This window comes from Rhizobium sp. P2_G2 (assembly GCF_056403555.1).
Genome location: NZ_JBFUFF010000012.1, coordinates 1 through 56,887, shown reverse-complemented (window position 1 = coordinate 56,887; position 56,887 = coordinate 1). Strand labels below are relative to the sequence as shown.

The following is a 56,887-nucleotide window of genomic DNA, read 5'->3' as shown; positions in this document are numbered from 1 at the left end:
TCGGCGCCGGCCCTGCCGGTCTTGCGGCTGCCCGCTGGCTCACGCAGCGCGGCTTCGAGCCGATCATCTTCGAAGCCTCCGCTGGTCTCGGCGGTCAATGGAACCAGGGTGCGGTGCATAGCGCCGTCTGGCCTGGCATGCGCACCAATACCAGCCGGATCATGACTGCTTTTTCCGATCTCGATTATCCCGAGGGCACGGCGACCTATCCGCGCCACGACGAGGTTCTGGCCTATCTCCAAGCCTATGCCGAAAAATTCGACCTCACCCGGCTAATCCGCTTCGGCACGCCCGTGAAACTGCTCGACCGGGCGCCCGGGCAAGGCTGGGTGATCCATTCCAGGCAAGATGGCCATCCGCATGCGGAAGTCTTTGCCCAGGTCGTGGTGGCGAGCGGCCGGTTCGACAAGCCGCGGCTGCCCGATATTGCCGGTCTCGAAGGCTTCTCCGGCGACCTGGATGTGATCCACACGAAGGATTATCGTGGTGCGCAGGTCTATGAAGGCAAGACCGTTCTGGTCGCCGGCTGCTCGATCAGTGCGCTGGAGATCGCCTCCGACCTGGCATATGGCGGCGCCAAGGGTGTGGTCGCCAGCTATCGGCGGCAGCGCTATGTCCTGCCGAAGCTGATTGCCGGCGTGCCGACCGACCATGTGATGTTCACCCGTGCAGCGTCGCTGGCTGGCAAGGCGGTTCCGTTCGAAATGCTGGCGGCGGGAATGAAGGAGAAAGTGGTGTCGGTGTCAGGCTGCCCAAGCCGGTTCGGTGCAATGGTGCCGCACCAAAACATCTTCGCTGCCGGCATCACCCAATCCCAGCATTTCCTGCCCGCCGTGGCCGAGGGGCGGATCAAGGTCGCGCCGTGGATCGAGCGCATTGATGGACGTACGGTTCTGTTCAAGGACGGCACCATTGCCGAGGCCGATGGCATCATCTGCGGCACCGGCTATGACATCTCGCTGCCCTGGGTGGCGCCTGCGATCGCAGAGACGCTTGCGATCGAGTGCGACCGCATCGATCTCGCCCAGCATACATTCCATCCCGAGCTGCCGGGGCTGGCTTTCCTCGGCCTCTATGACGCGATAGGTCCGACCTTCCCGGTCATGGAACTGCAGGCGCGTTGGGTTGCCGCGGCGTTGTCGGGCACGGTGCCAATGCCGTCGGCCGACACCCTGCGGCATGGCGTCGAGGTCGCGCGTGCCGGCCGTGCCGGTCCTGCCGGCGTGCCGATGCACGATCTGGCGCTCTTGTTCGCTGGCAATGCCGGCTGTGAGCCGAGCCTGATGGCGAGGCCGGAATTGCAGCGAGCACTCCTCTCCGGACCGCTTTCGGCGGTCTCGTTCCGGCTCGAAGGGGCCGACATCCTGCCTGATGCTGTCGAGCGAACCAAGGCAGCAGCCGCGGCTTTCGGCCATATCGCCTCCAGTGACTCTACGCCGGAGGAAAGCAAGATGCTGTCGATCATCCTGCCGGAGATGCAGGCGGCCTGATCCCGCTGGCAATTCCGGATGCAGCCCGGGCGGTCTATGCCCCCGCCTGGGCTGCATAATTCGGACGGTCGGCGTCGCGCCACCACCGATACGAAAGGTCGTGCCGGTGGAGTGGGGGCGCAGTTATTCTGTTGCTTGACGGGCATCACCTGTAATCGACGCACCGTTGGAGACGGCCCCTCATCCGGCTGCCGCCACCTTCCCCCGTTGAAACGGGGAGAAGGGACTTGTGGCAATGTCGGTGCCCCATCTGCCTTCGCCCCGCGGGCGGGGAGAAGGTGCCGGCAGGCGGATGAGGGGCCGGCCGCAGCAGTGGATCCAATGACGGGCGGTGCCCGTCCATCAGCTCAAAACAACTACTCCGCTGCCTGCTTTGCCATCGGATTGTTCGGATGCGTGGTCCAGTTGGCATAGGTATCGCTGACCACCTTGCCCGTCCGCTTGTCCATTTCACCCGCCGCGAGCTGCTCCATGGAGATACAGTTCTCGACCGGACAGACATCGACGCAGAGATTGCAGGCGACGCATTCTTCCTCGATCACTTCGAAATGGCGCACGCCGTCCTTCATCGACATGATCGCCTGGTGCGAGGTGTCCTCGCAGGCGGCATAGCAGCGGCCGCACTTGATGCAGGCGTCCTGGTCGATCTTGGCCTTGGCGATGTAGTTGAGGTTGAGATACTGCCAGTCGGTGACGTTGGGCACGGCGCGGCCGCGGAAATCTTCCAGCGTTGCATAGCCCTTCTCGTCCATCCAGTTTTCCAGGCCGGTGATCATCTCCTCAACGATTTTGAAGCCATAGGTCATGGCGGCGGTGCAGACCTGGGCATTGCCGGCGCCGAGCATCATGAATTCGGCGGCGTCGCGCCAGGTGGTGATGCCGCCGATCGCCGAGATCGGCAGGCCGCGGGTTTCCGCATCGCGGGCGATTTCGGCCACCATGTTCATGGCGATCGGCTTGACGGCCGGGCCGCAATAGCCGCCATGCGTGCCCTTGCCGTCGATCGACGGCGTGGGGGAACAGGTGTCGAGATCGACGCCGGTGATCGAGTTGATCGTGTTGATGAGCGACACCGCATCGGTGCCGCCAGTGCGGGCGGCGCGGGCCGGGCGGCGGATATCGGTGATGTTGGGGGTGAGCTTGGTGATCACAGGCATGCGCGAATATTGCTTGCACCAGCGCACGACCATTTCGATATATTCCGGCACCTGGCCGACCGCAGCGCCCATGCCGCGCTCGGACATGCCGTGCGGACAGCCGAAATTGAGCTCGATGCCGTCAGCCTCGGTTTCCTCCACCAGCGGCAAGATGGCCTTCCAGGCATTTTCCTCGCAGGGCACCATGATCGAGGCGATCAGTGCCCGGTCCGGCCAGTTCTTCTTGACCATCTTCATTTCCTGCAGGTTGACCTGCAGAGGGCGGTCGGTGATCAGCTCGATATTGTTGAGGCCGAGCAGGCGGCGGTCGGCGCCCCAGATGGCGCCATAGCGTGGGCCGTTGACATTGACCACCGGCGGGCCTTCCTCGCCGAGTGTCTTCCAGACCACGCCGCCCCAGCCCGCCTTGAAGGCGCGCTCGACATTGTAAGCCTTGTCGGTCGGCGGCGCCGAGGCCAGCCAGAAGGGGTTGGGCGATTTGATGCCGACGAAATTGTTGCGGATATCAGCCATGTCTCAATCCTCCCTTCAAGCGACTGCGGTGGCCGGCTGGGTCGCGGCCATGAATTGACGATGGATGGATTCGGCCGCATCGCGGCCATTGGCGACGGCGGCGACCGTCAGGTCCTCGCCGCCGAGAATGCAGTCGCCGCCCGCCCAGACATTGGCGAACGAGGTGCGGCCTTCGCTATCGGCGACGATGCGGCCGCCTTCGAGTTTCAGGCCGGAAAGGGCAGGGGCGTCGAATTTCTGGCCGATTGCCTTGAAAATCTGGTCGGCGGCGATGATGCCGGATTCGCCCGTGGTGACCAGCTTGCCGTCGCGGATCTCGGTATAGGCGACCTCGATGCCGGCGACCTTGCCGTCCTTGCCGATTACCGCTTTCGGTGCCAGCCAGTGGCGGATGGTGACGCCCTTGGATGCGGCCAGGTCCTGTTCGTATTCGGAGGCGTTCATATGCTCCTTGCCGCGGCGATAGCAGATCGTCACTTCTTCGGCGCCGAGCAGCTTTGACTGGATCGCGGCGTCGATGGCGGTCATGCCGCCACCCAGCACGACGATGCGGCGGCCGACAGGCACGTCGTCCTTGGTCTTGGACTGGCGCAGGCCGGCGATGAAATCGACGGCGTCGGAAACGCCATCCAGTTCTTCGCCGCCAACGTTGAGCGCATTGACGCCGGCAAGGCCGAGGCCAAGGAAGACGGCATCATACTGGCCTTGCAGATCGGCAAGGGTGAAATCGCGGCCGAGCGCCTTGCCATTTTCGATGGTGATGCCGCCGACCGAGAGGATGTAATCGACCTCGTCCTGGGCGAAATCGCCGGGCGCCTTGTAGGCGGCGATGCCATATTCGTTGAGGCCGCCGGATTTTTCGCGAGCGTCGAGAATGGTGACGCTATGGCCTTTCAGTGCGAGGCGGTGGGCGCAGGCGAGACCGGCCGGGCCGGCGCCGACCACGGCGACCTTCTTGCCCGAGGGTGCGGCGCGCTTATAGAACTGCTTGTCGGCCTTCATCGCCGCGTCCGTGGCGTAGCGCTGCAGGCGGCCGATCTCGACCGGCTTTTCCTCGGCCGTGTTGCGGACGCAGGCCTGTTCGCAAAGCGTTTCGGTGGGACAGACGCGCGCGCACATGCCGCCGAGAATGTTCTGGTCGAAAATCGTCTTGGCGGCGCCGATCGAGTTGCCCGTCGATATCTGGCGGATGAACATCGGGATATCGATGGAGGTGGGACAGGCCGTCATGCACGGCGCGTCATAGCAGAAATAGCAGCGGTCGGAGGCGACCAGCGCCTCGTGTCTGTCAAAAGCCGGATGCAGGTCGGCGAAATTGGCCTCATAGGTCGGTTGATCGAGCCGACCGGGATGGATTCCGGGCGCGAGATTGCTCATCTTTGTCGTTCCCCTTTTTGTTTCATTGAAGGGAAGGTAACAAAGCTCTAAAAATTTATCAAACGGTAAAATTTTTGTTCGTGAAAAATTCCGCTCAGCGGTTTCTTGCGGTTAGGCGGCCGACCAGCGTGGGCATATCGGTGACGAACCAGATCCAGCGGCCGCGATTGCAGTCGCGGATGAAATCGGCAAACGGTTGGCTGTCCGGCACGCGCGCGGCGATGTCGCCGACAAAGGCGACAGTGATGCGGTAATTGACCAGCTTCTGGCTCATCGCCACGGCCACGCCGGTGCGCAGATGGAAGAATTCTTCGGGCAGGCAATCGACGGGAATGACGATGGTCGAAACAGATTGCGCCCAGGCCTGGGTGATCAGCTGGTTGACATGGTGCTTGATGTCGAACAGATGGCTGCCGTCGCGAACGGCGAGGATGCGATGGCTGCCGAAAGTCTCGACCGCCGTCGCTATCGCATCTGCACTGTGCTCGATGACCGCCATAACGTTACCTCTGCCTTACAGGTAGAGGCGTAACGTTTCAAAACGGCTTTACGATCACCAGAATCGCGATAACCGCGAGAAAAATTATCGTGAGAAGCGCCGATTGCCTCAAAAATCCGGAAATCGGCTTGTCCGGCATGGTCTGCAGGCGGCGGAAAGCGCCCGATTGCATGCCATGCAGAGCCGACAGGATCACCACCAGCAGCATTTTCACATGCAGCCAGCCGTCATGGAACCAGCCGCCCATATAGGCAAGCGTCAGGCCGAGGATCCRGACGAAGGTCAGCGCGATGCCGGTCACCGGCCCATTCCAGCGTTTGGCCGCTGCGGCGATCCGGCTCGTCTCCGGTGTACCCGGTTTCAGTGTGAGCAGCAGGAAACCGTTGAGGATCATGCCGCCGACAAAGACGAAGACGGCGAAGACATGCGCGGCCTTGAGCCAGGTATAATAATCCATTGGGGAGCCCTCCGTTTGGGGGGGTATATAGAGAGCGGAGTTTCGTCGCGCCAGAGTGGATGAGTGCGCTTCCTCTTTCTCGGACATCGCTTGTGGCGCCTCCCTTCCGGGGAGCGGTTCGCTACTCCGCCGCCTGTTTGCCCCGCGCCGGGCGGCTGCGTTCGCGTTCGCGGAATTGCCGCGGCGTTTCGCCGGCTTCGCGGGAAAAGAAGCGGGTGAAATAGGCCGGGTCGGCGAAGCCGAGAGCGTAGGCGATTTCCTGTGCCGTGGCGACGGTGAAGACGAGGTCGCGCTTGGCCTGGGAGATGATCTTGTCGCTCAGGAGCTCGTTCATCGTGCGGCTGGTCTGGGCCTTGGTGATGCGGTTGAGATGCGTCACCGAGACGCTGAGCTCCCTGGCGTAGAATTCCACCGGCAGGTGTTCGCGGTAATGCGCGCCGATCAGCTCCTTGAGCTTTATGATGCGGGCCATGTCGCGGCTGGCGGCGGGGTCTTCGTCGGCAAGCGGGCTTGCAATCGCGGCGGCCAGCGTCAGCACCGTCGTCACATAGGCCTCGACCAGGCCATAGCGGGCGCCGAAGCCGGAGGCGAGCTCGCGGCCGATCCGGTCGAGCGTGGTGGCGATATAGGGGCTGTCGGGATGATCGTCGGCGAGTTTGACCAGCCGCGGCCGGCTGGCGAACAGGCGAAAACTGTCGCGGCCGCTGAACTCCACCCTTTCCGTGAGGATGGTGATCACCTGGCCGTCGATGTCGCGCGAGAAGCGGAAGCCATGCGTGACCTTTTCCGGCATGAAGACCAGGGCGCCTGGTTCCAGCCGATGAACCTCGTCGCCGATCAGGGCGTCGCCGCTGCCGCTCCTGACCTGCAGGATTTGAAAGAAATGATCGTGGCGATGCTGCTTGATTTCCCAATTATGGCGGCTCGAGCGCTCGAAGATCGATTCAGCGTGGATCCAGAAGTCAGGCGTGGCATCTCCGGCCTCTCCATAGAGGCCGTAGGTCGGTACGTTGGTTTTCATGCCCTCCTCCCGGGCAGTCGCACGGGTGCACTTCTCCGAGCCCCGTGTTCTGAAAATGCAATTCTTTGCTGGAAAACTGCATTCCACGAGTGTGACCGCCGAATTACCTTTTGGCAAGAGTGAAGAGGTCGAAGTCAGCAGATTTCTTCGCCTCCGGGGAGGAAAACATGCGCAGCCAGGTTGTAATTATCGGTTCGGGTCCGTCGGGACTGCTGCTCGGGGCTTTGCTCGATAATATCGGCATCGACAATGTCGTCCTCGATCGTGTCGACCGCGACTATATCCTCGGCCGGATCCGCGCCGGCGTGCTGGAAAGCGGCACGGCCGGCATGCTGGATCAGGCCGGCGCGGGGGTGCGGATGCATGCCGAAGGGCTCAACCATGATGGCTACAATCTCTCCTTTTCCGGCCGGCTGCTGCGGATCGACCTCAAGGGCCTGACCGGGCGGTCGGTGACGGTCTACGGCCAGACCGAACTGACCCGCGATCTGATGGACCATCGCGACAGATCCGGCGGCAAGACGATTTACGATGCCAAGAATGTCATGCCGCATGATTTCGATGGAAGGCCTTATGTGACCTTCGAGAAGGACGGCGTGACGCAGCGGATCGATTGCGATTTCATCGCCGGTTGCGACGGGTTTCACGGCGTGTCGCGCGCCGCGGTCGAGGGCAAGGGGCTGCAGCATTTCGACAAGCTCTATCCGTTCGGTTGGCTCGGCGTGCTCGCCGACGTGCCGCCCGTGCATCACGAACTGATTTATGCCAACCATCCGCGCGGCTTCGCGCTCTGTTCGCAGCGGTCGCACACCCGCAGCCGCTACTATGTGCAGGTGCCGCTGGAGGACAAGGTCGAGCAATGGTCCGACGACGCCTTCTGGGACGAGTTGCGCCGCCGCCTGCCGCAGGATGTTGCCGAGGCCATGGTCACCGGTCCGTCGATCGAGAAATCCATTGCGCCGCTGCGATCCTATGTGGCGGAGCCGCTGCGTTTCGGCGCGCTGTTCCTGGTCGGCGATGCCGGCCACATCGTGCCGCCGACCGGGGCCAAGGGGCTCAACCTCGCGGCGTCGGACGTGCATTACCTGTTCGAGGCGTTGCGCGACTTCTATGTCGAAAGGTCGCCCGCCGGCCTCGACGCCTATTCCGGGCAGGCGCTGGCGCGCATCTGGAAGGCCGAGCGTTTTTCCTGGTCGATGACGACGCTGATGCACCGTTTTCCCGCTAATGGCGAGTTTGATCAACGGGTGCAGGAGGCGGAGCTCGACTATCTCTCGTCGTCGCATGCGGCGCAAACGGCGATGGCGGAAAATTACGTCGGCCTGCCCTATTGAGCAGGGCGCATGCTGCCGCGTGATTTTTATTGACTAAAAAACTCAAGTTTAATCTTTACTAGAATAGTCAACTTATATATCCCTGCCGCTATCGAAACGGATTCGGAAGCGGCAGATGAGCAAAAAGTCCGGCAAGACCAATCGCGGCGGCGGTGAAAAGACGAGTGCGGCGAACCGCCAGATCCTGTATGTCGGCGGCCGCGATTGCCAGGTGGCGCATTTGCGCGAAATAGCCGAGAATTTCGGCCGCGAACTCATTCATCACGATGGCGGCCTGCGCGAGGCGGTGTCGCGCATCGACACCGTCCTGCCCTCCGTCGAATGCGTCTTCTGCCCGATCGACTGTATCAGCCATGACGCCTGCCTCAGGGTGAAGACGGGCTGCAAGAAAACCGGCACCTCTTTCATTCCCCTGCGCAACGGTTCGAAATCGAGTTTTGAGCGCGCCATGCAGGAACTGAGCGATCGGGCCAGGACCCGGTGAGCGAGTGGCGATTGCCGCTGCTGCTCGGCCTGCACCGGCTGGTCGAGACGTCTGGTGCGGGGCGTGTTCCGGAATTGCTGGCGCTTCGCGCGGCGGTCGCTGGGTTTAGTGCGGAACAATCCGAATGGCCGGGCAAGGAGCCGGTCCAGAAACGCAGATCAACGTCGACAAGGCCGCCGAGCAATGACAATGTCATCCCGTTCCGGCCTTATCTGCTTGCCAGGATCAGACGACGGAGTTGACGCCATGTACATCGCCATGAACCGCTTCAGGGTCGCTGCCGGTCGCGAGATGAAATTCGAAACCGTGTGGAAGAACCGCGATTCCAGCCTCGACGCCGTGCCCGGCTTTGTCGAGTTCCGGCTTTTGCGCGGCAAGACGGTCGCGGACGAAGGCTATACGCTGTTCGCCTCGCATACGATCTGGGCATCCGAGACGGATTTCCAGGCCTGGACGCGATCGGAAAATTTCCGCCAGGCGCATAAGAGCGCCGCCGACCATCGCGACCTCTACAAGGGACCGCCGGTCTTCGAAGGGTTCAACGTGGTGGACGGCGCATGAGCCGCGCGATCACCGAGGACGACCGGGTCGAGGTTCTGCCGATCCTGCCGTCGCTCGACATCGCCGAGACGCTGGCTTTTTATCGCGACTATCTCGGCTTCGAGACGGTGGGCTATGAGGCCAAGGATTATCTGATCATTTCGCGGATGTTCGCCGGTCATCGGATGGAGCTGCATTTCTGGCTGGCGGATGATCGGGCGCTCTGCGAGAAATCGGCGATCTATATCCGGGGCGGCGGCATCGATGTGCTGCATGCCGAGTTCTCCGCGAGGAACCTGCCGAAGCTGACGCCGATGAAGGCGCAGCCCTGGGGGATGGAAGAATTTTATGTGTTTGATCCACATGGGAACCTGTTGAAGTTCGGTCGGATACCGCAGGAGTAATCGGGCCGGACGGGTCAGCCGATCGGCCTATCCGCGCCGAGGGCTGGGAATGGCCGCCACAACCTATCGATCTACCGAAAATAAGCTCTCGCCTGGCCGGGTTCGTCGCCCAGCGCCGCCGCCTGTAGCCGTCAAATCGCGCTGCTAATTCACAATGAGTATTTACAATGCCTCAATGATAATTTATCAATGAGGCATTGGAGGTACTCAATGAATGTATCAAGCAAAGGCCTTCGCGAGAAAATCACCCGTTGGGGCCTTTCCCAGGCGGAGTTCGCCCGGTGGCTTCAGGTGTCCCCTGGTGCGGTGGCCCAATGGCTGGCGGAATCCCGGTCAATCCCTGGACCGGTCAGTGCCTTCATCAAATTGTTCGAAAGCCTCCCGCCTTCCTTGCAGGATCGGGAGCTTTCTCAGCTGAAGAAAGGAAATGTCGAGATGGACGGAATGTATGCGGTAGAATTCGCCGGCAGCGCCGGTATCGGAGGCGTCAGCCTGACTTTCAAGGATGGCGTCGTGTACGGCTTCGATCTGGGCGGCGCCGTTTATGACGGGCGGTATAGCCCGGGTGAAACGCCTGGCATGACCACGGTAGAGCTCGCCGTGAAAATAGCCGCCGGCCGGCCAAGTGTCATTCGTGGCATTGTCCAGCCTTTCGACTGGACGGTGCTTGCCAAGATTGAATTTCCAACCAATGCGGCTGACGGTCTGGTCAAGGTCAGCACCAATATGGGTGAAACTGTCGATGCCACGTTCACGCGCATGCGCGACGTGCCGACAGCGATGAAATCCTGAAATAGCATCCGCGCGCGGATATTATCTGGCGTTCCCTGGCGGGAAAAGCGCCGCTGCAGCCACGGCGACCCAACCCAGGATCATCATCGTCCCGCCGATCGGCGCAGCCATCGGAAACAGTCCGTGGCCGAACTTCGCCAGGATCGACACATCGCCGGCGAACAGGACACAGCCCACGGTGATCAACAGGCTCGCCACCGGTGCCGTCCGCACCATTCGCCAGCCGATGAACAGTCCGAGCAAAGCTGGCGCCTGAGTCAGGCAGATGAGGGCGGCGGCGCCGTAGAGTCTCGTGTCGCCGCCATGGGCGGCAAGGGCCGAGAAGCCGACGCCGAAGGCGCCGATCAGACCGGCGAAGAACAAAGCGAGGCGGGGCATAAGCGCAAAAATCATTCGCCGCTCTCCTCGCGGTTCTGCATGTGGAAGGCGAGCCGTTCGATCGGCGCCCAGATGAGCTCGCGCAGTTTGGGATGCTCGATCGCCTCGTCCATCGCCTGGCGGAAGCAAAGAATCCATTCGTCGCGTTCCTTAGGCCCGATGGCCGCGATGAAATGGCGCGAGCGCAGGCGCGGATGGCCGTATTTGTCGGTGTAGAGCGGTGGGCCGCCGAGATAGCCGGTCAGATATTCGTAGAGTTTCTGCTCGGCATTGGCGAGGCTTGGCGGATGCACGGCGCGGACATGGCTTGCTTCCGGCAGCGTGTCCATCAGCTCGTAGAAGCGGCGGACCAGCGTGCGGATGGCCGCCTCGCCGCCGATGGCCTCGTAAAGGGTGATCGTCTCTTCGCTCATGCCGCCCATATGCGGTGCAGTCGCGTGGCCGTCAATGCGACAAGAGGATTAATCGCTGATGTATACCGCGTCGCTGTCGCCCGGGACCAATTCCACAGGCCAGACTTTGCGTGTGATGCCCTGCGGATAGGCGGTGGCATAGTCGGGTATGGTGGCCAGCAGTGCCTCCGCCAGGGCCTCACCAAGATGCCGCAGCGACGCCTTGAAGCAAGTGAGGCTTGGCGCCAGGATGGTCGCCTGCGGGCTGTAGCGGCCGATGACCGCGATGTCGCGTCCGGGCTTGATGCCGGCGTCCTCGAAGCCGCGATAGAGCCCGAGCGCAATGGTTTCATTGACCAGCACMACGGCCGTGGGGCGGTTCTGGCTCGCCGCAATGTTGCGGGCAATCTGATAGCCGCCTGCCTCGTTCGGTGTCGAAGGGAAGATCAGACTGTCGTCGAGCGCCAGGCCGTGCCTGGCCATCACTTCGCGACAGCGGTCGACAAAGAGATAGCCGAGATTGATCTCGTCATGCGGCTTGGTGACGGCGATGCGGCGATGACCGCGCGCAATCAGCCGCTCGATCGAAATCTCTGCGATACTCTCGAAATCGAGATCGAGCCAGGGCTGTCCGACATCGGTCAAACTGCGTCCAAGCGATACGAATGGAATATTGTGCTCGGCGAGGAATTCGATGCGCGGGTCCTGCCGACGGGTCGCGGAAATGATCACCCCATCGGCAAAGCCGCGCGCCACCATGCGCCGGAGATAATCATACGGATCTTCTTCCGAGGAGCAGAGCAAGGCTACGAGATCGAGCTTGTGACGGGCGAAAACGGTCTGCACGCCATCGAATACGCTCATGAAGAATGTGTCGCCCTGGCCAGTGATCTCCGTGCCGGTCTGCATCATGAAGCCGATGACGCCGGTGCGCCCCTGCCGGAGACTGCGGCCGGACTGGTTGGGCGCATAGCCATGAGCCTTCGCCGCCTCCAGCACGCGCTTGCGCGTTTCCGGATTGACATCGGGCTTCCCGTTCAGCGCCCGGGACACCGTTCCAATCGAGATGTCGAGGTGCCGGGCAAGCTGCTTTATGCCCTTCATTGCGGTGTCCTGTCTGCCTGAATGAGCAAAGTATGAAATCCTCCTATTGACATAGAACATTTTTACGGCATAGTCATCGTAAACGTTTACGGAAATCATATTTCCGGCGAAATCAGACCCGGGGAGGGGATTTGTGCGGAGGAATACCGTTATTTGCGGCTGCGGCGGGATGGCGAAAGGGTGGCTCAGGGCCATCACCGAGCATGCTGCGCTCGCCGATCAGATCCGGATCGTCGGGTTCGTCGATCTCGATCTTGCGACGGCCAAAAAGCTCGCCGCCGAGTTCAATCTCGCGGATGTCAAGTGCGGCACCGATCTCGCCTCCGTCCTTCAGGAAACCAAAGCTGAACTCCTGTTCGACATTGTTGTTCCACCGGCGCGGATGAATGTGGTGAAAATCGGCCTCGATCATGGTTGCCATGTGTTGTCGGAGAAGCCGATGGCGACGTCGATCGCCCAGGCCGACGAGATGATCGCGCTGGCCGAAAAGGCCGGCCGTGTCCATGCCGTGGTGCAGAACCGCCGTTACATCCCCGGTATCCGCCGGCTGCGCGCCTTCGTCGAAAGCGGTACGATCGGCGAATTGACCGGCGTGCATTGTGATTTCTTCATCGGCGCCCATTTCGGCGGCTTTCGCGAAGAGATGGACAACGTGCTGCTGCTCGACATGGCAATCCACACCTTTGACGCGGCCCGCTTCGTCTCCGCCAAGGTGCCGGAGGCCGTCTACTGCCATGAGACCAATCCGAATGGTTCTTGGTACCGGCATGGTGCTTCGGCCTTTGCCATCTTCGAAATGTCGGATGCCGTGACCTTCACCTATCGAGGATCATGGTGCGCGGAAGGCGCCAATACAAGCTGGGAAAGCCGGTGGCGGATCACCGGCACCAAGGGCACGGTACTCTGGGACGGCGCAGAGATTTTCGACGCGCATCGCGTTGCCGCCGACGAGGGTTTTTTGCGCGAGCAGGAGGAAATCTCCGTGCCCGACGCGGTCAACGCATCGGAGAAGGAAGGCCATGCGAGCGTTATCGCCGCCTTCCTCAAAGCCGTCGAGACCGGCGGGAAGCCGGAAACAACCGGCGAGGACAATATCAAAAGCCTGGCCATGGTGCTTGCCGCGATCGAAAGCGCCAAGACCCGCCAGCGCGTCACGATTGGAGAGAAGTGAAGTGAGCAATCCGGCAAAATCCATCCGCATCGGCACGATGGTCAGCGCCAGCGCCGGCAAGGCGGCGACGCGTATCGGCCAGATCGCCGATATGGGCTTCGAGAGTTTCGAGCCGTTCTTCTGGCAGACCACCAATGGCCAGGACCTGGCCGAACTCGGCAAGCGCTGTAAGGAAGCGATCGGCGATCGCGACATCACCATTTCGACGCTCGGCATGTTCGGCAATCCCTTGGAGACGACGGCGATCGATCTCGACACGCTGCAGGGCTGGAAGGACTGCATCGACACTGCGCATCATTTCGGCGCCACATGCGTTGCCGGCTTTACTGGCCGCATCCGCAACAAGGTGCTGACCGACAGCCTGCCGCGCTACAAGGAGGTCTGGACCGATCTCGCCAAGCGCGCCGCCGACAAGGGCGTCAAGATCGCCTTCGAGAATTGCGCCATGGACGGCAACTGGGCGACGGGTGATTGGAACATCGCTCATAACCCGGACGCCTGGGAACTGATGTTCAACGAGACGCCGTTCGACAATATCGGGCTCGAATGGGAGCCCTGTCACCAGTTGGTCTACCTGATCGAGCCGATCCCGCAGATCCGCAAATGGGCGCACAAATTCTTCCACGTGCATGGCAAGGACGCGACCATCCGCTGGGACGTGATCCGGGAACACGGCATTTTCGGCAAGGAGAAATTCCTCTTCATGCGCACGCCGGGCTTCGGCGACACCAACTGGACGGATGTGATTTCCGAACTGCGCCTGGCCGGCTGGTCGGGCTCGATCGATATCGAAGGCTGGCATGATCCGGTCTATCGCGATGCCCTGGAAATGACCGGCCAGGTGCATGCCTTGAACTATCTGAAGAATTGCCGTGGTGGAGAATTTGTTGTCGATCCCTGATCGCTAACATATGCTCTTGCATATCGGGCTGGGAGGCTCGATATGCCACGGCCGGGTTTGATTTGGCGCGGCGCTGCCGCATTTTTGGGAGGAAAGCATGAAAGCGATAAAGAAATTTGCCTTGGCACTTGGCGTGTCGATGCTGATGACGGCGACCGGCCATGCCGAAGGCAAGACCTTCAAGATCTGGTGGTTCGAGGATGCGCCTTCGGCCCAGGGCATTACCTGGAAGAAGGCACTTGAAGAATTCAAGGCGAAGCACCCGGACGTGACCGTCAGCTTCGAACAGAAGACCTTTCAGCAGTTGCAGGCCTCCGGCAGCATGATCCTCAATTCGGATCAGGCGCCCGACGTTCTCGAATATAACAAGGGCAATGCGACCGCAGGCCTCGTCTCGAGCCAGGGGCTGCTGACCAATCTCGATGACTATGTGAAAAAGGAAGGCTGGGACAAGATCCTCAACGAGGGCGATCTCGTGCTCAGCAAGTATGACGACAAGGGCATCTATGGCTCCGGCCATGTCTGGGGCATCTCGGTCTACGGCGAATATGTGTCGTGCTTCTACAATATCGACATGTTCGAAAAGGCCGGCCTGAAAGTGCCGACGACGATCGACGAATGGGTCGCCGACATGGATGCCTTCAAGCAGAAGGGCATCACGCCTCTGGCGCTTGGCGCCATCGACACCAGCGGCCAGCATCTGCTTGCCACGCTCGCCTATACCAAGGCGGACGATAACTGGGTGCACAACTACCAGGGCCTGAAGGCGCCGCTCGATGGTGCCCCCTATCTCTATGCAGCCAAGACCGCGCTTGACTGGGTCAGCAAGGGCTATATCAGCAAGGACTCGACGGGCATGAAAGACCCCGACGCGGCCCTGCTCTTTACCTCCGGCAAGGCGCCGATGTATGTCTCGGGCACCTGGAACCTCGGCCTGTTCTCCTCGACCATCAAGGACTTCAAATGGGGTCAGTTCGTCATCCCGACGCCGAAATATTCGGTTGGTTCGACGGGCAATCTCTGGGTCATTCCCAAGGGCTCCAAGAACCCCGATCTCGCAGCTGAGTGGATCAGCCTGACGCTGTCGCCGAAATACCAGGCCGAACTCGGCAACAATGGCGGTGTGCCAATTGCGGCCGATGCTTCTGCGATCACCAATACGGTCGGCAAGAACGCGGCTGCGGTGTTCAAGCAGATTTCGGACAAGAACGGCCTCGGCTTCTACCCTGACTGGCCGGTCCCGGGTTACTACGACGTGCTTATCCAGAAGGGCACGGGCCTTTTCCAGGGAAGTTTGACCGCGGAACAGTTCGTCGAGCAGATCAAGCAGGTCTACGACGACGCGCAGTCCAACCAGTAACGACTTTCAAAGCCAGGCTGCGCCCTCGGGCGCAGCCAATAGGGGACGTGAGAGGAAGAACGACATGGCCGCAGCCAGCCAGGGACCGAGCGACAGCCGGTGGAGCTATCGCCTATACCTCATCCCGGGGCTGATCGGCTTCATCCTGATCGTGCTCATACCGCAGCTTGCCAATTTCGGGCTGAGCTTTACGGCATGGAAGGGCGTCGGCACCCCGCGCCCGGTCGGCCTGCAGAATTATCATCGGCTGCTCACGGACGATCAATTCTGGGGGTCGATGTATCATACGCTGCTGTTCATCATCTCGATGACGATCATTCCCGTCTGCATCGGCCTGGTGCTGGCTGCCCTGCTCTTCGATTATATCAGGGACCAGTTCGGGGAATGGGTCGCAAGTCTGTTCAGAGCCGGCTTCTACCTGCCGCAAATTCTCCCCGTGACGGTCGCCGGCGTGCTTTGGGGGTGGATCCTCAATCCTCTCGGCGTTATCAATATCGTGCTCAAGGCAATCGGCCTTGGAGCCCTGGCGCAGAATTGGGTTGGCGATGCCACATACGCGCTTGCCGCGGTCTCTCTCGTCATCGTCTGGATCCAGGTCGGCTACTGCCTGGTCGTGTTCATGGCCGGCCTGTCGCGCATCGACCCTTCTCTCTACGAGGCGGCTGAACTCGACGGCGCTGGCTGGGGGAGCCGGTTCCTGACGATCACCATTCCGCTGCTGGCACCTGAAATTTTCGTTGTGGTCCTGACGACGCTGATCGCGGCGCTCAAAGTGTTTGCGCCGATCTTCGTCATCACCGCGGGCGGGCCTGACAATGCCACCCTGGTACCCTCCTATCTGACTTACTATCACTTTTTCACAACGCAGCGCGTGGGCTATGCCGCAGCGATCGCGGTCGTGCAAACGATCCTGACGATCGTCCTGGCGGTGATCTTCCTGCGCTTCCAGGCACGCCAGGAGCGGACGGAGTAGATCATGGCCTATTCAGCTGTCAGCGACGGTGTGACCAAGACAAAGGCTGCTGCGACAGCCCATCGGCCGCGGCGAGGTTCAGCGCGGTGGGTGGTGCTGGCGTTCCTTATCCTGTTGCTCGCCGTCACGCTGTTTCCGTTTTTCCTTGCTTTGCTCAACGCCGTCAAGGCGAGCGCCGAATATGCCGTTGGCGGCCCGCTTTCGATCCCGCATTCGATCGACCTGACGTCGATCGAGAAATTCTGGACGGTCTCCGATTTCACCCGCAAACTGTTCAACAGCGTGCTGATCAGCTTCGGTGTCGCGGTGCTCGGCGTGTTGATCAGCCTGTTCAACGCCTATGCGATCGGCGTGGGCAAGGTGCCGGGCTCGCGCCTGATCCTGGTAGTGTTTCTGATGGGCATCATGGTGCCGCAGGAATCGATCATCTACCCGCTCTATTACATGGCCAAGGCGACCGGCCTTTACGACACACAGCTCGTCGTCATCTTCATTTTCGCAGTCCTGCAAAGCGCTTTCGGCACTTACCTGCTCTCGACGGTGCTCAGCACATTTCCGCGGGAGATCCTCGAAGCAGCCGAGATGGACGGCTCGAACCACTGGGACACGTTGTGGCTGGTGATCGTGCCGGTGCTCAGGCCAACGCTCATGGTTTTGGGAACGTTCTTCTTCATCTGGACCTGGAACGAATTTCTGATCCCGCTGGTCATGCTGGTGTCCAACGACAATCAGACAGTCTCCGTGGCCATGGGGCTGACCCGCGGCCAGAACATGTCGGACCCGGTGCTGCAGGCGTCGGCCGCGTTCCTCGGCATCATACCGACCGTGATCTTCTTCCTGATCTTCCAGCGCACGCTGACGCGCGGTATCGCGGCCGGAGCGGTCAAATGACGGCGCTCTCCACTCTCGGGCATCTCATCGGTCTCGTTGCGGGACCAGCAAGGGTTTCGGCATGAACCAGGACATCCAGATCGAGCTTTCGGGCATCGAGAAACATTACGGCGCCTTCCATGCGCTCAAGGATATCAACCTGACGATCCCGAAGGGCATGTTCGTCGCCCTGGTCGGTCCGTCCGGCTGCGGCAAGTCGACGCTGCTGCGCTCGCTTGCCGGCCTCGAAAAGATCACCGGCGGCACATTGAAGATTGCCGGCGAATTGATGAACGACGTGCCGCCGCGCATGCGCGACATCGCCATGGTGTTTCAATCCTACGCGCTCTATCCGCACATGACCGTCGAGCAGAACCTCACCTATTCGCTGAGAATGCGCAAAGTCCCAAAACCGGAGGCGAAGAAGAAGGCCGAGGAAGTGGCGACGATCGCCGGCCTGTCCGGCCTGCTCGACCGCTATCCGCGGCAGCTTTCCGGCGGCCAGCGCCAGCGCGTCGCCATGGGCCGCGCCATCATCCGCAATCCCAAGGCCTTCCTGTTCGACGAACCGCTGTCCAATCTCGATGCGGCGCTGCGTGTTTCGATGCGCAAGGAAATCCGGGCGCTGCACGATCGGCTCGGCGCGACGTCGGTCTATGTCACGCATGACCAGATCGAGGCGATGACCATGGCCGACCATGTCGTGGTGATGCGCGATGGCGTGATCGAGCAGCAGGGCGCACCGCTCGAGCTTTACGACCGGCCGGCCAATCGCTTTGTCGCGGGTTTCATCGGTTCGCCGGCAATGAACTTTCTGCCGGCGACCGGCATCGAGGGCGGCCGGATCGTTCTCGATGTTCCCGGCCGGCCGTCGATCCATTGTGCCGAGCCGGTCGCCGTCGGCCGGAAGGTTCTGGCCGGCATGCGGCCGGAACATCTGCGCGTCGCCCATGATGGATCCGATGGCTTCGAAATGCCGGTGATCGGCATCGAATCGACAGGCTCGCTGACCTATATCACCCTAGGCGCCGATCCCGAGATTACGCTTGTCGAGCAGGGTCGGGAGCGCGTCCGCCCCGGCGACACGCTGATGCTGGCGATCAACCCCAGCCTGGTGCATTTGTTCGATCCCGACACGGGCAAGCGGGTTTGATTATTTTCCGCTCAAGCCTCGGATGGCCAGATCGCTTTCGACCATATCGGAGTTGTGCATCTTCCTGACTGTCAGCGTGTCGTCAGTCTTGAACAGCAGATGACGGAGGGTGTCACAGCATGAAGTCCGCCTTGGCGAAGTTTATGGAGCCGTCGATACGGATCGCGAAGTCGGCGCCATTGATCCCATCGGTGTCGGCGTAGACATAAGTGTCGCCACCGTCCTTCTCGAAGCGGAGTTCGCCTGCCTTTCCAGAGAAATCCTGGGAACCGATGAAGGTAAAATCCTGATTGCCCTTCGTGTTGCCATTGGCGTCGATGGCGTGCAGATCGATCCTATCTCCATCGGAATGGCTGAAATCCTTGATGACGTCGAGTGCGGCGCCACCGTCATTCAGTTTCAGACTGTCGAGACGATCGATATAGATAAACTGGTCAGCGCCGCCGCCGCCGGTGAGATCGTCGCCGCCGCCACCGCCGGTGAGCCGGTCATTGCCACCACGTCCATCCAACATCCCGCGGCTCCCAAATCCTCCTCCGGCGACGACCACATTGGCTTTGTCATCACCAGAGAAAGCAGTAGTCGTCCCAGTAAGGTTAAATATCTCGACATTGTCGAATGTCGTTCCGGCCGCAGCGCCGGAGTTGTTGGCTGGTGTTTCGAGATCGATGCTGGCGTCTCCATCGATCCGAACCGTGTCGCGCCCGGTTCCACCCTTGATCGTGTCGCCACCACCATCGACCCCAACGAAATCGTTGCCGCCACCCATGACGAAACTGTCGTCACCACCGCCAATGCTTTCGACATGCTCTGCCGCAGTTGTGCCGACGAAGCCAACAGTGGTGTTGGAAAACAGGAACTCTTCGACGCTGGTGATCACGTCGCCCTTGGCGTCTCCGATGTTGTTGGCAGGATTTATGAGATCGACAATTGTCGTCGTCAGGTCGGGGCCGTATCCGCCGAAGGCAATTTGGTCCGTGCCGCCGCCTCCCGAAAGAACATCCCCGCCTTCACCGCCGTTGAGAAAATCGTTACCTTTGCCGCCGATCAGAATATCATTGCCCTCGCTGCCAGCCAGGCGGTCATTACCGTCCAAACCTTTCAGTGTGTCGTCGCCGGTACTGCCCAAGAAGACGTTGGTTGCTTTGCTGCCGATGACGATATCGTCGAGGATCGTGCCTTCGATATCCTCGACATGGCTGAGCCTGTCGGTCTGGCCATAGGGATTGATGACCAAGCCCGTGATGAGGTTCGCATTAAGGCCATTGTGCGCGGAAATATCGAGATAGCTAACCTTGTCCTCGCCGGCCCCGCCATCGAAAGTCAGTCTGCCTTTGTAGCCACCGCGATCGACTGTTTCGTTGGCAAGCCCGCCATGGACGATGTCATTGCCGCTGCCGGTGTACAAAAAGAGGCTATCGCCGACGTCCCCCCTACCGTAGATGATGTCGTTGCCCGACAATGCTTTGTCCACAAGTCCCGTGAGGCCAGTTTTTCCGACAAGCAGATTCTCGTATTTAGCGAGTGAAAGATGAATATTGCTGATCGTGAACAGCCTCTCGCCTTCTGCGCCTTTCACAGTAAAATCGGTCACAAAGGCGTTTGAGTTATCTAGAGTGGCCGTTATACTTCCATATGGGCTAGATGAGGCTTGCAATCTACTGCCCGGTGATGGGTGCCCAAAATCGAGGTCCGCATTTATCTTATGCCCTTGGAGAAAAAACGCAGTAATATCAATGACGTCAAATTGATCAGACGCGAATAAACTAATGAATTTAAAAGTATTCTCAATGGCTTGACCGTCTGTTGTCGCAGGCAACATTACAGTTCTCCAGAAAATTGACGATTGCCAAGCGACATGCCTGATGGTGCGGAGCTGGTCTCTCGTCCGCTCCGGCAAGATGTCATTCTCAGTCTATGGCAAATTATCCTTTGGTCCCCCCACAAACAGGGTAGTTTAACTAAAATAATTGCGACTGTGAAAATCACTGTGCCGAGCGCGATTTGATGTTTACCCCAGCCGCCTGCGGCGGCAAGATTTGGTCCAACATGATAAGGCGCGGCGCCGTTCGGCGGAACAGGCGATGACTCATGCGTCAACCGGCCGCCGCCGACAGGAAGATCGCCGCGTGGTCCATAATGGACTCGAAGGCTTCGAAATGCCGGTGGCCGGCATCGAATCGACGCGCTCGCTGACCTATATCACCCTGGGCGCCGATCTTGAGATCACCTTGGTCGAGCAGGGCGTGAACACGTCCGGCCGGGCGACATGATGCGGCTTGCGATCGATCGGGGGCTCGTGCATCTCTCCGATCCGGGGAGCAACCGGCGGATTTGAGCCCGGAGGTATCAAAGGTGGAAGTTCGGTGCGCGAGCCGCTTGCTCCCTCTTCTCTCCGAGGGGAGAAGAGGGAGCCGCTGCCGGCGTTTCCGCCAAAATCCTGCTACGCGCCGGGTATCTCAAAACGTTAAAATCGACATTGCGGATATCCGCTCTATTTGCCGGCCGGAGGCCTTGCCAGAGCCCTGAGGCTCGGCTAACGTTGTGAAAATTGAAAGCGCTTTCAAATTCGTTTGAAAGCTGGATGATGGAGAAAGTTCATGGCCATTCGCACAGTGGTTTGGGGCGAAAACATTCACGAGCAGACCAACAAGATCGTCGCCGAGATTTACCCGGAAGGCATGCATACGACGATCGCCAAGGCGCTGAATGCCGACGCCGCCATTTCCGCCACCACCGCGACGCTGCAGGAGGCCGAGCATGGCCTGCCGCAATCGCGCCTCGACGAAACCGACGTGCTGCTCTGGTGGGGCCATAAGGACCATGGTGCGGTTGACAACGAAATCGTCGAGCGCGTCGCCAAGCGCGTCTGGGAAGGCATGGGCCTGATCGTGCTGCATTCCGGCCATTTCTCCAAAATCTTCAAGCGGCTGATGGGCACGCCCTGTGCGCTGAAATGGCGCGAGGCCGGCGAGCGCGAACGGCTCTGGGTCGTCAATCCCGGCCATCCGATCGCGCAGGGCCTGGGCGACAATTTCGTCATCGAATATGAGGAAATGTATGGCGAGCACTTTTCCGTGCCGGAACCGCTCGAAACCGTGTTCATCTCCTGGTTCCAGGGCGGCGAAGTGTTCCGCTCCGGCATGACCTGGCGCCGCGGTGCCGGCAATATCTTCTATTTCCGCCCCGGCCATGAGACTTATCCGACCTATCACCAGGCACCGGTGCACACGGTGCTGCAGAACGCCGTCAAATGGGCCTACAACCCCATGCCGACCTACAAGGCCGTGCATGACGCGCCGAACGTGCCGGTCGAAAAGGCGCTGGAGCCGATCACCGAGCGCGGCCCCAGGCTGCATCAGGCGGGCGAAGCGGGTTATCGATAAGCTTACACGAACGGGGGCGGAATATGCGTTTGCTGATTCTCGGCACGGGCGGCATGGCCAATCAACATGCCAATCATTTCAAGCAGATAGAGGGAGTGGAGGTCGTCGCGGCGGTGGATGTCGACCCGGTGCGGGTTGCGGACTTCGCGCTGACGCACGAAATTCCCAAGACGTTCACCTCGCTCGACGAGGCGCTCGCCTGGGATGAGTTCGATGCGGTCGCCAATGTGACGCCCGACCGTGCGCATCATCCGACAACGATGCAGCTCATCAAGGCCGGCAAGCACCAGTTCTGCGAAAAGCCGTTGGCGGAAAATTTCGAGCTTGCCATGGAAATGACCGAGGCGGCCGAAGCGGCTGGGCTGATCAACATGGTCAACCTCACCTATCGCAACGTGGCGCCGCTGCAGAAGGCGCGCGCCATGGTGCGCGCCGGCGATATCGGCTTCGTCAAGCATGTCGAGGCGTCCTACCTGCAGAGCTGGCTGGTGTCGAAATCCTGGGGCGATTGGCGCACTGAGAGCAAATGGCTGTGGCGGCTCTCCACCGCGCATGGCTCCAACGGCGTGCTCGGCGACATCGGCATCCACATTCTCGACTTTGCCTCTTATGGCGCCGGTCTCGAAATCGACCACATTTTCGGCCGGCTCAAGACCTTCGACAAGGCCGAGGGCGGCAAGATGGGCGACTATGTGCTCGACGCCAATGACAGCTTCGTCATGTCGGTGGATTTCTCCAACGGCGCGCTCGGCGTCATCCACGCCACCCGCTGGGCCGCCGGCCACTATAACGACCTGCGGCTGAGGATCTATGGCGACAAGGGCGGCATCGAAGTGCTGCACACGACCGAAGGCTCCTGGTTGAAGGCCTGTGTCGGCGACGATGCTGAGAGCGCCGAATGGGACGAGATCGACGCCGGCGACGTGCCGACCAACTATATGCGCTTCGCCGAAGCGGTGAAGACCGGCGTCAACGACGAACCGAACTTCCGCCACGCCGCCAACCTGCAGCGGGCGCTGGACCTGGCCTTCGTCACCGAGAAGGAGCGCATCGAGCACAAGGTCTGATATCTGCCCGCCGTCAGCGGAAACCGGCTTCGCCAGACATGCGAAAACAGCGGGCGAAAGCGCGGGCGAGCCCCAATGATCGCGGCGCGTCTTACGTCCGCTCGTCGGCCAGGTGATCTTCGAGCGCGTCGATCACCGCCGCCTGGCTCTCGGGCCGCCACTGCAGGCGAATATGGCTCTTCGCACCGTCATTCATCCTGATGAACAGCGACAGGCCGTCCTCGTAGGGAAGAAAGCTCGATGTCAGGAACATCCAGCTTTCGCCCTCGACATGGCTGACGCCGTCATAGTCGACAAAGGCACGCACGACCCGATAGCGCCGGCCCGGCTGCAAATGTTTGAAGGCCTGTGCTGGTTCCTGCATGGGAAGAGCCTGCTTCGATCCGAAGAGTTTTGGAAATTGCATACGTCCGACATAGCACTCTGCCGAGCACTTCGCGAGGTCGACCGCCATGCCGCAGGCACCATTCCGAAATTCCGCCACCCCGCCATGGAAATTCGCCATTGAAGAAGGCCGGAGACTAGGCTAAGAGAGCCCTACCGGCCCCGCGGAATCGCCTCTTGGTTTCGCGCAAAGCACCCGTAGCTCAGCTGGATAGAGTGTTGGATTCCGATTCCAAAGGTCACAGGTTCGAATCCTGTCGGGTGCGCCAATCTTTCAATAACTTTCAGAGAATTTCTCACTGGCTGCACTCTTATAGGAAGCATGGCAGGGGAAGCTCCTTTCCGCAGGAGGCGTGACGATTACAAGAGACATCGCACCGGCTTGATAACGATCCGCCGGTCATCTACCTTCGTCCGGTCTCGCCCAGCGAAAACCTGAAGTCGACTTCGGACAGTTCCCATCGGCAGATAGTGTGCGGGACAGCGAGACATGAAATTGCTCACCGTGGGCAAGTTGCAGACCTCTCCCACGGTCGGCGAATGTGGGAAAATACCACATTGAACTGCGGGGCCCTCAACCTGCTGGCTCTGGTACAGCGGTACAAGCACGGGATATCCCGTGCTTTTGCGGCGCATGTGAGACTATCGTTCGAACGATAATTCCACCAGGTGGAAATCTCGCAGAATTACCCGGGAAAATCTGCGGAAATTGCGGATCGCGTCCGTAGCAGGGACTGGTCAATCGAGCCCTCGCGGAGGGACGAGAATGAGAATCATGCGGCGACGATGCACCGCAGTTTTCTATCGCTCGATGTCGTTCGCTATGCGATAGCTTGCCTTCAACGTATGCTCATTGTGCCAGTAAACCGACGGTAAAGCATGCTCTTCGACGTTGACCATGGCGCGTCGAAACACGTTGTAGGCTGGCTTCGCCTCGGCGCCATGATCACGCAGCATGTAGTACATGTTGTATGGCAGATATTCCCGCGTATCTTTGAGATTGTCCTTGGACTTGATCGGGAAACGAATATTGACGCTCAGGAAGAGGTAGAGGCGCACGAACCACCGCTCCCTGTCCACAATGTTGGCAAAAGACGCTTTGGGCGCGTCGATGGCAGCAATAAGTTCGGAGTAGACGTCGTATCCGCATGCGGCAGAGTAGAGCATGCAAGCTTCGACGATAAGCGAATGCGCGAGTTTGACACTTTCCACGCCGCGACTTTCGCCAAAAGCGTCTCTTATGTCGTAGTATGACTCTCGCTGAATCTTGCGTTCCACAGCATCCGGCAAAGCGGGGGAAATGCCATCGCGGGCATCGATAAGGGGCTTTGCCTCGCCAGAGTGGATTTTGATCAGGCGATAGAGCGCCTCGTCTCTGAGCGCCTCGTCGTTCGCATGGGAGCATTCCTCTATCAGCGCCAGAGACTCTGAGGTATCAATGTCGTTGAGCGCATGCGAACACCGCTGGAAGAAATTCCTGTCGGTGGTGTAGTCGCCTTCCCAACCGACCTTTGGCTTGAGCGCGATAGCCATGCGCAGGAGCGGCACGGTCGATGGGTCGGCCAGAACCTGAAGAGCGTGGATGAACTCCTCATGCACTTGTTGCCTGTGCCAGTCTTCACCGAAAAGACGTTCAACCAGGTCGAGGTAGGATCGCATGTCGACCTGCAAGAATTGCGCGATCCAGCGGACATCACTGATGAGCTCACCGTCGCGGGTGTCGATCGCGTCGCTCAATTGCTGGTAAACGACCGAAACGACGTCGTCCGGCGGAATCGATAACGCCTTGAGCATTTCCTCACGGGAGGCTTTCTTCCGAGCGTAATCCCAAACGGACTTCCGCTGTTCTTCATTCCACATTACTCATTCTCCATCCCCCAATTGCCTCCCTGAGCGCTCCAATCACCTGCCCGCTTTGATCCCCCGATCGCTCTCCGGAGACCAGGGCGGCAGCCCGGCCGCTACGGCACCATGGCCAGGCGCTTGACGTGATCCGGATCCTTCTCTCCGCGGTGGCGAATGCTTGCGGTCTGCGCGCTTATGCTGATCACGGCGCCGGCGGCGTCGACCTGCTTGCCGTGGCAGCCGAGGGAGGTCATCCAGGATTTCAAAAGGGACATATTGGCTAGATAGCATGATTTGAGGAGTTGGGGATAGCCAGGTTGCGGTCGTTGACTATCGTTTGGGTTGTGTCACGTTCGAGGTCAGCGAGCTGATTTCAGCTTCATATTGGCGACGGCCACCTTACTGTCGGCATCAGGCCATGGACAGTGGTCGCCTGCAGTGTGGAATAGAGTGGCCAGGAATATTACTGGTGCTGCTACGAGCATCGGCTTCAGGAGATCGGATGAGCAAAACAATAATGGGAGATGACGGACTTTTGGCCGACGTCGTGAAGCCACAGGTCAAGGAAAAGCATCGCCTGCTGCTCGAATACATCAACATCACTCGATATGCTCGAGCTATGTTTCTGCAGACAGGAAAGGGTATCGGGGGAGCAACTTACGTCGACCTGTTTTGCGCAACCGGCCGTGCAAAAATTCACGGGACAGAAGAATGGATCGACGGCGGAGCTGTCGCTGCGTGGAACCTTAGCAAGGCAGGTGGCGCACCATTCTCAGCAATGTACGTAAACGACATCGACCCTCAAAAAGTTGAGGCGATGGAAACAAGGCTGCACAAGCTTGGCGCTCCCGTCACCTCGTATGTGGGAAGAGCAGAAGAGAGCGCCGAAAGGATCGTCGACCAGCTGAATCCAGCAGGTCTAAACTTCGCATTCGTGGACCCTTATAGCCTAGGAACGCTTGACTTTCGCATCTTTCGATCGCTCGCGAGGCTGAGGCGGATCGACATTTTGGCACATGTCAGCAAGATGGATCTTCAACGCAACTCCGGCAATAGCCTTTCAGAGGAGGAGGCTGGTTTCGATCTTTTTGCGCCAGGTTGGCGAGAAAATGTGAATGTGGACCAAGCATTGGCACCGCTTAGGGCTRATGTTCTCGCATATTGGAGATCACTGATCGCTTCGCTCTCCTTCGCAAATCCAGTCGAATCAGAATTGATCCGGGGCCAGGGGAACCAGCCTCTTTATTGGCTGGCTTTGATCGCAAAACACGATTTGGCGAAGAAAATCTGGAAAGCTGTCACGAAGTCAGGCCAAGGCCAACTGCTCTAGGCGGCGATCGACGGCATCTCATCGTAGGTTCTGCCGTTGAGCTCGCGTCCGGCCGCTTTCTTGTTCTTGCCGCCCCACTGCTTAAAAAAGAATGCCGTCCCGGAGCTACGGCACATTCGCTCAATCTCGTCGACCCATATCCGATCCATGTAGCGCGCGTTCGGACCAGACTCGCCACCCACGATCGCCCAATGGATACCGAGAAGATCGGCGCCTGCCACGGATCCGATCAGCGGCTCGAATGAGGCAAAGCGGATTGCGGCGGGCACGCGGCGGAGTTCGTCGAGGCGATGTAGCACGCGGCCGTCTTCAACGCTGGTCCCGAGCCAGACGTTCGGGAGAACATCGAGGCGCGGTATGATCTCGGCCATGCGGTCCGGCCGCTTCGTGAGAATCTGGAAGGTGTGTTGGGGCGTCGCCGCCATCGTCTTCCAGACGGCGGTAATAAATTCCGCCGGCACATCTGCATGAAAGAGATCTGACATTGAGTTGACGAAGATCATTCGCGGCTTCGACCATTTCAAAGGCACTTCGAGCGATTTCCAGTCGAGTGTGATCTTACCGGTCCACTTTGCTCGTCCGCCAGTTTTGCGTGTCAGCCCAGCATACTTGTTGACGCCCATCGCATCGAGGCGAGCCGCCATTCGCATTGCGTAGCAGTTGGTGCATCCAGCCGTAAGAACAGTGCATCCCGCGACTGGATTCCAAGTCGCGTCAGTCCACTCGATTGAAGTTTCGGCCATCTCGATTCTCCAGCCTCATCTCTAAACCGTAAATGAGCTGCCATTAAGATCGGGTTCACCTAGATACCCAAAAAGCTCCCCAACTTTATGGGGTTGGGGACGCTGGCACTGTTTGGCGATACCCAGCGCCAAAGTAAATGATGACGTTTCCTGTCCATCGGTCGAGCTGGTAAACACCGCCTGCGCGCTCACCGAAAGTCGCCGGCGTCATGCTGTAGCGGCCCATCCATGCCGCAACAACTATAGCCGCTATGGCGAGCAGCATGAATTCCCGTCCCTCGAATTTCATCGCGGTACCTCCCAATCGCTCGATTACAGGAGGTCCGCATGCCAACTGACAAGCCTCCGCTCATGCTACCATCTGGGACGGATCGATCGGCTTACCGATCTCGTCGAGCCAGGTGCGCAGTGTGTCGGGTCGGGCGCCGCGTGCGTCGATTGTGGTCAGGTCGAAGGGCCGCCGACACACCATCGGCTCGCCGTCAGCGTCTTTCCCCGGGCCGGCGTTCGGCGCTGACGGCACTGCAAGCTTCATATCAGCCTGCTCACCACTCCGTCACAGATCAAACGACCCCGCCTTCAGCGTMAAAGCCCCATCCAGGTGGATGATAAAATCCGCCTTGCCGTCGCCATCCACGTCACCATAGACGTAAGTATCACCCTTGATCACGTCGTACCGCAGCTCTCCCGCGTGGTGCCCGAACGCGCCGGTGCCCATAAAGCTGAAATCCTGGTTGCCCTTCTTGGCCGCATTGGCGTCGATGGCTGTGAGGTCCAGCATATCCTTGTCGTTGACGACAAAATCGGTGATCTCGTCGGCCGTCTTCGTCGTGTTGCCAGTATCACCAGCGGCGAAGAGGAAGGTGTCGGCGCCGGTGCCGCCGGTCAGGTGGTCGAGGCCGGCGCCGCCGGAGAGTTTGTCGTCATTGGCGCCGCCGTCGATCGTGTCCTTGCCGCTGCCGGCCTTGATCGTGTCGGCGCCGGTGCCGGCATCTATGTCGAGCTTGCCGTTGACTGCCGTCAGCGTATCGGCGCCCGCGCCGAGCAGGATCTGGCCGTTGACGATCGAGCCGTCGAGTAGCTTGACCTTGTCATTGCCGTCCCCGAGCGAAACGTCGCCGAAAATCGTGCCGGAATTGGTCAGCGTGTCGCCGAAGGTGCCGATGATGGTGATCGCGGCGCCGGTATTGCCTTCGATGAGGCCGGCATTGGTGATCTTGGTGGCGGCTAGCGCATTGCCTTCGGCGCTGTCGTCGATCTGGATGGCGCGGTCCAAGCCGTAGATCACGCCGCCGGCCTTGTTGTTGATGGTGCCGCCGCCGGCGGCAATGCCTTCGGCGTGGTTGTCGCCGCCGTCATGCTGGCCATTGGCGCCCATGCCGCCGATGAAACCGAAATTGTCGATCTGCACGAGGCCGTCGGCATCGACCGCATCGCCGTCGCTGTCGGCATAGGTCTGGGATTCGCCCATGATCGTGCCGTGATTGGTGACGGTCAGCTTGGTCGCGTCGAGATCGCCGGTATTGTTGTCGAAGTTGAGGCCGGAGCCGTTGCGGCCGATGATCGAGGCGCCGGCGTCGTTGATCACGATAGCGCCGACGCTGCCGGTGACGGCGTGATGAGACGCTTCGATCAGCGCGCCGGCATAATTGTGCACGGTGTTGCCGGCGCCGTCGCCGAAATCGACGCCGTCGCCGCCGGAAAAATCGTCGTTCGGCGTGCCGTCGGGATTGATCACGTCGGCCTTGGAAATGATCTTGCCGTGATTTTCGAGGAAGACATTGGCGCCGTCCTTGATGACGTCGTTGCCGGCATCCTGGGTGATGACGCCGGTGGCCTCGTTGATCAGGTGGAAGGTCGAGCCGGCGGTGGAGAATTCGAGTGCGTGGTCGCCGTCCTTGCCGGTCATCAAGCCGGCATTGTCGACCGTCACCGTGGCGCCATTGCTGTCGATATCGTCGAAGCGGACGCGGCCGTCGATGCTGGCGCCGACATGATTGTTGAAGGCGATGACGCCGGTGACGTCCTTGTCGGCGCGGAAAGCGCCTTTGGTGCCGGTGACGATGCCGTCATTGGTGAAAGAGACGTTCGTGGCGCTGCCTTTCCAATCGATCGAATAGTCGTCTGCCGCGGAATTCAGCGTGTCGGCGGCGGCGACCGAGGCAGTGTCGTTTCCGGTGAGATGGATGGTCGTGGTGATGGTCGTCATAGGTCTCTCCCTGTTGGCATCATGACCAGCCCGGAATGGTTGGGCCGAGCCTCTATCCTCCGAGCCCCCGCTGGAGGAATTTTGCGCAACGACGCGCGTGGCAACCGGAGAGGTTGGCGTTCATCGATGCGGAATGAGATGATGGCGTTTTATGCGCAGCTGCGATGACAGTATGATGACTACTTGATTATGATCAAGTCATGCTTTCGGCGAAGGTATTCTCGAAAGATGCTGATGGCGATACTGCTGTCCGTGCGGGGGGCCGATGGCGAATTGCCGCCTGGAGAGATCGACCGTGCCGGAGAGAGGGATGACGCCGGCCGCCCCGACATCGGCGTCGACAATGCCATCCTACCCCTGCTGCCCTGACAGAGGGATCATGACCGACAAAAAAAGGCGCCGGTGGAAGCCACCGGCGCCAAGGTTGGGAGTCACATGATTGGATCAGGCGGCGACCGAAGCCGAGCCTGCGGTCGGGACTTCCGAGATCGTCTTCAGCACCTGGGAAGCGATCTGGTAGGGGTCGCCTTGGGAGTTCGGGCGGCGGTCTTCGAGATAGCCCTTGTAGTCGTTCTTGATGAACGAGTGGGGCACGCGGACGGAGGCGCCGCGGTCGGCCACGCCGTAGGAGAACTTGTTCCACGGGGCGGTTTCATGCTTGCCGGTCAGGCGCTTGTCGTTGTCCGGGCCGTAAACCTCGATGTGGTCCATCAGGTTCTTGTCGAACTGGGCCATCAGGGCTTCGAAATAGGCCTTGCCGCCGATTTCGCGCAGATATTTGGTCGAGAAGTTGCAATGCATGCCCGAGCCGTTCCAGTCGGTGTCGCCGAGCGGCTTGCAGTGGAATTCAATGTCGATGCCGTACTGTTCGCACAGGCGGAGCAGCAGGTAGCGCGCCATCCAGACCTGGTCGGCTGCGGTCTTGGAGCCCTTGCCGAAAACCTGGAATTCCCACTGGCCTTTGGCCACTTCGGCATTGATGCCTTCGTGGTTGATGCCGGCAGCCAGGCAGAGGTCGAGATGCTCTTCGGTCAGCTTGCGGGCGATGTCGCCGACATTCTTGAAGCCGACGCCGGTGTAGTAGGGACCCTGCGGTGCGGGATAGCCGGATTCCGGGAAGCCGAGCGGGCGGCCGTCCTTGTAGAAGAAATATTCCTGTTCGAAGCCGAACCAGGCATCCGCGTCGTCGAGGATGGTGGCGCGCTTGTTGGAGTCGTGCGGGGTGACGCCATCCGGCATCATGACTTCGCACATGACCAGAACGCCGTTGGTGCGGGCCGGATCCGGGAAAACAGCGACCGGCTTGAGCACGCAATCGGACGAACGACCTTCGGCCTGCATCGTCGACGAGCCGTCAAAGCCCCAGAGCGGCAGTTGTTCCAGCGACGGGAAACCGTCGAATTCCTTGATCTGCGTCTTGCCGCGCAGGTTTGGTACAGGCGTGTACCCATCGAGCCAAATATACTCGAGCTTGAACTTCGTCATTACAGACCTCTCATAGGTTACAAGTCACGTGAGATCGGAGACCCCAAACGAACCCGCGCCGGGCATATTTGTGCTGCCTCCGGCTTGGGACCGCAGCATTACATGCATGTCACGTGCCAATTCGGCTGGGTGCGACAAAATTTCAGCAAAGGCGAAGCTTTTCAGCAGATTCGTTCTTGGGAAATCAACCATAAGGAGAAATTTGAAAAATTGCTTTTTGAGGGGCAGAAATTGGATTTGGCAAAAAATCAGCCGTTTTGCGCACGATCGTGTTAAGAGTCGTCACTTTGCGTGAAAAATTGCCGCGAAATCCGACTGAAATGTCAGAATCGAAGCGAAAAATCTCAAAAATTGGCCAAAAATAGGATACAACTTAGTCACGGAGGCGTTTTGCTTAAAAAATAAGCAGACTGAATTTTTTTTGAGCAGTTTATGGCGATATTAGCAACCTTGTGCTATATGTAGGGTTCACGGTCGGAAGAGTCCGAGCCAGATAAAGCAAGAGTTGAACGCCATGAGATTTGAAGCCAGGCATGAAGGCGCAACCGTCATCCCCTTTCCGGATRCATTTCAGCGCAAGGCGAAGCGTTTCGAACAGGAAGTGAAGCGCATCGTCGAAGCGCCTTATGAAACGGTCTCCGATTATGAGGGTGGATGGTACCATACCGACGCCATTGATGCCGACCGGAATACCAAACAATAATGTCGATCGTGCCGAAACGCATTCCTGCGCTGCAGGCCGACATCCAAGTGAGAAACTAGCCCGGCGCCGAGAGGTGGCCGGGCTTTATTTCAGGCCGATGAGCATAAAGCCGGCGATGGCGAGCGGCGAATTCCATCATGTGCCACGCCTTCCGACGATTTTGCAAAAGGCGTTTTCCCCGGTTTGACCAATGGGGCGTCATCGAATAGGCATGTGGGCGTGTTAACGCATGCCAGACGTGCAAATCGAGGACAATGATATGATCGAACCCATGGGGATTCTGCTATACGGTTACGAAGGCGAAGACGAAGTCAGCGTGCTTCTTGGCGAGGATCATGACGATATCGCCTTTCGCTTCATCACCCTCGTGGGTGGCACGTCCGGGCAGACGCTCCGTTTTGAATCGAGCGACGGCTTGACCGTTGGCGAATTCTTCGAGGCGCTCGACGACGAGACGGAAAATCCCACCGAAACCGCGATCATCGATTTCCTGCGCAAGGAACGCGACGCCGCCGTGCTCGTTGCCTTCGACGGCGACCCGCGGACGTTTGATTTCGAGGAGTAAGGTCGCCGGGGTGGGTGTGACTGAAACGTCGTGCCATGCCCCTCATCCATCTGCTTTGTGTCGAGACCGGTGGCTCGACCCCGGTCAGTGCCGAGCGAATGCGAGGCGATGAGGGGCGCCCCAACCGCGAATTTCCCCTCATCCGACCCTTCTGGGTCGAGCCACTCGTCTCGACCCGTCCTTCGGACCCTTCTCCCCGGTGGGGAGAAGAGGGGCAAGTGCCGCCGCCAAACGCAGCGTTTCACTTCTCTCAGATGCTCGTGGCTGTGACGTGGAGAGCGGCCTGCAGGACGTAGGCGTAGCGCGGCACGAAAGATTCCGATGGCTGGACGGGCGTTGATATTCGACGCCGTCAGGTGCCGCCCAAGAGGCTCGTCAACACGTCGATCGGGTTTTCCAGAAGGTCGTCCGATGTGGTCTCGGCGCCAGCAAATGATTGCGTTGCGGCGACCGTATCACTGCTGTTCGGCTGGTTGAAGGTCGAACCGGCGTCGTCCGCCTCTGTCGCTGCCGACCTGTCGTCGCGGCTGTCGTCGCGCGACGTTCCATCATTGCCGGACGTGTTGAAAAAGGCCGACCGATAAGGCAGGCTGAATTCGAAGCGGCTATCCGGCGCTTCCTTGACCTGCCGGGTGACTGGAAGCTTCACCGGATTGCCGGCACGGCCGCCATCGGGGTCGATTTCATCCGTGACATTGGACGAGAAGCCGGTTACGTCGTCGCTGGTCGACTGGCGGGCGCGGTATGCGGGCGTATAGGCATAACGGTTTGCCGATTGAATTACCGTCATGGCGATATCTCCTGGATCGCAATATGCATTTGATACGCTCGCAGGCTTGCGTCGCGCTTGCGGATTGGTGCAGTGCGAAATGTGAGCACGTGCTCATGGATGCCGCGTGGCCATGCGATCTTCAGGCCTGGGGCCAGAAGCCAACTTCCTTATGACGCTCGCAGAATATGCAGGTTTCTGCCAGACGTGGTGGAACATTTAGACGAACAGCACGTTATCCGTGTGGTATTGCAAGACTGTTCCGATCTCGATTTCAGGAGCGGCAATGTTTGTTTTATTCTATGTCTGGGCTGTCGGAACCATGGCCCTGTTCACCTTGGCATTCATCTTTTCCTACGACGTCGACGTGGGCTATCGTCAGACATTGTCGGTTGCCGCGCTCTCCATTGCCTGGCCAGCTGTCGTGGCAGCAATCTTACTGTTGCTGATACTCATCCTGCTCTTGCAATTGCGGGATGGCACGATGCGCCTCGTCGCCTCGCGGAAATGCGGGTCAATGCCGCGGCAGGGGCGGCAAAAGACGGAGGAGGCGGTGCATCGCGGCGCGCTCGCGGGAAACATGCAGGCAGGCACGTGGCGTCGCTGGGCGGACATCCTGCGTGCACACCGGTAAAAGTGTTGCAACCGCTGTAAGCAGAAATTAGCGAACAACGGCTATTGTGTGCCACAAAGGGGCGCTCCGGATGCTGTTGACCGAAGAATGTCATGAAATCGAGCGACTGAAGGTTCTCGCTGACCTTCGCATCATGCATACGCCGGTTTCGCCGGCCTTCGACGCGATTGTCGAGGCCGCCGCGGGGATTTTCGACTGCCCGATCGGGCTGGTCTCGCTGGTGGCGCAGGATAACCAGTGGTTCAAGGCCAAATGCGGCATCGCGCTTGAAGGCACGGATCGCTCGGTGGCCTTCTGCGATCACACAATCCGCAGCCGCAGCGAGTTGATCGTCGCCGACGCGCGCAAGGATCCGCGTTTCGCCAACAATCCCTTCGTGCTGGGTGAGCCGCATATCCGCTTCTATGCCGGTATTCCGCTTTCCGTCGACGGCGAATATTTTGTCGGATCGCTCTGCGTCATCGGCACGATGCCGAGGATGGTCTCGAATGTCGAACTCAGCCAGCTCAGGCGCCTGGCGCGCGCCGTCGAAGGGCTGTTGCTCGCCCATCGCGCCAATGTCCGCACCAGTGAAGCGCTGGAGGAGGCTGAAAAGCAGCGACAGCAGGCCGAGGCCAGGGAAAGACTGCTCGCCCATGTCGAAAGCATGGCGGCGATCGGGGCCTGGCGGGTGGATCTCGCCGCTGGCACGGTCTCCTGGTCCGATGAGGTGCGCCGCATTCACGAGCTCGACGAGGAGGTCATCCCGCTTGAACTCGGCTTCGGCTTCTATGCGCCGCATGATCGCGACAGGGTCCGCGACACGGTTTCCAAGGCAATCGAAGCCGGTGGGCGATTTCATTTCGATGCCGACCTGATCACCGCGACGGGGCGTGAGCGGCGCGTGCGTGTGTCGGGCGATGTCGAGTATCTGGATGGCGCGCCGACCCATATGATCGGCATTTTTCAGGACATTACCGACGCTTATCACGCCGAGCAGCGGCTCTGGCGCAGCGCCAATATCGATGCGCTTTGCGACATGCCCAACCGCATCTGGTTCCAGACCATGCTGGCGGAGAAGCTCGGCTCCGAGGCGCCGTCCGATGCGACGCTGTCGCTGCTGCTGCTCGACCTCGACGGATTCAAGGAGATCAACGACACCCTTGGTCATCCTGCGGGCGATGCCGTGCTGCGTGCCGTCGCCCGGCGCCTGCAGGGGCTGGCGGGAGACATGGCGGCGATTGCGAGGCTTGGCGGCGACGAATTCGCGCTGCTTTTCGATGCGCGCCTTGGCGATGACGAGCTGAGGCGGCTGTCGGAGGAAATCCTGCAGGATTTGCGCAAGCCGCTGCAGTTCGAACGGCGGTCGATCTATTTCTCCGCCTCGATCGGCATTGCGCATTACCCGCAGGACGCAGCGACGCCGGATGATTTCATGCGCGCCGCCGACATGGCCCTCTACAAGGTCAAGCGCGGCGGTCGCGGCAGCGTCGGCCGCTTCAGCCCGGAAATCGCCACCATTTTCGACACCCGCCGCGTGGCGATCGAAAAAGTGCGGCGCGCCGGCGCGGAAAGCTGCATCGTTCCCTTCTACCAGCCGAAGGTGCGGCTGCCGGATCGCTCGGTCTATGGTTTCGAGGCGCTGGCGCGCATCCGCAATGCGGACGGCACGATCAGCACCCCCGCCGACTTCTGGTCGGCCTTTGCCGATGCAACGAGTTCACGGCTGATCACCCAGCATATCATGGCGGGGGTCACGGAGGACATGGCGCGCTGGCTCGACCAGGGCCTCGATCCGGGCGTCGTCAGCTTCAATGTCGGCGAACACAGTTTCCATATCCAGGATTTCGCCGCCCAGCTCATCCGCGCTCTGGACCAGAAGCGCATTCCGCGGTCGCTGATCGAGATCGAAGTGACGGAGACCGTGTTCTGGGGCGACGATCCCAGGCTTGTCGGACGCACGCTCGAGCAATTGCACGGCGAAGGCATCCGCATTTCGCTCGACGATTTCGGCACCGGCTATGCGTCGCTCACCCATCTCAAGGATTTTCCGATCGACTGCCTGAAGATCGACCAGACCTTCATTGCCGGCCTCGGCGCCCGGCCGCAGGACATGACCATCGTCAACGCCATCGTCGATCTCGGCCACAATCTCGGCATGGACGTGGTGGCGGAAGGCATCGAAACAGAGGCGCAGTGCGAATTTTTGCGCCTGGCGCGCTGCAATGGCGGCCAGGGCTATCTGTTCGGCAGGGCGATGCCGGCCAGCGATGCGGTCAACCTGCTGGGCCCCGCCAATGTCGCCCGGCGCGCTTAAGAGCATGTCGCCTGAAAGCGGGAACCGGTTTCAGGATAACGACATGCGCAAAACAAAGGTTTAGAGCGTGCTCTGACGTCAACTTTTCTGCAGGGCGGCTTCGATCTTGCCGCGCCGTGTGACGAATTCCCGCCAGATGGTGAACAGGCCGGCGCCAACGATGATCGCGGAGCCGATGACGATGTTGAGCTTGAGCGGCTCGTGAAACACCACGATGCCGAGCGATGAGGCCAGCACGAGCTGGAAATAGCCGAGCGGCTGCACGACCACCGCGTCGAGATAGTCGAAGGATTTGATCAGGCAGAAATGGCTGGCGATGCCGGTGAAGCAGATGACGGCGAGCCAACCCCAATCGGTCGGCGCCAACGGCGTCCAGAAGAATGGGCCGATCAGGGTCAGCACGATGACGCCGCCGACGCCGGTGTAGAAGAAGCTGGTGGTCGCCGGATCGTCGCGGCKCGCGAGCCGCGTGGCGATCGAATAGACCGCACTCATGACTGCACCGATCAACGGCACGACAAGGCTGGTGTCGAAGCCGCTGGGATCCGGCTTGAGGATGACGAGAACGCCGCATAGTCCGACGCCGATGGCCGTCCAGCGCCGCCAGCCGACATGCTCGCCCAGCACCGGGACGGAGAGCATGGCGACGAAAAGCGGGGTCGCGGAAAACAGCACCTGCGAATGGATGAGTCCGGCGACACGGAAGGCCGTCAGCGCCAGTGCCACCTGGCTGCCGAGCAGCATGCCGCGGAAGATCTGCAGGAATGGCCGCCTGGTGGCGGCACCCTGGCGCAAGCCGCCGCGCGACCTAGCGGTGAACAGGATGACGAAGATGGCGAACACCCAATAGCGGATCATGCTGATGAAAATCGGCGGATAGTGATCCGACAAATGCTTGGAGATCGCGTCCTGCACGGAGAATATCGTGAAAGCGAGGAGTGCGAAGAGGTAACCGGTCTTCTGGGCGTGCGACGTCATTGGCTTTGCTGGCAACGCAGACGTCGCCGTTTCTGGGAGGAGGCAAGCAGGGATGAACCAGCTTTGCCGCGCTATCGGTATGCAAACAAGGCCGGTTTGCACATAATCGGTTCTATTTTAGAAGTTTTGCGCGAATGAGGCCGCGCAGGGAGTTTCCGACGTAAAGCGGCATGCTTTCCAGGTCGGCGACTGAGAGCCGCGCGACACGCGCCCGTCTGGCGCAGATCAGCGACGTGCGCAGGACGCCGGCTAGGCAGCCGGAGGAGAGGGCAGGGGTCAACAGCACCTTGTCCTCCGCCTCGACGAAGACATTGGTGATCGTGCCTTCGCAGATCTCGTCTTTTTCGTTGAGCAGCAGCACCTCGTCGGCCTCGACCTTGTCGAATTCAGCGCGGGCTGCATCGTAGATCGAACGCTGGGACGTCTTGTGGCGCTGCAGCGGCATGCCGGATGCCAGTCGCGCTTTCGCCGCCAGGCGCACCGTCCAGACGGTATCGTCAGCCTGCAGCGTGAACGGCACTGCGGCGATGTCGAAGCGTCCATCTATAAAGAGTTCGAGGCGCAGCCGGCTTGTCTGGGTGAGTTCGGAGGTCTTGGCCTCGATCGCACTCCACGCCGCTTCATGGCCGGTGAAGCCCAGCTTGTGGGCGGAATTGCGCAGCCGGGCGTGATGCAATCTGGCGCGCGCAATGCCGGTCGAAGGCTCCCAGCGCATGGTTTCGATCAGCGAAAAGCCGCTCACCGGGCGATCTCCATGTCGCCGACGGCAAACCGCGCTTTCAGCAGGCATTCGGCATATTCGTCATCGGCGCGGGAATCGAAGACGATGCCGCCGCCGACATTGAAGATGGCTTCGCCAGTCTCGAACAGCGAGATGGTACGGATGGCGACATTGAAGCACATGCGCCCGTCGGGGGCGATATAGCCGATCGAGCCGCAATAGGCGTCGCGCGGCCCCGTCTCGAGATCGTGCAGGATTTCCATCGCCCGCATTTTTGGCGCCCCAGTCACCGAGCCGCAGGGGAAGAGGGCGGCGAAGATGTCGCGGACCGTGAGGTTGGGCAGCAGTTTTGCCCGCACATGCGACACCATCTGATGGACGGTGGGATAGGTCTCGACGTCGAAGAGCCTGGGTACGTCGAGCGTGCCGACCTCGGTGATGCGCGAAACGTCGTTGCGCAGGAGGTCGACGATCATCCGGTTCTCTGCCTGGCTCTTCTCGTCGGCCTGCATCGCGGCGATGATCGCCTCGTCCTCGGCCGGAGAATTCCCGCGCGGCGCGGTGCCCTTCATCGGATGCGTCTCGATCCAGCCATCGCCGTCGACCTCGAAGAACAGTTCCGGCGAGCGCGACAGCACCACCGGACCGCCGAGATTGACCAGTGCGCCATAGTGCACCGGCTGGCGTTCGATCAACGACCAGAAGGCGGCAACAGGATCGCCGCTCCAGCGCGCGCGGATCGGCATGGTGAGGTTTGCCTGGTAGCAGTCACCCTGCCGGAGATGCCAGTGCAGCCGGTCGAACCGCTGTTTATAATTGTCGAAATCCCATCCGGCGCGGGGTTGGCTGAGAAAGGGTTCGTTCTCGGTTCTCTGGCGCGGCTCGGCCAGGGCATGATCGGCGCGCGGCGCATCGAAAATGCCGAAGGCCATCAGCGGCGTTTCGCGTCCCGTCGCGGCGCGCGGCGCAAGCTTGGGTTCGAACAGGTAGCCGCCCTCATAGGCCATGAAGCCGGCAATCCATTTGCCGGCGCGGCGGGCCGCTTCCAGTAGATCGAGGCCGGCGAAGAACTCTGCCGGGGTGTGGGCGATGACCAGGCTTTCGGGCTCGACGAAGACCAGCGTCCGATCGCTGCGATCGTCCTTCAGGAGCACGAAAGGTTTTTCGATATGCATACGCCTTGTCCTGCCGGGTTAGCGTGCGGTCAGCAGCGCGCTTTAACCGGCTTTATCAAGCGCCTCCAATTCGTCTATCAGGCCCTCGATCATCGACAGGCCCTTGTCCCAGAACGACGGGTCTGTGGCATCGAGGCCGAACGGCTTCAGCAGTTCGGCATAATGCTGGGTGCCGCCGGCCTTGAGCAGTTCGAAATATTTCTGCTGAAAGCCTTCCGCCGCGTTCTGGTAGACCGCGTAGAGCGAATTCACCAGGCAGTCGCCGAACGCATAGGCATAGACATAGAAGGGCGAATGAATGAAGTGGGGGATATAGGCCCACCAGTTCTCGTAGCCTTCGGAAATGCGGATTGCCGGCCCAAGGCTTTCAGCCTGAACCGACAGCCAGAGTTCGCCGATCTGCTCCGAGGTCATTTCGCCGCTCTTGCGGGCGGTATGCAGCTTGCGCTCGAACTGGTAGAAGGCGATCTGGCGCACGACCGTGTTGATCATGTCCTCGACCTTCTGGGCGAGCATCGCCTTGCGCTCGGCCTTGTCCCTGGTCTGCGCCAAGAGCGCGCGGAAGGTCAGCATTTCGCCGAATACCGATGCGGTTTCGGCCAGCGTCAGCGGCGTGGCGCACATCAAGGCACCCTGTTCGCCGGCCAGCACCTGGTGGACGCCGTGGCCGAGCTCGTGGGCCAGCGTCATCACATCGCGCGGCTTGCCGAGATAGTTGACCAGCACATAGGGATGGGCCGACGGCACGGTCGGGTGGGCGAAGGCGCCGGGCGCCTTGCCGGGGCGAGCCGGCGCGTCGATCCAGTTCTTGTCGAAGAACTGCCGGGTGATATCGGCCATTTCGGGGTAGAAATCGCCATAGGCCGACAGCACCGTTTCCTTTGCTTCCGTCCAGGAGACGACATGCGCGGGTGTTTCCGGCAAGGGCGCGTTGCGATCCCAATAGTCGAGCTGCTCCATGCCGAGCCAGCGCGCCTTCATCGCATAATAGCGATGTGACAGCCGCGGATAGGCAGCGCGAACGGCGGCGACAAGCGCTTCCACCACTTCGCCTTCGACGCGGTTGGACAGATGCCGGCTGTCGGCAATGTCCTTGAAGCCGCGCCAGCGGTCGGAAATGTCCTTGTCCTTGGCCAGCRTATTGGTGATCAGCGTGAAAATGCGGATATTGCTCTTGAAGACGTTGCTGATTGCCTCGGCGGCCGCCTTTCGGGCCTCCTTCGATGGTTCCTGCAATTTGTCGAGCGCGATTTCGAGTGGCACGTCCACGCCGTCGAGCGGCAGGCGCAGGCCGGCAATCGTCTCATTGAACAGCCGGTTCCAGGCGCCGGCGCCGGTCTGCGACTTTTCCAGGAACAGCTGTTCGAGCTTGTCGTCGAGCTGATAGGGCTTTTCCTTGCGCAGATCCTCGATCCAGGGACGGTAATGGTCGGCGAGCTTGTCCCAGGTCATCATCGCCTGCAGCACGTCGTCATCGATGCGGTTGAGTTCGAGGCTGAAAAACAGCAGATGCGTGGCGATCTCGGTGATCGCGTCGCTGATGTCGGAGAAGAACTTGCCCTTGGCAGGGTCGGTCATGTCTCCATAATAAGTGAGGCCGGCATAGGCGCCGATGCGGCCGAGAATATCTTCGAGAGCTTCGAATTCGCGGATCGCCTGGCCGATGCCACCCTTGCTGCTCTCGACAGAGACGTCGCTGAGCTTGCCCTTCCATTTTTCCTCGAAAACGAGCGCCTGAGCGCGCGCCTTTTCAAGGTCGCCGGTGAATTCGGCGCTGTCGGGAGCAGGATAGAGATCGCCGAGATTCCACACCGGCAGGTCGCCCAGCGCATATGCTGCGCCGCTCTCGCTGGCCATTGCATTTGTAATTTCAGCACGGCTCGAAAAACGGAAGGGGGGGCGGTCGTTAACCAAGGCAGCTCTCCTTACAAATCAGCGAGAAGCTGTCTTAGAGCGTGCGGCCGGGATTGGAAAGCATTCTATTGGCGCAAACGGCATGGGAGGCCCGGCCTGCCGGTGTGCCGCAAGCAAAGCGGCCGGCGGTCGGATCTTTCCGGCGATTCTTCTCAACAAACTGCAAATTCAGCTTTCGTTAAAATGCGAACATTTCTCAAAACGGGATTTTCAAGCCTGCCTGTCATTTTGCGAGCATAGACCCATAAAACAGGGGGTAATCTGTGAACACGCACATTCTTGTCATCGATGACGATCCGGTACAGCGGCGGCTGCTCAAGCACGCCGTCGAACGGATCGGGCATGTCCCCCATCTTGCCGAAAACGGCAAGCAGGGGCTGGAATCGCTTCAGCGCCATGGCGACAAGATCGGGGTGATCATTCTCGACCTGATGATGCCGGAGATGAACGGCATCGCCTTCCTCAACGCCATGCGCGAACAGGGCATCGAAATCCCTGTTATCGTGCAGACTGGACAGGGCGGCATCGAAACGGTCGTCATGGCCATGCGCGCCGGCGCCTTCGATTTCGTCGTCAAGCCGGTCAGCCCCGAACGCATCGGCTCGGCGATCGGCAATGCGCTCAAAGTCGACCGCAGCAGCGGCGCCCGGGCGCCGGCCAAAGTGCGCAGCGGCACGATCCGCTTCAACGACATCGTCGCCGTCAGTCCGGCGATGAGCCGGGTGATGGAGCTTGCCCGCCGCGCGGCGCAATCTGAAATCCCCGTCGTGCTCGAAGGCGAATCCGGCGTCGGCAAGGAAATGGTTGCCCGCGCCATCCAGTCCGGCAGCGACCGCGCTCACAAGCCGTTCATCACGGTCAATTGCGGCGCCATCCCCAACAACCTGGTCGAAAGCATTCTTTTCGGCCATGAGAAGGGCGCCTTTACCGGCGCCACGGAGAAGCATGCCGGCAAGTTCGTCGAGGCCGATGGCGGCACACTGTTCCTCGACGAGATCGGCGAGCTGCCGCTTGATGTCCAGGTCAAGCTGTTGCGCGCCATCCAGCACGGCGAGATCGAGACGATCGGCGCCCGCCGGCCGCTCAAGGTCGATGTCCGGTTGATCTCGGCCACCAACAAGGACCTGATTGCCGCCGTCAAGCGAGGCGAGTTCCGCGAGGACCTCTATTATCGCCTGAATGTCTTCCCGATCACCATTCCGGCTTTGCGCCGGCGCAAGGAAGACATCCCGGTTCTGGCGCGGGCTTTCGTCGAGCGCTTTGCCGCGAGCCAGAAACTGGAACGGGTTCCGGAACTGACGCCGCCGGCCATGGCGCTGCTGACCGCCTTCGACTGGCCGGGCAATATCCGCCAGCTCGAAAACACCATCTTCCGCGCCGTGGTGCTGGCGCGCGGCGATCAACTGACGGTGGAGGATTTCACCCAGATCGCGGCGCAGATTCCTGGCTACATCACCGAGAACGGCGAAAGCATCTTCTCGGGCAACCGCGAAGTGATGCCGGTGCCGAGCCTTTCGGCGGCGGAAATGCCGGCGGCCTATCCGGAATTCGGCAGCAGCCACACGGAAGCCCGGATACATGCCCGGCATGATACCGCACCGGTTGCCGGACCGCATGTCGCCGACGGCATGATTGCGGGTCTGGGCAAGGATGGCGGCGTTCGCACGATCGCCGCGGTCGAGGAAGACCTCATCCGCTTCGCGCTCCGATACTATCGCGGACAGATGAGCGAGGTCGCCCGCCGGCTCGGAATCGGCCGCTCGACGCTCTACCGCAAGCTGAAGGATTACGGAATCGATCCCGACGATCCGCTGAAGCAACCGAGCCTCGAAGAGGCGGAATTCTGAGTCGGAAGATGCGGAATCGCATCGAATTGCCTGCTTTTCGTTAAAAAAAGATTCACGCCCGGTAACAAAATTTGCCGGGCGTGATTTCTTTTAGCGTTTCGAGATGAAAGCGCTCTACTGCTGAAAAATACGGTTTTTGCGGGCTTTTTTGACCTATGTCACAGACCGGCGATTCAGTTTCGTACAAGAAAACCCCGTCATCATCCGCCTAAGCGCCTTGCTGATTCGGAAAAAAACGCTGGAAAAGAGCGTTAAAATCGGCATAAAGCGTGACTTGGTAAAAAACCTGGTTGGCGTTTAAACCTTGTTAGTGCATCGTTCACTATAAATGGGGATATGACGTTAACGAACGCATTTGCCATCGTCTAAACGTATTTGCCCGCCATAGGGCGACGTGGGACGGTGACCAGTGGACGGGGATCGAGTTGTATCAAAACGCAGAGACCAAAGGCCGGGTTTCACGGATGGTGGGGGGCTTGACCGCATGGACGCGGAAGGTCGTTAACCATCTGGCGATTGCCGTGCCGGCGCTCGCGATCGCGGTCGGGTTGCTTACCACCTCGGCGCAGGCCGGCCAGACCCGGGCGCTGAAGATTTACCACCTGCACACTCATGAGAAGGCGATCATCGTCTTCAAGCGCAACGGCCGCTATGATCCGGCCGGGCTCAAAAAGCTCAATTACATCCTGCGCGACTGGCGCCGCGACGAGCCGACCCGTATGGATCCCAGGCTCTTCGACCTGATCTGGGAAGTCTACCAGAAGTCCGGTTCGCACGAATATATCAACGTCGTCTGCGGCTATCGTGCCCCGGAAACCAATGCGATGCTGCGCTCGCGCACCCGCGGCGTGGCCGAGAAAAGCCAGCACATGCTCGGCAAGGCGATGGACTTCTACCTGCCCGACGTCAGGCTTTCCAAGCTGCGCGAGATCGGCATGAAATTCCAGGTCGGCGGCGTCGGCTTCTACCCGACCTCCGGCTCGCCCTTCGTGCACATGGATGTCGGCAATGTCCGCGCCTGGCCGCGCATGCCGCGCCGCGAACTGGCCCGCTTGTTTCCCGACGGCAGGACGCTGCATAAGCCGCTCGAAGGCGGCGTAATGCCCGGCTATGCCGCCGCTCTCGCCGATTATCATCGCCGTGTCGACTCGGATTCGATCCGCGTCGCCGGCAACCCGTCCAGTAATTCCGACAACGATACCGGCGGTACGCATCATAAGAGCCTGCTCGCTGCGCTGTTCTCCAGTCGTGATGAGAGCGAAGACGATGTGGCCGATGCCGATAACGATATCGATTCGACGCCGGCCAAGGTTGATCGCAGCCATAAGAACGATCAGATCCTGACGGCTCAAGACGACAGCAAGACGGACAAGCAGGACAGCAAGGACACCGAGACGGCGTTCAATGCGCCGGTGCCGAAGAGCCGTCCGGCCTATACGGATGACGACCAGCCGACGACGCTGGAGACGGCGCTGCTCGGCCAGAAGAAGAACCCGGCCGAAGAGGCAATGCAGGCCGCGCTGACGCCGCAGCCCGCCGACCAGGCGAATGCTGACGACAATGCCGACCAACCCGAATTCGCCGATCTGAAGTCCTATCATGTCCCGGTCCCGCAGCTGCTCGGCGAGCGCAAACGGCCTGGCGATGCAGACGATACGGTGATGACCGCTTCGCTCGATCCCAAGGATACGGCCGCCATGGCTGCCGTGCCGGTGCCGGATGTGCGGCCTGAGGATGACACGGCGGTCAAGGATACCGACCAGACGGTGACTGCGACAACGACGGCCAAGGCTGACGAGGTCAAGGTTCCAGCAGGCGATATCAAGCCGGCGGAGATCGCGGCGCTGGCGGCGCAGACCTCCGACGCCGCCAAGGCTGATGCCACGACCGACGAGGACGAGGCCGACGCGATCACCGATACGCTCGACAATGTCGACAAGAACGACCAGAAGAGCAACATGGCCGAGATGGCGTCGATCGACGTGCCGAACGACACGAAGTCCGTGACCCGCTCCTTCGTCCTGCCGGCCAATGCCGCCGACCAGATGTCGGACCAGTCTGCCGACACGCCGAAGACCAAACCGAACCGCAAGCTGACGGCCGAGCAGATCGTCAAGCATGCGCGGCTGTCGAAGAACATGATCGCCCAATGGGCACTGGCCAAGGGCCGTCTGGAACTGGTGCAGAAGCCGATCAAGACGCAGCGCGTCGCCACCCGGATCATGCCCAGCCAGCAGCCTGAGCAGACGCAAGGCAACACGGTTCAGATCGATCCGGGCCGGTTCTGATCGTAGTTGAGCTGAATATGTGAAACCGCCGGAGAAATTCGGCGGTTTTGTTTTGCGCGGGTATTGGCGTTTGGCGGCAGCGCAGCCGAAAATTGTCCTGCGATCAGCGCTTGCAGCGCCAGGCTTGGCTCAGCGCCGCCGAGATCAGTTCCGCCGAGCCGAGTTTGCGCTTGCCGGTATTGCGTTCGACATAGTTGCAGATGATGTTCTGCATCTGGCCGAGATCGGCATCGTCAGGCACACAGATGCCTTCGGTGGTTTTCTGCAGATAGGTCAGAATGAGCTTCTTGGCCTGCGGCGACTTCTCCTGTTCGAAGCCTTTGGCCAGCAGATCGGTATCGCGGCCCCATTTGTCGATCCAGCCCGCCAGATAGCCGAGCAGGAGCGGGCTGTCGTCGGTGCAGAGTTTCTTGATCGTGTCGCCAGCGTAGAAATCGGCGGAAGCGGGAAGTGGTAGTGCAAGAGCCAAGACGATAGCGGCCAACCCGGTTCGATGCATTTCCCTTCCCTCTGTTCCCCTGGCGCGAAAGCGCTACCCGGCAACATAGGTTCAAATCGCGGCGGCTGGCAATCCCATGAATTGCGAGGCGAAGTTATTCATTTGCGCCTGTGGGATCGCTGATAAACAGCGGACAAAAGAAAACCGCCGGATTGGGTCCGGCGGTTGTTCAAACAGACGACGGGAGGGCTTACTCCTCCGGCGGCGCTTCCACCATGCCGAGCGCGATCATGTAGGTTTCCAGGATCGCCTCCTGTTCCAGCCGTTCGTCCCTGTCCTGCTTGCGGATCGAGATGATCTTGCGCAGGATCTTGGTGTCGAAGCCGGTGCCCTTGGCCTCGCCGTAGACGTCCTTGATGTCGTCGTTTTCACACATTCTGAAAGTAAGAGGGATTTTCCGACCGATTCTATATAGCCTCCTTGTGTACACTACATTGCGTAGCGTGGCCATCCGGGATCGCTGGTCGGGGTTGCAGGCCCGGATGGCCATGCGCTATGTATAGGCTTCTTTTGAGGCACTGATCTTATGTAAGGGGCGTGCAACGCAACGTCAGGTAGCCGCGGAAAATTTGATTGCGCATGGAAAGGGATACAACCTAAAATTATCTCCTATTTCGGCCATCGAAGTATTGCATCGATGATGATATCTTCTGCCCCTCGCATACCGCCTACGTGGACTGTAGCCGTTACGACTTCGCAAAGGATCAGTGCCTTGATCTCAAACGACGCACCTAGGCATGTTCCGATACTGCATCGGGTTCCCGAGGACCCTTTAGGCTACGATACGAACGATGCCGACTGGATGTTGAAAATGGCCAAGCATGCGATGTCCGGCGAGGACAGAGACGCGGTCCAGTCCGAAGTGGAGGCGGCATGCGCCGATGGGGAATGCAGGAGAAGCCTGTGAACGTGTTGCCTGCGACCGACTCAGGCTCTACCGGTCCCGACACAGCCACATGATTGGCGCTTGTGGGTTCGCGCGTGATCCCGCTCAACGAGATGGCGCATGCGGGACGTTCCCCGCCCCGATACGTTAGAAGCCATGGTAGAGGAACGCTGTCACACGAAGGGCCCAGCTTAGCGCCGGACAGCTTGCCGTTGACAGCATTACAGTTCATGGCCGGCTGGATTTCGGGCGAAAACAAAAAAGCCTCCGCCTCCAGGCGAATTCCGTTGTCTTCTGAATTGATTGCAGTCCCAATCTGTTGCTAGTTCGGAGCTCCGTCATCCTTGAGGTTGGCGTCCTCGGCCCTCCGGAGTTCAGAACCTTTCTTGCTAACAACTGGGACCACGGGCGCTTCGCGGAAGCGAACACCTTCGCCGCCCTGGGTGTCCTCATCCTGAAATGCGATACCGTACTCCTCGAATTTCTCCTGCAATCGTTGTCGCATCGCGATCTGGCGTGCGTCGTCTTGGTTCTCCAGCTTGTCGATGGTTTGACGGGCGACACCTAGTTTTTGGGCGAGTTCCGCCCGCGTCCAGCCCAGGAGACTTCGCGCTGCACGAAGTTGTGCTGACGAGGCATATCTCGGCATTCGTTTAACCCATTGATCGACGTCGTTGACGCGACATGACAAGGCCAGCCGGGGTCTGTCAAAAGACATAAAATCCGCTATAAAAAATAGCGTAATGCTATTATTAGTTAACAAATCGCTAATTACGCGATAACGATCGTTTTCAAGACCCCAATTGATTCGCGGGTTCACCGCAAAGAAGTCAAAACCCGACGCGGCATCCGCTAAACAACGGAGACACATGTGAGTGAGCATCCACCCGAGCTTCCTCTCGTTTCACCGCGAGCAAACGAGCGCGCAGTGCTGGCCAGTCGTCTCGAGGCGATCGCTGCAGACCTGCGCCGATTGAACGACCCTGGATGCGCCCTACCTGTGCCGCCTGTCGAAATCTCCAATTGGTCACTCTCGGCGACACCCGTCCTGACGATAACTGGTTTTGCGCAGGATCATCCGACACTGGGTTCGAAGGTGATCGACACATCTCAGGTCTATTACATCAACATCGAAGACCGACTTGTGCGGACATTGTCTCGTTGGTACCGCTTGGGCGCTCCCATGGCGGACGCCCCATCCTCGTCAGAGCATTGAGGTGGCCATGAGAAATCGAATTGGGCTGAAACACATCGGCACTCTACCTCAAGCCTTGGCTCATTGCTCGATCGTGCGAGCCTTGCGTCACTTCATCAAATCAGACGCCGCCTTTGTTGCATGTCTCGTTGTTGAAGACTCAGCACAGGTGGGCATCTACGAGAACGTCGCGGAGGCTCTTCTGCTTCGACGGGACCCCACACGAATCCGCCGAGCCGACGACAAGTCAAGCGTGACGACCTTCGAGGGAGGCAAGGTCATAGACGCCAACATTCGTGGCAACCTGCAGTCCTATCGCCGCGCCATCCTGATATTCGACGGCGAGACACCTGTTCCGCCCACTCTGCGCGCCGGCTGCGAAGTCTTCCATGTTTTCGGCAAACCCGACAATTCGCTCGTGCAGTCAGCAATTTCGACTTTCTACAGAGGTGGTGTCGATGCGGCCGATACCGAGCTGATTGCACAAGCCGACTGGAAAGACCTCACCATTCTCTTTCGTCAGGGCAGATCAATACAGCAGTCGGTCTCCCGTCTGAAATCGTTGGAGAAGTCGATCCCCGACGGCAGTGACATCGGTCAAGCAGTTCCATCGACTGCCGGGCGTGAACTGGAATCGCTTCGTGGATATGGGGAAGCGAGCCGCTTCGGCCTGGAGCTAGCGCAAGACATCGCCGACTTTCAGGCCGGCAAAATCGAATGGAACGACGTCGAGCGTGGCGTCCTTCTGGTCGGGCCGCCGGGTACGGGCAAGACAAGCTACGCGACAAGGTTGGCGCGTGCCTGCGGAGTGCCTCTCGTATCAGGCTCCTATTCGGAATGGCAGTCGCATGGGCATCAGGGTGACATGTTGAAGGCCATGCGCAAGTGCTTCCGTGAAGCAGTCAATCAATCACCGTGCATATTGCTCATCGATGAATTCGGAGCCTTCACCACCAGGGGCACCGGCTCGGATCACTCACAATACATGATCGGCCCGATCAATGGTTTGCTCGAACTGCTCGATGGCGTCCATGATCGCGAGGGTGTCGTCGTGGTCGCCACGGCAAACAGCATCGAAGACATCGACAAGGCATTGTTGCGCGCGGGCCGCATAGACACCCATATCGAGGTAGAATTGCCGGATGACGACGCTCGTTGCTACATCCTGGAGGGCTATCTCGCCTGGAAGCTGCCGGTGGACAAACGCGAGGAGATCGCTTCGAGAACACAAGGTCTGTCCGGCGCGGACCTGGAGCTTATGGCCAAGCGGGTGCGCCGCCACATTCGCTCAACGAGGCAGCCGATGGGTGTCGATGCGATCCTCACCTGTTTGCCGAAGTTGATCTCAGTTCCGCAAGGCAAGCTCGTCACGGCTGCCGTTCATGAAAGCGGCCATGCATTGGTGGCGCTCGCCCAAGGCCGCGCTGTCCGTTCCATTCAACTCGTGGATCGATTGCCGGAGGGCGTAGATGCGGCGTCCATCGGCAGGGTCGAGGTCGAAAGAGACGACACGCTCCGCCATACGGGCGGCGCAATCCTCGAAGAGATCAGGATCACGCTCGCAGGAATGGCCGCCGAGCGCGAAGTCTTCGGCGAACACGACTATGGGGCCGGCGGCACCGAAGGCTCCGACCTCGTGAGGGCGACTTTCCTGGCGACCCAGTTCGAGGGCGTCTACGGAATGGGTGAAACAATGGTCTCGGAACCAATCGGAGACAGGAATGCCTTGAACCGGATTCGCCAGAACTTCGTGATTTGGCGGCGCATCGACGACCTCTTGAGAGCCCAGTTGGACCTGACGTCCAAGATCGTCGCCGAACACGCCGCCTTGATCCGTGCACTCTCTGACAAGTTGCTGGCCGCGAAGTCTATGTCGGGAGATGAAGTCGTGGAGTTCCTCAGTTCGCACGGTTGGAGGTTCGGGTCCGATCCCGGCGTAAGTGCCGTTGGCTCTACGAGGTGACGATGAAGCTCTGGATTTTCTCCGACCTCCATCTTGCTTTCGCGGGCGTGGAGACTCCAATCCGCATTCCCGCCGCGGACGTCTGTGTCGTACCCGGCGACATCCACGTGAAAGGACCAGACCGAAGCGTGYGATGGCTTGCCGAGAACGTCGCCGGACACATGCCTGTGGTCTTCGTTTGTGGAAACCATGAGTTTTATCATTCGTCCTTGCAGGACGGGCTCGCTGCCGGAAGGGCGGCCGCCGCACCGGAGCCGAACATCCACTTGCTCGAGAACGATGCGATCGAGATCAGTGGAGTGAGGTTTGCGGGATGCACCCTCTGGACGGACTTCGAGTTGATGGGACATCGGCCATTTGCGATGCAGTATGCGGAGATGACGCTAAGCGACTACCACGAGATCAGGCTGAMCGGTCGATCAGGTCGCCGGATACGCGCAACAAATACAGTTCGCATGCATCGTGACAGCAGACGCTTCATCGCGGATTTCCTGGGGCAATCTGACCTCGGCCCCGCAGTCGTCGTTTCACATCATGCTCCTTCCAGGCGGTCGATCTCCCACCACTACGCCACGGACCTCCTGTCCTCCGCTTTCGCCTCCGACATGGACGCACTGATAGTTGAACGCGGTCCAGCGCTCTGGGTTCATGGGCACCTTCACCAACGCCAGAACTACATGCTCGGAAATACTCGAGTTCTTTGCAATCCTCGTGGGTATCCCGATGAGGAGGGATTCCGAGATTTTGATTTTTCTATGGTTGTGGAAATCTGATAAGTTTGGTCCGCGCGGGAAAAGCGGCCGTTTGCGCGAAGGAGGGAAATGCACATGTCAGTATCTTGGTTGTCTTGATATCGTTCGTTTGCTGGACTTCGACGGCGGCGCTGTCGTTGCAGAACATCGGCGAGCAGCGGGTGGATTTCCTCCCACGCTGAACCTTTGGGGTGTGAGCAATGTCTAAAGCGCTTAGGTTCCGCTGCGGCTCCAGGCTACCGCCTGCAATTCGGTTGTGCTGCAGACTGTCTCTATTAAGCTGGCCGGGGTGATGCCGAGTCGCAGAACAGGCATCCAGCGCATCAGGATTTCAGCATTGGATCAGGACGTCAGCCTCGGGACCGGTCTACCAAGATTGCCGGAAGAATTGCTCGTCGCCCGCGATCGCGGCGACGTGCTGTTCATCGTCGGCGCTGGCGCATCCTATCCGGCTCCGTCCAAGCTTCCCGGATTCAAAGGACTGGTCCAGGACATCTACAAGCTCATCGATCCGACGATGACCAACGCCATCGAGGAAGTGCAGAAGAATGGAGGACTCACTTGGGATAAGGTCCCCGATGTCCTCAACGAACAGCAGCGTACCGAACTCAAGTTCTTCAGCCAAGGGGAATTCGATGTCGTCCTGGGAATGCTGGAGCGCCGGATCGACGTCGATTTGTCGCTGGAGAGTTCTGTCCGGAGAGCTGCCCGCGAGGTCTTGGAGCAAACCGTAGAACCCAATGCGGTGCATCGAGCGCTCGTCAGACTAGGCCAGCGTTACGGTCGGACCCTGCTCGTCACGACGAACTTCGATCGACTGCTGTCCAGGGCCGCGACGTCAATCCGGTTTCCGGCCACCGCATTGGCCTTGGGTCAAATGCCGAATCCCAGCCGCAGCAAGGAATTCCAAGGCATCCTCCACATGCATGGGATGCTGCCGCTCGGCAAAGAGGCGGGATCGTCGGTTATCCTCACGGATCAAGACTTCGGTGACGCCTATCTCCGCAGGCACAGCGCCACGGCATTTCTTTATGACGCGGCGCGTATCTTCAACTTGGTCCTTGTGGGCTATAGCGCGAGTGACTCACCCGTAAGGTACCTGCTCAACGCGATCGCCAGCGATGAACGGCACTTCAAAGACATCAAGAAGAGGTACGCTTTCATCGGCTGCAAGCCAGACGACAAGCGCCTTCCCGTAGAGTGGGCGTCGCGAGGCATCACGCCGATACCCTACGACCCGGCCAACGACCACAAGCTGCTGGAAGACGTCTTGGTGGCTTGGTCCGAGGTGATACCGGAAAAGAGCAATCAAAAACGTCTCAGGGCCAGGATTGCCCAAATAGCTGAACTCGACCCTGACACGCCATCCGGCGACGACGCCAAGCCCTTCTTCCGGTACATCCTCGCCCGCTCGACGGAACTCGAGCGCGATGAGATTGTCAAACGCCTGGGCCGAGCAAAGGCATCGCCCAAATGGCTGACTTTCATTGACGAGCAGCTCCGCACGGAAGGAAGGCGGCCATGAGACGTCGTCGCGGTGTTGCCGACCACGCGGGTCGCAATATTTGGCTCTTCGCTCCGGGTCGGCTCAACGATCCAGCCATGTTGGAGTGGGCGATATCGCTGGACGCGACCAAATCTTCCGAGCGCCACGCCCTGCGAAACCTCGCGGAGGCGAAAGAAGGGGTAATCCGGGCTGGATTTAAGCAAGCCTGGGAATGGGTCTTTGAACACTGGGACAGACCCGACGCCGAAAACAGTCTCGACCGTCTGATGCTGAAACAGCAATTCAAAAGCCAGTCAAATCCGCGGGAGCTCGTTCGGTTGGTTGCGGACGCCGTGCGACCTTGGCTCGACGTGAAGAAGCGAAGCGCGGTGGATTCCATCTTCGGTTCTTCCAAAAAAACAACGCCGAAGTCGGCACGCGATCTCTTCTACGCCTCGGTTTCGAGCGGCGAAATCCTCAAGCCGGAAGACATCAGCCTGAGTCAGGTGACGGACTTGAACCTTCTCAAGGAATTGGCCGCCACGCTGACGGCCTGCGTGATTTCCGGGCTCAACCTCGCGGCCTCGATCAGAGAGATAACGGCGCGCTTCGATTACACCGACTCCCTCGTCAGGCGGGTTTACTTCGTTCCGGCGGCGCAGCAACCGTCGGGTGGGAGCGAGCCCGACATCCGTGGTCGCGGTCTCGCTCCATCAGCGAAGCTTCTGAACGCGGTCGTCGCGCGAATCTTGACCTTGGATGCCAAGGCGGCAAAACGCATCGTGTCTTCGTGGGACGTCGACACATGGCGTCTCTTCCGAAGAATGTGGGCCGCTGCGGCACGGAGCGACGCCCTCGCATCTGGCGAGGATGTGGAGAGATTTCTTCTTTCGTTGTCCGCGGAAGAGTTCTGGGTCTACCACTCATGTCCGGAGATGGCCGAGCTTCGCGCGCTGAGGTGGTCCGACGTGGGCCCGAAAGCGCAGCAAGCCTTGGAACGGCGGATACGCCGCGGTCGGCCCCGCTCACTCTTCTCGTCGAGCATGAAGCCCGAGATGATGGAGACCGCGGTTCGCCGCACGGCCGTGGTTGAACTCTTGCGGATCAGATCAAGCGGCGGCGAACTCAGTGAGGCGACCAGCAATTGGCTCGCCGAACAAGTCGGTCTGTTGCCAATGGCTCCCGTGGTGGAAGCCGCTACCTTCGGCTTCGATCCCGGCGTCATCGTAACGCATGGGACGCCCGATCCAGTGAGCGCTCCGGCCGACGAAGGGATTGACCCTCTGGCGGTCATGCGTTCCGCCATCGGCGCTGACTATTGGGACGACGCCAGCAAGGTCGCGCGCGCCATGGTGGCGAAGGACCCTGGCGCGGCTTATTCAGCACTGATTGCCACGCCGTTGGCAAAAGAAGAGAGCGCTCCTCTCTGGGAGATGTTGGCGAGGTTCTTCCGCGCGTCCGAGAGCGAAGAGCAGAAAGGATACAGGGAACGGTTCGAACCTGTGGCGGAGGCCATGTGCTCGTCGATCGCTGCCCTCCCGGAAGAAACGTTAGTCGGGGCCTTAGGTGCTCTGACCGCGTGGCTTAACCAGTGGGCCGCCACCATCAAGCCGAACACCGTGGTGGATACTTGGCTGAGATTATGGCCTTTAGCGGCGATTGAAACCGACCGAATAGACCCGACGATCGACAGCTTCGAAAACGACGTCCACGGCTCGGCGGTCTCAGACCTCATTCATGCGCTCTTCCGGATTTGCCCTGACAACCCCAAACCAGGAGCGTTCAGGAAGTCGCCACGCTTCTCGAAGGTTCTCGATGAGATTACGAAGGCGAATGGAACCTCGCGGCTCGTGGTCGTCTATCTCATGGCCCAGAACATAGGGTATTTCTACCCTGTCGAGCCAAAGTGGACGATGTCCAATGTCATCGAACCGCTGCGCGACGCGATTGGCGTTGCCCTTCAAACGTGGGCGGGTTTGGCCTTTGCTCGGTCGCTTCCGGCGGAAGTCATGGAGTTCCTGGGACCTGGACTGGTGGCGGTCATCAACGGAGGCGCGCTCAAGGACCATTCTGAAAGCAATCTGGTTGATCTCGCCTTCCTGTCCATTCTTTTCGATAGAGACCTGGGCCGAAACGGACCCATCCCCACCGTCCTAGGTCAGCAGATGCTAAGAATGGGCGACGATGGGGTGCGTGTGCAGGCTGTGGACACCATGAGACAGTTTCTCTTGGACGGCGGTGTCGCCGCGGTCGATCGGAGGTTCGAGGTCGTCAGAGCCACGTTCACGGACCTCTGGCCGAAGGAGCATTCTTTACGATCACGTCGGGTATCCGACGCGCTAGCCGCATTGCCCGCGGCCGCTAAATCGCATTTCGCGGCCATGGAGGCCGTGATCTCGACGCACCTCACTCCTTTCGATTGCTGGTCACTCTGGGAGTATGGCGTGCTCGGCGACGATGGCGACGAGAGGGCGATCAAGTGGGTCGAAACGAAGGGCGACGCGGAGGCCTTCCTCGATTTGCTCGACAGAACAGTCGGGGACGAGGAAGCCGCCGTCGTTCCACACGGGCTCGATTCGGCGCTCGTCCACATCGCGTTGAAGTCCAAGAAGCTCGAGTCCGATCCACGCTACCGCCGACTCCTGACGCTCGCGCGCCGATAGGCGAATGGCCGAGCCAAGCAACGATGTCTGATATGGAAATGTAGTTCTCAGGCGTCCGCCACTTACTCAGCTTTGGCAAGCAGTTTCAGGTTCTCCTGAACGCGCGCCCACTGGTAAGGGCTGTCCTCGCGAGTCCAAACCTTTAGAGCTGCGCGAAAAGCAGTTGCGCTTTCGGCAAGCTTAGCATGATCGCCTTCCGCAACCGCGATTTCGCGAAGCAGATTTCCGAGATTGTTCTGAGCCGATGCCCATTCTTGTTGATGGTTCTCAGGGGTAAGCACCCTCAGAGCGGCTTGGTAAGCCGTCACGGCCTCGTTTCGCAGGTCATTATCACTGTGCAAGTGATTTAGCCGTACCAAAGCATTGCCTAAGTTCACTTGAGCCATTGCCCATTCCCGTGGCGAACGTCGTTCGGTGAACACGGCGACTACCGTATTCAATAAAGCAACCGCTTCTTCCAGGTCGTGAGTGTGGTGTCGTTTTTCACCTAACAGTTTCAAACAAAGGGCTAGGTTAAGCCCCGCCGTTGCCCATTGGTCGGGGAAACGGTCACGATTGAGAAGCGTTAGCGCGCCGCGTGCCGCATCGGCTCCTTTTTGCACCAAACGCATGTCTGCCTTCCGCTCGCCGAAGATGCGAAGGGCGTTGGAAAGGTTGGTCTGGGTGGCAGCCCAGGCCCCGGGTGAACGCTTGTAAAAGCTCCTCGATGCGATTTGGAGATGTTTTGTAGCTTCAGCCAGTGTTAAGGTGCCGAGTTCCCGCTGTCCAAGAAACAATTGGGAACTCCCTATCCACAGATGAGCTTCCGCATGTTGATCCGGCCCTTTTGCCAGAGCCAACAATTCAAGTGCGATCTCGATAGCTAATCGAATTTCAATGCTTGCTGAGCTACTTTGACCCCGGGTCAAATACTCTTCGTGGTAATCTCCTAGAATGGCGAAGACGTCGTCTCGCCCACTAGCCCTGAGCGAAGCCTTCTTAACGATTTTCGCAACCGCGTTTTTTACTTCTCCTCGCAACAGGTCCTGAGCAATGCCGGCGTCCAGCAATTTGACCCCGACCGCAACTGACAAATTGCGTCGCTTTATTTCCGCCTCTTCCCAACGGCTAAACTCTGTACTAGCAACTATTTCCGCTTCGTCATAGAGGCCCTTGGCCGCCAAGTCAGCCATTCGCTCCAATACTTCGCCAACAAATGCCGAAGTGCTGCCTCCCCTGCGTGCTTCAAATTGAAATTCGATCGCGATGTCGACCGCACGAGCGAGCTCACGGAATGCTTGTTCGACATCCTGGACATCCGCAGCGAAACGACGAGCAAGTTCGATGAGAGCGCTAGGTTCGACGCCCACATCATAAGCGCGTCTCGTGCTTCCGTTAGCCTCAAGACGGTGAAGCATTAGCTCTAAGCGCCGAACCCGTTCGTTAGTGTCTGCGTCTATTTCCGCGCTAGACCCCTGTGTGTCGATGAGAGCCTCTTTAACCACCTCCTTGAGGACAGTTGTACTTTGGCCCCAAAGGCTCGGGTGTGATCTCTCTATGTCTGGAAACTTTTTCAATAAATCATTGAGGTCGCTTGGCCCGAAAATATCCCCGGGTCCCAAAAGGGACGACCCGATAATTTCGGCCAGTGATTTCTTGTTATTGGGAGTCAGCGGTGTCGATGTGGCCAAGATATATCGCTGCGCCCGCAGCTTATCTATCTTGTGGCGTTCTTTCTTGAGGTTTGTTTTTAGAGCCGAAAGTCCAGAGCGAAAATAATGCTTCGCCTGGAAAATGATCGTACCCTCTTCGGAGACATAACGACCATCAATTCCGTCATCCCTGCCTTCGGCGAACCCTTCAAGTCTCACACCTATCTCTCGGGAAACCAGCTGTCTGGCTAGCTCCTGAAAATCAAAGGGCGATAAAGTTGCGAAATCGTAGGTCATGTATTGGCCCATTCCAGCAATCTGGCAGTCATGATTTTCTCATTCTCGTCGCAACTGAACTTCGACTCTCCAGCCGCAACAAACACCGGTAACAGGTCAGAGAGATACTCGCCACCACGAGAAGCTCGCTTTGGTTGGCCTGACGGGTTGTCAACAACTGGATTGAAGTAGATTCTCTGCCGAAGGAAAGTGTGACCATCTTTCGCAGATGATCGGTCGTTTAACACCAGCAACCGGCCTGGGAATTTGTCGTCTAAGGAAGCAAATCCCGCGGGTTTCTTGGTGACTATCCCTAGGCAGTGCGCCGGACATCGATCCGGCGTTGGGCGGAAGCCATAGGGCGTTGGAAGGCGGGGTTCATGTTGGCCGCGTTCTCGATCTCGCCCGACCTTGTCTTGCTCGCGACCTGGCGGCTCTCCTGAGGCGGGACGCCGTAATAGGCTCGGTACGTCTTCGAGAAATGCGCCGCCGACACGAAGCCACAGCGTGCCGCCACGTCGACGATCGAGGTACGCGACCTGATGAGCAGCAGGTGGGCCTTCTCAAGCCGCATCATTCGGTAGAATGTGGATGGGGTATGCCCGAGGTCGCGTCGGAACAGCCTTTCGAGTCGACGACGCGAAAGACCCGCAGCCGTGGCCACCTGGTCGAGGTTTATGGGTTCCTCAAGATTTTCCGCCATGCGCTCGATAGCGCGTATCAGCTTCGCGTTCGTGACCCCGTGGCGGCTTTGCAATGGGATGCGCTGGGTTTCGCCTGGCCCGCGCTGACGTTCGGTCACCATCACCTCGCAAACACGGCTTGCG

At 59.7% G+C, this 56,887-nt stretch carries 53 protein-coding genes, 1 tRNA gene and 1 pseudogene (1 of these 55 cut by a window edge); 29 read left to right on the top strand and 26 right to left on the bottom strand.

Annotation, left to right across the window (positions count from 1 at the left end; genetic code table 11):
• A protein-coding gene (locus AC1D06_RS12205; protein WP_477986426.1) for a flavin-containing monooxygenase crosses the window boundary here: on the top strand, window positions 1-1,490 show its 3' portion. It extends 49 nt beyond the left edge of the window; the window shows 1,490 of its 1,539 coding nt (coding positions 50-1,539); its start codon lies beyond the left edge, outside the window; it ends in the stop codon at window positions 1,488-1,490.
• Between the two features lie 356 nt (window positions 1,491-1,846).
• Here AC1D06_RS12205 and preA read toward each other — a convergent pair whose 3' ends face one another.
• From preA to AC1D06_RS12180, 5 genes are all read right to left on the bottom strand, one after another.
• Complete coding sequence (gene preA / locus AC1D06_RS12200; RefSeq protein WP_477986425.1) at window positions 1,847-3,160, bottom strand: NAD-dependent dihydropyrimidine dehydrogenase subunit PreA; 1,314 nt, start codon at window positions 3,158-3,160, stop codon at window positions 1,847-1,849.
• Window positions 3,161-3,175: 15 nt separating this feature from the next.
• Entirely contained in the window at window positions 3,176-4,537 is a 1,362-nt protein-coding gene (locus AC1D06_RS12195; protein WP_477986424.1) for an NAD(P)-dependent oxidoreductase, read from the bottom strand.
• Window positions 4,538-4,631: 94 nt separating this feature from the next.
• The gene (locus AC1D06_RS12190; protein WP_477986423.1) at window positions 4,632-5,036 is read right to left on the bottom strand and encodes a DUF4180 domain-containing protein; all 405 of its coding nucleotides are present in this window, start codon (window positions 5,034-5,036) and stop codon (window positions 4,632-4,634) included.
• Between the two features lie 37 nt (window positions 5,037-5,073).
• Complete coding sequence (locus tag AC1D06_RS12185) at window positions 5,074-5,493, bottom strand: CopD family protein (protein ID WP_477986422.1); 420 nt, start codon at window positions 5,491-5,493, stop codon at window positions 5,074-5,076.
• 121 nt (window positions 5,494-5,614) lie between these two features.
• Complete coding sequence (locus AC1D06_RS12180; protein ID WP_477986421.1) at window positions 5,615-6,514, bottom strand: helix-turn-helix domain-containing protein; 900 nt, start codon at window positions 6,512-6,514, stop codon at window positions 5,615-5,617.
• 167 nt (window positions 6,515-6,681) lie between these two features.
• On the opposite strand from AC1D06_RS12180, the gene pobA reads away from it, so the two are divergent.
• The 5 genes from pobA (at window position 6,682) to AC1D06_RS12155 (ending at window position 10,068) form a co-directional block, all read left to right on the top strand.
• On the top strand, window positions 6,682-7,848 hold the full coding sequence (gene pobA, locus AC1D06_RS12175) for a 4-hydroxybenzoate 3-monooxygenase (RefSeq protein ID WP_477986420.1): 1,167 nt from the start codon (window positions 6,682-6,684) through the stop codon (window positions 7,846-7,848).
• Between the two features lie 115 nt (window positions 7,849-7,963).
• Window positions 7,964-8,332, top strand: coding sequence for a DUF2325 domain-containing protein (locus AC1D06_RS12170; protein WP_477879375.1), 369 nt, complete (start codon window positions 7,964-7,966; stop codon window positions 8,330-8,332).
• Between the two features lie 246 nt (window positions 8,333-8,578).
• Window positions 8,579-8,893 carry a heme-degrading protein HmuQ gene (hmuQ, locus tag AC1D06_RS12165; RefSeq protein WP_477986419.1) on the top strand — a complete coding sequence of 105 codons (315 nt, stop codon included), beginning with the start codon at window positions 8,579-8,581 and terminating at the stop codon, window positions 8,891-8,893.
• Window positions 8,890-9,276 (top strand): bleomycin resistance protein, encoded by a 387-nt coding sequence (locus tag AC1D06_RS12160; RefSeq protein WP_477986418.1) that lies wholly within the window; start codon window positions 8,890-8,892, stop codon window positions 9,274-9,276. The genes hmuQ and AC1D06_RS12160 overlap by 4 nt, the downstream gene beginning before the upstream one ends.
• Window positions 9,277-9,711: 435 nt before the next feature.
• Complete coding sequence (locus AC1D06_RS12155) at window positions 9,712-10,068, top strand: hypothetical protein (protein ID WP_477986417.1); 357 nt, start codon at window positions 9,712-9,714, stop codon at window positions 10,066-10,068.
• A 21-nt stretch (window positions 10,069-10,089) separates the two neighbouring features.
• On the opposite strand, the gene AC1D06_RS12150 is transcribed toward AC1D06_RS12155, so the two are convergent.
• From AC1D06_RS12150 to AC1D06_RS12140, 3 genes are read right to left on the bottom strand one after another with little or no spacing between them, the layout of a single operon-like run.
• Window positions 10,090-10,461 (bottom strand): DUF423 domain-containing protein, encoded by a 372-nt coding sequence (locus tag AC1D06_RS12150; protein ID WP_477986416.1) that lies wholly within the window; start codon window positions 10,459-10,461, stop codon window positions 10,090-10,092.
• Window positions 10,458-10,859 (bottom strand): group II truncated hemoglobin, encoded by a 402-nt coding sequence (locus AC1D06_RS12145; RefSeq protein ID WP_477986414.1) that lies wholly within the window; start codon window positions 10,857-10,859, stop codon window positions 10,458-10,460. Before AC1D06_RS12145 ends, AC1D06_RS12150 begins: the two co-directional genes overlap by 4 nt.
• 48 nt (window positions 10,860-10,907) lie before the next feature.
• Window positions 10,908-11,942, bottom strand: a complete 1,035-nt coding sequence (locus AC1D06_RS12140) for a substrate-binding domain-containing protein (RefSeq protein ID WP_477986412.1) — start codon at window positions 11,940-11,942, stop codon at window positions 10,908-10,910.
• 169 nt (window positions 11,943-12,111) lie between these two features.
• Between AC1D06_RS12140 and AC1D06_RS12135 the strand changes: the two genes are divergently transcribed.
• The 6 genes from AC1D06_RS12135 (at window position 12,112) to AC1D06_RS12110 (ending at window position 18,370) form a co-directional block, all read left to right on the top strand.
• On the top strand, window positions 12,112-13,113 hold the full coding sequence (locus tag AC1D06_RS12135; protein WP_477986411.1) for a Gfo/Idh/MocA family protein: 1,002 nt from the start codon (window positions 12,112-12,114) through the stop codon (window positions 13,111-13,113).
• Between the two features lies 1 nt (window position 13,114).
• Window positions 13,115-14,014 carry a sugar phosphate isomerase/epimerase family protein gene (locus AC1D06_RS12130; RefSeq protein ID WP_477986410.1) on the top strand — a complete coding sequence of 300 codons (900 nt, stop codon included), beginning with the start codon at window positions 13,115-13,117 and terminating at the stop codon, window positions 14,012-14,014.
• 97 nt (window positions 14,015-14,111) lie between these two features.
• Entirely contained in the window at window positions 14,112-15,374 is a 1,263-nt protein-coding gene (locus tag AC1D06_RS12125) for an ABC transporter substrate-binding protein (protein WP_477986409.1), read from the top strand.
• Between the two features lie 64 nt (window positions 15,375-15,438).
• Window positions 15,439-16,347, top strand: a complete 909-nt coding sequence (locus AC1D06_RS12120) for a carbohydrate ABC transporter permease (protein WP_477879364.1) — start codon at window positions 15,439-15,441, stop codon at window positions 16,345-16,347.
• A gap of 3 nt (window positions 16,348-16,350) precedes the next feature.
• Window positions 16,351-17,238 carry a carbohydrate ABC transporter permease gene (locus tag AC1D06_RS12115; protein WP_477986408.1) on the top strand — a complete coding sequence of 296 codons (888 nt, stop codon included), beginning with the start codon at window positions 16,351-16,353 and terminating at the stop codon, window positions 17,236-17,238.
• Between the two features lie 61 nt (window positions 17,239-17,299).
• Window positions 17,300-18,370, top strand: a complete 1,071-nt coding sequence (locus AC1D06_RS12110) for an ABC transporter ATP-binding protein (protein ID WP_477986407.1) — start codon at window positions 17,300-17,302, stop codon at window positions 18,368-18,370.
• 112 nt (window positions 18,371-18,482) lie between these two features.
• Here the strand turns inward: AC1D06_RS12110 and AC1D06_RS12105 are convergent, their stop codons facing one another.
• The gene (locus tag AC1D06_RS12105) at window positions 18,483-20,192 is read right to left on the bottom strand and encodes a calcium-binding protein (protein ID WP_477986406.1); all 1,710 of its coding nucleotides are present in this window, start codon (window positions 20,190-20,192) and stop codon (window positions 18,483-18,485) included.
• A 307-nt stretch (window positions 20,193-20,499) separates the two neighbouring features.
• Between AC1D06_RS12105 and AC1D06_RS12100 the strand changes: the two genes are divergently transcribed.
• From AC1D06_RS12100 to AC1D06_RS12090, 3 genes are all read left to right on the top strand, one after another.
• The gene (locus tag AC1D06_RS12100; RefSeq protein ID WP_477986405.1) at window positions 20,500-20,643 is read left to right on the top strand and encodes a hypothetical protein; all 144 of its coding nucleotides are present in this window, start codon (window positions 20,500-20,502) and stop codon (window positions 20,641-20,643) included.
• Between the two features lie 327 nt (window positions 20,644-20,970).
• The gene (locus AC1D06_RS12095; RefSeq protein WP_477986404.1) at window positions 20,971-21,756 is read left to right on the top strand and encodes a ThuA domain-containing protein; all 786 of its coding nucleotides are present in this window, start codon (window positions 20,971-20,973) and stop codon (window positions 21,754-21,756) included.
• Window positions 21,757-21,779: 23 nt separating this feature from the next.
• Entirely contained in the window at window positions 21,780-22,823 is a 1,044-nt protein-coding gene (locus tag AC1D06_RS12090; RefSeq protein WP_477986403.1) for a Gfo/Idh/MocA family protein, read from the top strand.
• 91 nt (window positions 22,824-22,914) lie between these two features.
• Here the strand turns inward: AC1D06_RS12090 and AC1D06_RS12085 are convergent, their stop codons facing one another.
• Window positions 22,915-23,187: a DUF3601 domain-containing protein gene (locus AC1D06_RS12085; protein WP_477986402.1), complete on the bottom strand. Its 273-nt coding sequence runs from the start codon at window positions 23,185-23,187 to the stop codon at window positions 22,915-22,917.
• Window positions 23,188-23,399: 212 nt separating this feature from the next.
• Here AC1D06_RS12085 and AC1D06_RS12080 point away from each other — a divergent pair.
• Window positions 23,400-23,476, top strand: a tRNA-Arg gene (locus tag AC1D06_RS12080).
• Between the two features lie 532 nt (window positions 23,477-24,008).
• Here the strand turns inward: AC1D06_RS12080 and AC1D06_RS12075 are convergent.
• Entirely contained in the window at window positions 24,009-25,067 is a 1,059-nt protein-coding gene (locus AC1D06_RS12075; RefSeq protein WP_477986401.1) for a hypothetical protein, read from the bottom strand.
• Window positions 25,068-25,168: 101 nt separating this feature from the next.
• Complete coding sequence (locus AC1D06_RS12070) at window positions 25,169-25,306, bottom strand: hypothetical protein (protein WP_477986400.1); 138 nt, start codon at window positions 25,304-25,306, stop codon at window positions 25,169-25,171.
• Window positions 25,307-25,554: 248 nt separating this feature from the next.
• Here AC1D06_RS12070 and tcmP point away from each other — a divergent pair, with 248 nt between their 5' ends.
• The gene (gene tcmP / locus AC1D06_RS12065) at window positions 25,555-26,382 is read left to right on the top strand and encodes a three-Cys-motif partner protein TcmP (protein ID WP_477986399.1); all 828 of its coding nucleotides are present in this window, start codon (window positions 25,555-25,557) and stop codon (window positions 26,380-26,382) included.
• Here tcmP and AC1D06_RS12060 read toward each other — a convergent pair.
• From AC1D06_RS12060 to AC1D06_RS12050, 3 genes are all read right to left on the bottom strand, one after another.
• Window positions 26,379-27,125, bottom strand: coding sequence for a DUF5131 family protein (locus AC1D06_RS12060; RefSeq protein WP_477986398.1), 747 nt, complete (start codon window positions 27,123-27,125; stop codon window positions 26,379-26,381). The genes tcmP and AC1D06_RS12060 overlap by 4 nt on opposite strands.
• Window positions 27,126-27,474: 349 nt before the next feature.
• Window positions 27,475-27,660 carry a hypothetical protein gene (locus tag AC1D06_RS12055; RefSeq protein ID WP_477986397.1) on the bottom strand — a complete coding sequence of 62 codons (186 nt, stop codon included), beginning with the start codon at window positions 27,658-27,660 and terminating at the stop codon, window positions 27,475-27,477.
• 21 nt (window positions 27,661-27,681) lie between these two features.
• On the bottom strand, window positions 27,682-29,334 hold the full coding sequence (locus AC1D06_RS12050; protein WP_477986395.1) for a calcium-binding protein: 1,653 nt from the start codon (window positions 29,332-29,334) through the stop codon (window positions 27,682-27,684).
• Window positions 29,335-29,568: 234 nt separating this feature from the next.
• On the opposite strand from AC1D06_RS12050, the gene AC1D06_RS12045 reads away from it, so the two are divergent.
• Window positions 29,569-29,703 carry a hypothetical protein gene (locus AC1D06_RS12045; RefSeq protein ID WP_477986394.1) on the top strand — a complete coding sequence of 45 codons (135 nt, stop codon included), beginning with the start codon at window positions 29,569-29,571 and terminating at the stop codon, window positions 29,701-29,703.
• Window positions 29,704-29,778: 75 nt separating this feature from the next.
• Here AC1D06_RS12045 and AC1D06_RS12040 read toward each other — a convergent pair whose 3' ends face one another.
• Window positions 29,779-30,819 carry a glutamine synthetase beta-grasp domain-containing protein gene (locus tag AC1D06_RS12040; RefSeq protein WP_477879352.1) on the bottom strand — a complete coding sequence of 347 codons (1,041 nt, stop codon included), beginning with the start codon at window positions 30,817-30,819 and terminating at the stop codon, window positions 29,779-29,781.
• Window positions 30,820-31,333: 514 nt separating this feature from the next.
• Here AC1D06_RS12040 and AC1D06_RS12035 point away from each other — a divergent pair.
• Together AC1D06_RS12035 and AC1D06_RS12030 are read left to right on the top strand one after the other, a co-directional pair.
• Window positions 31,334-31,522: a hypothetical protein gene (locus AC1D06_RS12035; RefSeq protein ID WP_477986392.1), complete on the top strand. Its 189-nt coding sequence runs from the start codon at window positions 31,334-31,336 to the stop codon at window positions 31,520-31,522.
• 229 nt (window positions 31,523-31,751) lie between these two features.
• Entirely contained in the window at window positions 31,752-32,087 is a 336-nt protein-coding gene (locus AC1D06_RS12030) for a hypothetical protein (RefSeq protein WP_477879350.1), read from the top strand.
• A gap of 352 nt (window positions 32,088-32,439) precedes the next feature.
• Here AC1D06_RS12030 and AC1D06_RS12025 read toward each other — a convergent pair whose 3' ends face one another.
• Window positions 32,440-32,877 (bottom strand): hypothetical protein, encoded by a 438-nt coding sequence (locus AC1D06_RS12025; protein ID WP_477986391.1) that lies wholly within the window; start codon window positions 32,875-32,877, stop codon window positions 32,440-32,442.
• A gap of 301 nt (window positions 32,878-33,178) precedes the next feature.
• Between AC1D06_RS12025 and AC1D06_RS12020 the strand changes: the two genes are divergently transcribed.
• Both AC1D06_RS12020 and AC1D06_RS12015 read left to right on the top strand, forming a co-directional pair.
• Complete coding sequence (locus AC1D06_RS12020; protein ID WP_477986390.1) at window positions 33,179-33,490, top strand: hypothetical protein; 312 nt, start codon at window positions 33,179-33,181, stop codon at window positions 33,488-33,490.
• A gap of 70 nt (window positions 33,491-33,560) precedes the next feature.
• Window positions 33,561-35,786 carry a sensor domain-containing phosphodiesterase gene (locus AC1D06_RS12015; RefSeq protein ID WP_477986389.1) on the top strand — a complete coding sequence of 742 codons (2,226 nt, stop codon included), beginning with the start codon at window positions 33,561-33,563 and terminating at the stop codon, window positions 35,784-35,786.
• A 78-nt stretch (window positions 35,787-35,864) separates the two neighbouring features.
• Here AC1D06_RS12015 and AC1D06_RS12010 read toward each other — a convergent pair whose 3' ends face one another.
• From AC1D06_RS12010 to AC1D06_RS11995, 4 genes are all read right to left on the bottom strand, one after another.
• Complete coding sequence (locus tag AC1D06_RS12010) at window positions 35,865-36,764, bottom strand: DMT family transporter (protein ID WP_477986388.1); 900 nt, start codon at window positions 36,762-36,764, stop codon at window positions 35,865-35,867.
• Between the two features lie 112 nt (window positions 36,765-36,876).
• Window positions 36,877-37,506, bottom strand: a complete 630-nt coding sequence (locus tag AC1D06_RS12005; protein ID WP_477986387.1) for an aminotransferase class IV family protein — start codon at window positions 37,504-37,506, stop codon at window positions 36,877-36,879.
• Window positions 37,503-38,660, bottom strand: coding sequence for an aminodeoxychorismate synthase component I (locus AC1D06_RS12000; RefSeq protein ID WP_477986386.1), 1,158 nt, complete (start codon window positions 38,658-38,660; stop codon window positions 37,503-37,505). The genes AC1D06_RS12005 and AC1D06_RS12000 overlap by 4 nt, the downstream gene beginning before the upstream one ends.
• Window positions 38,661-38,702: 42 nt before the next feature.
• Window positions 38,703-40,517, bottom strand: a complete 1,815-nt coding sequence (locus AC1D06_RS11995) for a M3 family oligoendopeptidase (protein WP_477986385.1) — start codon at window positions 40,515-40,517, stop codon at window positions 38,703-38,705.
• A gap of 320 nt (window positions 40,518-40,837) precedes the next feature.
• Here AC1D06_RS11995 and AC1D06_RS11990 point away from each other — a divergent pair, with 320 nt between their 5' ends.
• Window positions 40,838-42,421: a sigma-54-dependent transcriptional regulator gene (locus AC1D06_RS11990; RefSeq protein WP_477986384.1), complete on the top strand. Its 1,584-nt coding sequence runs from the start codon at window positions 40,838-40,840 to the stop codon at window positions 42,419-42,421.
• A 476-nt stretch (window positions 42,422-42,897) separates the two neighbouring features.
• A complete protein-coding gene (locus tag AC1D06_RS11985) occupies window positions 42,898-44,709 on the top strand; it encodes a peptidoglycan L,D-endopeptidase MepK (RefSeq protein ID WP_477986383.1) in 1,812 nt (603 codons plus the stop codon).
• 103 nt (window positions 44,710-44,812) lie between these two features.
• Here AC1D06_RS11985 and AC1D06_RS11980 read toward each other — a convergent pair whose 3' ends face one another.
• From AC1D06_RS11980 to AC1D06_RS11970, 3 genes and pseudogenes are all read right to left on the bottom strand, one after another.
• The gene (locus AC1D06_RS11980) at window positions 44,813-45,208 is read right to left on the bottom strand and encodes a Rap1a/Tai family immunity protein (protein ID WP_477879150.1); all 396 of its coding nucleotides are present in this window, start codon (window positions 45,206-45,208) and stop codon (window positions 44,813-44,815) included.
• A 190-nt stretch (window positions 45,209-45,398) separates the two neighbouring features.
• A pseudogene (locus AC1D06_RS11975) lies at window positions 45,399-45,572 on the bottom strand (DUF2312 domain-containing protein); the annotation flags it as partial.
• 844 nt (window positions 45,573-46,416) lie between these two features.
• Entirely contained in the window at window positions 46,417-46,977 is a 561-nt protein-coding gene (locus AC1D06_RS11970) for a helix-turn-helix domain-containing protein (protein WP_477986382.1), read from the bottom strand.
• Here AC1D06_RS11970 and AC1D06_RS11965 point away from each other — a divergent pair.
• The 5 genes from AC1D06_RS11965 (at window position 46,966) to AC1D06_RS11945 (ending at window position 54,153) form a co-directional block, all read left to right on the top strand.
• Window positions 46,966-47,310: a DUF6634 family protein gene (locus AC1D06_RS11965; RefSeq protein ID WP_477986381.1), complete on the top strand. Its 345-nt coding sequence runs from the start codon at window positions 46,966-46,968 to the stop codon at window positions 47,308-47,310. The genes AC1D06_RS11970 and AC1D06_RS11965 overlap by 12 nt on opposite strands.
• A 7-nt stretch (window positions 47,311-47,317) precedes the next feature.
• Window positions 47,318-49,252 (top strand): AAA family ATPase, encoded by a 1,935-nt coding sequence (locus tag AC1D06_RS11960; protein ID WP_477986380.1) that lies wholly within the window; start codon window positions 47,318-47,320, stop codon window positions 49,250-49,252.
• A gap of 2 nt (window positions 49,253-49,254) precedes the next feature.
• Window positions 49,255-50,025 (top strand): metallophosphoesterase, encoded by a 771-nt coding sequence (locus AC1D06_RS11955; protein WP_477986379.1) that lies wholly within the window; start codon window positions 49,255-49,257, stop codon window positions 50,023-50,025.
• Window positions 50,026-50,341: 316 nt separating this feature from the next.
• The gene (locus tag AC1D06_RS11950; RefSeq protein ID WP_477986378.1) at window positions 50,342-51,529 is read left to right on the top strand and encodes an SIR2 family protein; all 1,188 of its coding nucleotides are present in this window, start codon (window positions 50,342-50,344) and stop codon (window positions 51,527-51,529) included.
• Window positions 51,526-54,153: a hypothetical protein gene (locus AC1D06_RS11945; protein WP_477986377.1), complete on the top strand. Its 2,628-nt coding sequence runs from the start codon at window positions 51,526-51,528 to the stop codon at window positions 54,151-54,153. The genes AC1D06_RS11950 and AC1D06_RS11945 overlap by 4 nt, the downstream gene beginning before the upstream one ends.
• Window positions 54,154-54,215: 62 nt before the next feature.
• Here the strand turns inward: AC1D06_RS11945 and AC1D06_RS11940 are convergent, their stop codons facing one another.
• Together AC1D06_RS11940 and AC1D06_RS11935 are read right to left on the bottom strand one after the other, a co-directional pair.
• Window positions 54,216-56,081 (bottom strand): restriction endonuclease, encoded by a 1,866-nt coding sequence (locus AC1D06_RS11940; protein WP_477986376.1) that lies wholly within the window; start codon window positions 56,079-56,081, stop codon window positions 54,216-54,218.
• 292 nt (window positions 56,082-56,373) lie between these two features.
• The coding region (locus AC1D06_RS11935; protein ID WP_477986374.1) for a helix-turn-helix domain-containing protein at window positions 56,374-56,887 on the bottom strand (514 nt) is incomplete at its 5' end.

What these genes read in the sequence shown, in the direction of transcription:
- AC1D06_RS12045 (WP_477986394.1), top strand. Translation starts at nt 29,569, where the DNA reads ATGGCGATACTGCTGTCCGTGCGGGGGGCCGATGGCGAATTGCCGCCT.
- AC1D06_RS12105 (WP_477986406.1), bottom strand. Translation starts at nt 20,192, where the DNA reads ATGTTGCCTGCGACAACAGACGGTCAAGCCATTGAGAATACTTTTAAA.
- AC1D06_RS12160 (WP_477986418.1), top strand. Translation starts at nt 8,890, where the DNA reads ATGAGCCGCGCGATCACCGAGGACGACCGGGTCGAGGTTCTGCCGATC.
- AC1D06_RS12015 (WP_477986389.1), top strand. Translation starts at nt 33,561, where the DNA reads ATGCTGTTGACCGAAGAATGTCATGAAATCGAGCGACTGAAGGTTCTC.
- AC1D06_RS12020 (WP_477986390.1), top strand. Translation starts at nt 33,179, where the DNA reads ATGGCCCTGTTCACCTTGGCATTCATCTTTTCCTACGACGTCGACGTG.
- AC1D06_RS12125 (WP_477986409.1), top strand. Translation starts at nt 14,112, where the DNA reads ATGAAAGCGATAAAGAAATTTGCCTTGGCACTTGGCGTGTCGATGCTG.
- AC1D06_RS12070 (WP_477986400.1), bottom strand. Translation starts at nt 25,306, where the DNA reads ATGACCTCCCTCGGCTGCCACGGCAAGCAGGTCGACGCCGCCGGCGCC.
- AC1D06_RS11970 (WP_477986382.1), bottom strand. Translation starts at nt 46,977, where the DNA reads ATGCTCACTCACATGTGTCTCCGTTGTTTAGCGGATGCCGCGTCGGGT.
- AC1D06_RS12000 (WP_477986386.1), bottom strand. Translation starts at nt 38,660, where the DNA reads ATGCATATCGAAAAACCTTTCGTGCTCCTGAAGGACGATCGCAGCGAT.
- AC1D06_RS11960 (WP_477986380.1), top strand. Translation starts at nt 47,318, where the DNA reads ATGAGAAATCGAATTGGGCTGAAACACATCGGCACTCTACCTCAAGCC.
- AC1D06_RS12120 (WP_477879364.1), top strand. Translation starts at nt 15,439, where the DNA reads ATGGCCGCAGCCAGCCAGGGACCGAGCGACAGCCGGTGGAGCTATCGC.
- AC1D06_RS12055 (WP_477986397.1), bottom strand. Translation starts at nt 27,660, where the DNA reads ATGAAGCTTGCAGTGCCGTCAGCGCCGAACGCCGGCCCGGGGAAAGAC.
- AC1D06_RS12060 (WP_477986398.1), bottom strand. Translation starts at nt 27,125, where the DNA reads ATGGCCGAAACTTCAATCGAGTGGACTGACGCGACTTGGAATCCAGTC.
- AC1D06_RS12195 (WP_477986424.1), bottom strand. Translation starts at nt 4,537, where the DNA reads ATGAGCAATCTCGCGCCCGGAATCCATCCCGGTCGGCTCGATCAACCG.
- AC1D06_RS11940 (WP_477986376.1), bottom strand. Translation starts at nt 56,081, where the DNA reads ATGACCTACGATTTCGCAACTTTATCGCCCTTTGATTTTCAGGAGCTA.
- AC1D06_RS12025 (WP_477986391.1), bottom strand. Translation starts at nt 32,877, where the DNA reads ATGACGGTAATTCAATCGGCAAACCGTTATGCCTATACGCCCGCATAC.
- AC1D06_RS11980 (WP_477879150.1), bottom strand. Translation starts at nt 45,208, where the DNA reads ATGCATCGAACCGGGTTGGCCGCTATCGTCTTGGCTCTTGCACTACCA.
- AC1D06_RS12155 (WP_477986417.1), top strand. Translation starts at nt 9,712, where the DNA reads ATGGACGGAATGTATGCGGTAGAATTCGCCGGCAGCGCCGGTATCGGA.
- AC1D06_RS12150 (WP_477986416.1), bottom strand. Translation starts at nt 10,461, where the DNA reads ATGATTTTTGCGCTTATGCCCCGCCTCGCTTTGTTCTTCGCCGGTCTG.
- AC1D06_RS12180 (WP_477986421.1), bottom strand. Translation starts at nt 6,514, where the DNA reads ATGAAAACCAACGTACCGACCTACGGCCTCTATGGAGAGGCCGGAGAT.
- AC1D06_RS12090 (WP_477986403.1), top strand. Translation starts at nt 21,780, where the DNA reads ATGCGTTTGCTGATTCTCGGCACGGGCGGCATGGCCAATCAACATGCC.
- AC1D06_RS12030 (WP_477879350.1), top strand. Translation starts at nt 31,752, where the DNA reads ATGCCAGACGTGCAAATCGAGGACAATGATATGATCGAACCCATGGGG.
- AC1D06_RS12085 (WP_477986402.1), bottom strand. Translation starts at nt 23,187, where the DNA reads ATGCAGGAACCAGCACAGGCCTTCAAACATTTGCAGCCGGGCCGGCGC.
- AC1D06_RS12110 (WP_477986407.1), top strand. Translation starts at nt 17,300, where the DNA reads ATGAACCAGGACATCCAGATCGAGCTTTCGGGCATCGAGAAACATTAC.
- AC1D06_RS12040 (WP_477879352.1), bottom strand. Translation starts at nt 30,819, where the DNA reads ATGACGAAGTTCAAGCTCGAGTATATTTGGCTCGATGGGTACACGCCT.
- AC1D06_RS12075 (WP_477986401.1), bottom strand. Translation starts at nt 25,067, where the DNA reads ATGTGGAATGAAGAACAGCGGAAGTCCGTTTGGGATTACGCTCGGAAG.
- AC1D06_RS11945 (WP_477986377.1), top strand. Translation starts at nt 51,526, where the DNA reads ATGAGACGTCGTCGCGGTGTTGCCGACCACGCGGGTCGCAATATTTGG.
- AC1D06_RS12115 (WP_477986408.1), top strand. Translation starts at nt 16,351, where the DNA reads ATGGCCTATTCAGCTGTCAGCGACGGTGTGACCAAGACAAAGGCTGCT.
- pobA (WP_477986420.1), top strand. Translation starts at nt 6,682, where the DNA reads ATGCGCAGCCAGGTTGTAATTATCGGTTCGGGTCCGTCGGGACTGCTG.
- AC1D06_RS12170 (WP_477879375.1), top strand. Translation starts at nt 7,964, where the DNA reads ATGAGCAAAAAGTCCGGCAAGACCAATCGCGGCGGCGGTGAAAAGACG.
- AC1D06_RS12095 (WP_477986404.1), top strand. Translation starts at nt 20,971, where the DNA reads ATGGCCATTCGCACAGTGGTTTGGGGCGAAAACATTCACGAGCAGACC.
- AC1D06_RS12145 (WP_477986414.1), bottom strand. Translation starts at nt 10,859, where the DNA reads ATGAGCGAAGAGACGATCACCCTTTACGAGGCCATCGGCGGCGAGGCG.
- AC1D06_RS12190 (WP_477986423.1), bottom strand. Translation starts at nt 5,036, where the DNA reads ATGGCGGTCATCGAGCACAGTGCAGATGCGATAGCGACGGCGGTCGAG.
- AC1D06_RS12135 (WP_477986411.1), top strand. Translation starts at nt 12,112, where the DNA reads ATGGCGAAAGGGTGGCTCAGGGCCATCACCGAGCATGCTGCGCTCGCC.
- preA (WP_477986425.1), bottom strand. Translation starts at nt 3,160, where the DNA reads ATGGCTGATATCCGCAACAATTTCGTCGGCATCAAATCGCCCAACCCC.
- hmuQ (WP_477986419.1), top strand. Translation starts at nt 8,579, where the DNA reads ATGTACATCGCCATGAACCGCTTCAGGGTCGCTGCCGGTCGCGAGATG.